Origin of the sequence: uncultured Leifsonia sp. (assembly GCF_945957465.1) — a bacterium.
GTDB lineage: Bacteria > Actinomycetota > Actinomycetes > Actinomycetales > Microbacteriaceae > Leifsonia.
Genome location: NZ_CAMFLC010000020.1, coordinates 1 through 57,475 on the forward strand (window position 1 = coordinate 1; position 57,475 = coordinate 57,475).

Annotated in this window: 51 protein-coding genes (1 of these 51 cut by a window edge); 20 read left to right on the forward strand and 31 right to left on the reverse strand. The window is 69.6% G+C overall.

Going from position 1 to position 57,475, the window contains the following annotated elements:
• From Q0Q23_RS10530 to mtrA, 6 genes are all read right to left on the reverse strand, one after another.
• A partial coding sequence (locus tag Q0Q23_RS10530; protein ID WP_363316251.1) for a DEAD/DEAH box helicase occupies positions 1-982 on the reverse strand: 982 nt, incomplete at its 3' end.
• Positions 983-1,189: 207 nt separating this feature from the next.
• The gene (gene raiA / locus Q0Q23_RS10535; protein ID WP_295122950.1) at positions 1,190-1,888 is read right to left on the reverse strand and encodes a ribosome hibernation-promoting factor, HPF/YfiA family; all 699 of its coding nucleotides are present in this window, start codon (positions 1,886-1,888) and stop codon (positions 1,190-1,192) included.
• Between the two features lie 150 nt (positions 1,889-2,038).
• Positions 2,039-2,710, reverse strand: a complete 672-nt coding sequence (locus Q0Q23_RS10540; RefSeq protein WP_295122953.1) for a ComF family protein — start codon at positions 2,708-2,710, stop codon at positions 2,039-2,041.
• A 97-nt stretch (positions 2,711-2,807) separates the two neighbouring features.
• Entirely contained in the window at positions 2,808-4,502 is a 1,695-nt protein-coding gene (locus Q0Q23_RS10545; RefSeq protein ID WP_295122956.1) for an LpqB family beta-propeller domain-containing protein, read from the reverse strand.
• Positions 4,499-6,124 (reverse strand): MtrAB system histidine kinase MtrB, encoded by a 1,626-nt coding sequence (gene mtrB, locus Q0Q23_RS10550; protein WP_295122960.1) that lies wholly within the window; start codon positions 6,122-6,124, stop codon positions 4,499-4,501. The genes Q0Q23_RS10545 and mtrB overlap by 4 nt, the downstream gene beginning before the upstream one ends.
• A gap of 16 nt (positions 6,125-6,140) precedes the next feature.
• Positions 6,141-6,824, reverse strand: coding sequence for an MtrAB system response regulator MtrA (mtrA, locus tag Q0Q23_RS10555; protein WP_295122964.1), 684 nt, complete (start codon positions 6,822-6,824; stop codon positions 6,141-6,143).
• Between the two features lie 231 nt (positions 6,825-7,055).
• Here mtrA and Q0Q23_RS10560 point away from each other — a divergent pair, with 231 nt between their 5' ends.
• Genes Q0Q23_RS10560 through Q0Q23_RS10580 form a run of 5 tightly spaced genes read left to right on the forward strand, consistent with a single transcriptional unit; the run spans position 7,056 to position 12,650 of the window.
• Positions 7,056-8,360: a hypothetical protein gene (locus tag Q0Q23_RS10560; RefSeq protein WP_295122967.1), complete on the forward strand. Its 1,305-nt coding sequence runs from the start codon at positions 7,056-7,058 to the stop codon at positions 8,358-8,360.
• Between the two features lie 2 nt (positions 8,361-8,362).
• Positions 8,363-9,019: a DUF4129 domain-containing protein gene (locus Q0Q23_RS10565; protein ID WP_295122970.1), complete on the forward strand. Its 657-nt coding sequence runs from the start codon at positions 8,363-8,365 to the stop codon at positions 9,017-9,019.
• The gene (locus tag Q0Q23_RS10570; protein WP_295122973.1) at positions 9,016-10,296 is read left to right on the forward strand and encodes a DUF4350 domain-containing protein; all 1,281 of its coding nucleotides are present in this window, start codon (positions 9,016-9,018) and stop codon (positions 10,294-10,296) included. Before Q0Q23_RS10565 ends, Q0Q23_RS10570 begins: the two co-directional genes overlap by 4 nt.
• Positions 10,293-11,309, forward strand: coding sequence for a MoxR family ATPase (locus Q0Q23_RS10575; protein WP_295122976.1), 1,017 nt, complete (start codon positions 10,293-10,295; stop codon positions 11,307-11,309). Before Q0Q23_RS10570 ends, Q0Q23_RS10575 begins: the two co-directional genes overlap by 4 nt.
• Positions 11,310-11,318: 9 nt before the next feature.
• Entirely contained in the window at positions 11,319-12,650 is a 1,332-nt protein-coding gene (locus tag Q0Q23_RS10580; protein WP_295122979.1) for a DUF58 domain-containing protein, read from the forward strand.
• A gap of 160 nt (positions 12,651-12,810) precedes the next feature.
• Here Q0Q23_RS10580 and Q0Q23_RS10585 read toward each other — a convergent pair whose 3' ends face one another.
• On the reverse strand, positions 12,811-13,806 hold the full coding sequence (locus Q0Q23_RS10585) for a stage II sporulation protein M (protein WP_295122982.1): 996 nt from the start codon (positions 13,804-13,806) through the stop codon (positions 12,811-12,813).
• A gap of 17 nt (positions 13,807-13,823) precedes the next feature.
• Between Q0Q23_RS10585 and Q0Q23_RS10590 the strand changes: the two genes are divergently transcribed.
• Together Q0Q23_RS10590 and Q0Q23_RS10595 are read left to right on the forward strand one after the other, a co-directional pair.
• Complete coding sequence (locus tag Q0Q23_RS10590; protein WP_295122985.1) at positions 13,824-14,681, forward strand: RDD family protein; 858 nt, start codon at positions 13,824-13,826, stop codon at positions 14,679-14,681.
• Between the two features lie 43 nt (positions 14,682-14,724).
• Complete coding sequence (locus Q0Q23_RS10595) at positions 14,725-15,630, forward strand: cyclase family protein (RefSeq protein ID WP_295122988.1); 906 nt, start codon at positions 14,725-14,727, stop codon at positions 15,628-15,630.
• Between the two features lie 25 nt (positions 15,631-15,655).
• Here Q0Q23_RS10595 and Q0Q23_RS10600 read toward each other — a convergent pair whose 3' ends face one another.
• The 4 genes from Q0Q23_RS10600 to Q0Q23_RS10615 form a co-directional block, all read right to left on the reverse strand.
• Complete coding sequence (locus Q0Q23_RS10600) at positions 15,656-16,207, reverse strand: GNAT family N-acetyltransferase (RefSeq protein ID WP_295122991.1); 552 nt, start codon at positions 16,205-16,207, stop codon at positions 15,656-15,658.
• Complete coding sequence (ahcY, locus tag Q0Q23_RS10605) at positions 16,207-17,688, reverse strand: adenosylhomocysteinase (protein ID WP_295122994.1); 1,482 nt, start codon at positions 17,686-17,688, stop codon at positions 16,207-16,209. The genes Q0Q23_RS10600 and ahcY overlap by 1 nt, the downstream gene beginning before the upstream one ends.
• Positions 17,689-17,770: 82 nt before the next feature.
• Positions 17,771-19,210, reverse strand: a complete 1,440-nt coding sequence (locus Q0Q23_RS10610) for a phosphomannomutase/phosphoglucomutase (protein WP_295122997.1) — start codon at positions 19,208-19,210, stop codon at positions 17,771-17,773.
• 9 nt (positions 19,211-19,219) lie between these two features.
• A complete protein-coding gene (locus Q0Q23_RS10615) occupies positions 19,220-19,432 on the reverse strand; it encodes a DUF3499 family protein (protein WP_055918289.1) in 213 nt (70 codons plus the stop codon).
• Between the two features lie 42 nt (positions 19,433-19,474).
• On the opposite strand from Q0Q23_RS10615, the gene Q0Q23_RS10620 reads away from it, so the two are divergent.
• Entirely contained in the window at positions 19,475-19,918 is a 444-nt protein-coding gene (locus Q0Q23_RS10620; RefSeq protein WP_295123003.1) for a metallopeptidase family protein, read from the forward strand.
• 106 nt (positions 19,919-20,024) lie between these two features.
• On the opposite strand, the gene Q0Q23_RS10625 is transcribed toward Q0Q23_RS10620, so the two are convergent.
• The 5 genes from Q0Q23_RS10625 to Q0Q23_RS10645 form a co-directional block, all read right to left on the reverse strand.
• Positions 20,025-21,455 (reverse strand): DUF5719 family protein, encoded by a 1,431-nt coding sequence (locus tag Q0Q23_RS10625; RefSeq protein ID WP_295123007.1) that lies wholly within the window; start codon positions 21,453-21,455, stop codon positions 20,025-20,027.
• Positions 21,448-24,723 (reverse strand): glycosyltransferase family 2 protein, encoded by a 3,276-nt coding sequence (locus tag Q0Q23_RS10630; RefSeq protein ID WP_295123010.1) that lies wholly within the window; start codon positions 24,721-24,723, stop codon positions 21,448-21,450. Before Q0Q23_RS10630 ends, Q0Q23_RS10625 begins: the two co-directional genes overlap by 8 nt.
• A gap of 71 nt (positions 24,724-24,794) precedes the next feature.
• Positions 24,795-25,115, reverse strand: coding sequence for a WhiB family transcriptional regulator (locus tag Q0Q23_RS10635; protein WP_295123013.1), 321 nt, complete (start codon positions 25,113-25,115; stop codon positions 24,795-24,797).
• 185 nt (positions 25,116-25,300) lie between these two features.
• Complete coding sequence (gene galE, locus Q0Q23_RS10640) at positions 25,301-26,263, reverse strand: UDP-glucose 4-epimerase GalE (protein WP_295123016.1); 963 nt, start codon at positions 26,261-26,263, stop codon at positions 25,301-25,303.
• A gap of 76 nt (positions 26,264-26,339) precedes the next feature.
• On the reverse strand, positions 26,340-27,518 hold the full coding sequence (locus Q0Q23_RS10645) for an acyl-CoA dehydrogenase family protein (protein ID WP_295123021.1): 1,179 nt from the start codon (positions 27,516-27,518) through the stop codon (positions 26,340-26,342).
• Positions 27,519-27,630: 112 nt separating this feature from the next.
• Between Q0Q23_RS10645 and manA the strand changes: the two genes are divergently transcribed.
• From manA to Q0Q23_RS10660, 3 genes are read left to right on the forward strand one after another with little or no spacing between them, the layout of a single operon-like run.
• On the forward strand, positions 27,631-28,788 hold the full coding sequence (gene manA / locus Q0Q23_RS10650) for a mannose-6-phosphate isomerase, class I (RefSeq protein WP_295123024.1): 1,158 nt from the start codon (positions 27,631-27,633) through the stop codon (positions 28,786-28,788).
• Positions 28,789-28,802: 14 nt separating this feature from the next.
• Complete coding sequence (locus tag Q0Q23_RS10655; RefSeq protein WP_295123027.1) at positions 28,803-30,152, forward strand: O-antigen ligase; 1,350 nt, start codon at positions 28,803-28,805, stop codon at positions 30,150-30,152.
• 10 nt (positions 30,153-30,162) lie between these two features.
• Positions 30,163-31,458 carry an O-antigen ligase gene (locus Q0Q23_RS10660; protein ID WP_295123030.1) on the forward strand — a complete coding sequence of 432 codons (1,296 nt, stop codon included), beginning with the start codon at positions 30,163-30,165 and terminating at the stop codon, positions 31,456-31,458.
• Between the two features lie 36 nt (positions 31,459-31,494).
• On the opposite strand, the gene Q0Q23_RS10665 is transcribed toward Q0Q23_RS10660, so the two are convergent.
• From Q0Q23_RS10665 to gmd, 4 genes are read right to left on the reverse strand one after another with little or no spacing between them, the layout of a single operon-like run.
• Positions 31,495-32,457, reverse strand: a complete 963-nt coding sequence (locus Q0Q23_RS10665) for a glycosyltransferase family 2 protein (RefSeq protein ID WP_295123033.1) — start codon at positions 32,455-32,457, stop codon at positions 31,495-31,497.
• Between the two features lie 23 nt (positions 32,458-32,480).
• Complete coding sequence (locus Q0Q23_RS10670; RefSeq protein WP_295123036.1) at positions 32,481-33,446, reverse strand: GDP-mannose 4,6-dehydratase; 966 nt, start codon at positions 33,444-33,446, stop codon at positions 32,481-32,483.
• Positions 33,443-34,552, reverse strand: coding sequence for a glycosyltransferase family 1 protein (locus tag Q0Q23_RS10675; RefSeq protein WP_295123039.1), 1,110 nt, complete (start codon positions 34,550-34,552; stop codon positions 33,443-33,445). The genes Q0Q23_RS10670 and Q0Q23_RS10675 overlap by 4 nt, the downstream gene beginning before the upstream one ends.
• A complete protein-coding gene (gene gmd / locus Q0Q23_RS10680; protein WP_295123042.1) occupies positions 34,549-35,577 on the reverse strand; it encodes a GDP-mannose 4,6-dehydratase in 1,029 nt (342 codons plus the stop codon). The genes Q0Q23_RS10675 and gmd overlap by 4 nt, the downstream gene beginning before the upstream one ends.
• Before the next feature lie 140 nt (positions 35,578-35,717).
• On the opposite strand from gmd, the gene Q0Q23_RS10685 reads away from it, so the two are divergent.
• The 4 genes from Q0Q23_RS10685 to Q0Q23_RS10700 all read left to right on the forward strand — a co-directional run bounded on the left by Q0Q23_RS10685 (position 35,718) and on the right by Q0Q23_RS10700 (position 39,439).
• On the forward strand, positions 35,718-36,602 hold the full coding sequence (locus Q0Q23_RS10685; RefSeq protein WP_295123045.1) for a glycosyltransferase family 2 protein: 885 nt from the start codon (positions 35,718-35,720) through the stop codon (positions 36,600-36,602).
• A gap of 11 nt (positions 36,603-36,613) precedes the next feature.
• Complete coding sequence (locus Q0Q23_RS10690) at positions 36,614-37,351, forward strand: glycosyltransferase family 2 protein (RefSeq protein WP_295123047.1); 738 nt, start codon at positions 36,614-36,616, stop codon at positions 37,349-37,351.
• Entirely contained in the window at positions 37,348-37,755 is a 408-nt protein-coding gene (locus tag Q0Q23_RS10695; protein WP_295123050.1) for a DUF2304 domain-containing protein, read from the forward strand. Before Q0Q23_RS10690 ends, Q0Q23_RS10695 begins: the two co-directional genes overlap by 4 nt.
• 67 nt (positions 37,756-37,822) lie before the next feature.
• Positions 37,823-39,439 (forward strand): DUF2142 domain-containing protein, encoded by a 1,617-nt coding sequence (locus Q0Q23_RS10700; protein WP_295123053.1) that lies wholly within the window; start codon positions 37,823-37,825, stop codon positions 39,437-39,439.
• Here Q0Q23_RS10700 and Q0Q23_RS10705 read toward each other — a convergent pair.
• The 6 genes from Q0Q23_RS10705 to Q0Q23_RS10730 all read right to left on the reverse strand — a co-directional run bounded on the left by Q0Q23_RS10705 (position 39,388) and on the right by Q0Q23_RS10730 (position 46,145).
• Positions 39,388-39,651 carry a hypothetical protein gene (locus tag Q0Q23_RS10705; RefSeq protein ID WP_295123056.1) on the reverse strand — a complete coding sequence of 88 codons (264 nt, stop codon included), beginning with the start codon at positions 39,649-39,651 and terminating at the stop codon, positions 39,388-39,390. The genes Q0Q23_RS10700 and Q0Q23_RS10705 overlap by 52 nt on opposite strands.
• Before the next feature lie 91 nt (positions 39,652-39,742).
• Positions 39,743-40,027 (reverse strand): hypothetical protein, encoded by a 285-nt coding sequence (locus tag Q0Q23_RS10710; protein WP_295123059.1) that lies wholly within the window; start codon positions 40,025-40,027, stop codon positions 39,743-39,745.
• A complete protein-coding gene (locus tag Q0Q23_RS10715) occupies positions 40,024-41,298 on the reverse strand; it encodes a hypothetical protein (protein ID WP_295123061.1) in 1,275 nt (424 codons plus the stop codon). Before Q0Q23_RS10715 ends, Q0Q23_RS10710 begins: the two co-directional genes overlap by 4 nt.
• Positions 41,282-42,367 carry an NAD(P)-dependent oxidoreductase gene (locus Q0Q23_RS10720; protein WP_295123065.1) on the reverse strand — a complete coding sequence of 362 codons (1,086 nt, stop codon included), beginning with the start codon at positions 42,365-42,367 and terminating at the stop codon, positions 41,282-41,284. Before Q0Q23_RS10720 ends, Q0Q23_RS10715 begins: the two co-directional genes overlap by 17 nt.
• A complete protein-coding gene (locus Q0Q23_RS10725; protein ID WP_295123067.1) occupies positions 42,364-43,650 on the reverse strand; it encodes an acyltransferase in 1,287 nt (428 codons plus the stop codon). The genes Q0Q23_RS10720 and Q0Q23_RS10725 overlap by 4 nt, the downstream gene beginning before the upstream one ends.
• 8 nt (positions 43,651-43,658) lie before the next feature.
• Positions 43,659-46,145, reverse strand: a complete 2,487-nt coding sequence (locus Q0Q23_RS10730) for a glycosyltransferase (RefSeq protein WP_295123071.1) — start codon at positions 46,143-46,145, stop codon at positions 43,659-43,661.
• Positions 46,146-46,332: 187 nt separating this feature from the next.
• Here Q0Q23_RS10730 and Q0Q23_RS10735 point away from each other — a divergent pair, with 187 nt between their 5' ends.
• Positions 46,333-47,631, forward strand: coding sequence for a glycosyltransferase (locus tag Q0Q23_RS10735; protein ID WP_295123075.1), 1,299 nt, complete (start codon positions 46,333-46,335; stop codon positions 47,629-47,631).
• Between the two features lie 15 nt (positions 47,632-47,646).
• Here the strand turns inward: Q0Q23_RS10735 and Q0Q23_RS10740 are convergent, their stop codons facing one another.
• Both Q0Q23_RS10740 and Q0Q23_RS10745 read right to left on the reverse strand, forming a co-directional pair.
• Positions 47,647-48,915 carry a hypothetical protein gene (locus tag Q0Q23_RS10740; RefSeq protein ID WP_295123078.1) on the reverse strand — a complete coding sequence of 423 codons (1,269 nt, stop codon included), beginning with the start codon at positions 48,913-48,915 and terminating at the stop codon, positions 47,647-47,649.
• A 40-nt stretch (positions 48,916-48,955) separates the two neighbouring features.
• Entirely contained in the window at positions 48,956-49,831 is an 876-nt protein-coding gene (locus tag Q0Q23_RS10745) for a glycosyltransferase family 2 protein (protein WP_295123081.1), read from the reverse strand.
• 70 nt (positions 49,832-49,901) lie between these two features.
• On the opposite strand from Q0Q23_RS10745, the gene Q0Q23_RS10750 reads away from it, so the two are divergent.
• The 4 genes from Q0Q23_RS10750 to Q0Q23_RS10765 all read left to right on the forward strand — a co-directional run bounded on the left by Q0Q23_RS10750 (position 49,902) and on the right by Q0Q23_RS10765 (position 54,838).
• Positions 49,902-50,738: an ABC transporter permease gene (locus tag Q0Q23_RS10750; RefSeq protein WP_295123084.1), complete on the forward strand. Its 837-nt coding sequence runs from the start codon at positions 49,902-49,904 to the stop codon at positions 50,736-50,738.
• On the forward strand, positions 50,735-51,463 hold the full coding sequence (locus Q0Q23_RS10755) for an ABC transporter ATP-binding protein (RefSeq protein ID WP_295123087.1): 729 nt from the start codon (positions 50,735-50,737) through the stop codon (positions 51,461-51,463). The genes Q0Q23_RS10750 and Q0Q23_RS10755 overlap by 4 nt, the downstream gene beginning before the upstream one ends.
• Positions 51,464-51,602: 139 nt before the next feature.
• A complete protein-coding gene (locus tag Q0Q23_RS10760; protein ID WP_295123090.1) occupies positions 51,603-54,011 on the forward strand; it encodes a hypothetical protein in 2,409 nt (802 codons plus the stop codon).
• Positions 54,008-54,838, forward strand: coding sequence for a glycosyltransferase family 2 protein (locus Q0Q23_RS10765; RefSeq protein WP_295123093.1), 831 nt, complete (start codon positions 54,008-54,010; stop codon positions 54,836-54,838). The genes Q0Q23_RS10760 and Q0Q23_RS10765 overlap by 4 nt, the downstream gene beginning before the upstream one ends.
• Here Q0Q23_RS10765 and Q0Q23_RS10770 read toward each other — a convergent pair.
• The 3 genes in view from Q0Q23_RS10770 to rfbC are tightly spaced (at most 17 nt apart) and all read right to left on the reverse strand, a layout consistent with a single transcriptional unit that may run on beyond the window.
• Positions 54,835-56,211, reverse strand: a complete 1,377-nt coding sequence (locus Q0Q23_RS10770) for a hypothetical protein (RefSeq protein ID WP_295123096.1) — start codon at positions 56,209-56,211, stop codon at positions 54,835-54,837. The two genes, Q0Q23_RS10765 and Q0Q23_RS10770, sit on opposite strands and share 4 nt — an antisense overlap.
• Positions 56,208-57,071, reverse strand: a complete 864-nt coding sequence (gene rfbA / locus Q0Q23_RS10775) for a glucose-1-phosphate thymidylyltransferase RfbA (protein WP_295123099.1) — start codon at positions 57,069-57,071, stop codon at positions 56,208-56,210. Before rfbA ends, Q0Q23_RS10770 begins: the two co-directional genes overlap by 4 nt.
• 17 nt (positions 57,072-57,088) lie before the next feature.
• Positions 57,089-57,475 carry the 3' portion of a dTDP-4-dehydrorhamnose 3,5-epimerase family protein gene (rfbC, locus tag Q0Q23_RS10780; protein ID WP_295123102.1) on the reverse strand. Its footprint extends 219 nt past the window's final position, so 387 of the gene's 606 nt are visible here — the last part of the coding sequence; its start codon lies beyond the right edge, outside the window; it ends in the stop codon at positions 57,089-57,091.

A 57,475-nucleotide genomic window follows, 5' to 3' on the forward strand; every position in this document is an offset into this window, starting at 1 on the left:
CGACCAGGATGCGGCCGGTGTGCTCGTCGACGATGAGCACCTCGCCGTTCATGACGACGTAGTCCTTGTCGCGCTTGAAGAGGGCGTTGGCCTTGATGGCGTTGTTGAGGAACGAGATGAGCGGAGTGTTCGCCGACTCGTACAGGTTGTCGATGCCGAGGTAGTCCTCGACCTTCTCGATGCCGGGCTCGAGCACGCCGACGGTGCGCTTCTTCTCGTCGACCTCGTAGTCGACGTCCGGTGTGAGCCGCTTGGCCAGGCTGGCGAACTCGTTGAACCAGCGGTTCGCCTCGCCCGAGGATGGACCGGAGATGATGAGCGGAGTGCGCGCCTCGTCGATGAGGATCGAGTCGACCTCGTCGACGATCGCGAAGTAGTGGCCGCGCTGCACCATGTCGCTGGCCTGCCAGGCCATGTTGTCGCGCAGGTAGTCGAAGCCGAACTCGTTGTTGGTGCCGTAGGTGATGTCGGCGGCGTACTGCTCGCGACGCTCCTCCGGCGTCTGCCCCGAGAGGATCACCCCCGTGGTCATGCCCAGCGCGCGGAACACCCGGCCCATCAGCTCCGACTGGTAGCTCGCCAGATAGTCGTTGACGGTGATGACGTGCACACCGCGGCTGGCGATCGCGTTGAGGTAGGCGGCCGTGGTCGCGACCAGGGTCTTGCCCTCACCGGTCTTCATCTCGGCGATGTTGCCCAGGTGGAGGGCGGCGCCGCCCATGATCTGCACGTCGAAATGCCGCATGCCGAGCGTCCGCTTGGACGCCTCGCGCACCGCGGCGAAGGCCTCCGGCAGCAGGTCGTCGAGCGACTCGCCGTTGCTGTAGCGCTCGCGCAACTCGACGGTCTCGTGCATGAGTTCGTCGTCGGTCAGCTCGCTGAAGTCGTCCTCGAGAGCATTGACCGCCTTCGCGTACGCCTCGAGGCGACGGAGGGTGCGTCCCTCGCCGACGCGGAGAACCTTTTCAAGAACTGAGGCCACTGATGCACTCCATTTTGTTCGGTCGGGCCGATGATGCCCGCGCCCGGTGGACGCACGCCGCACGGCAGAGTCCGCCGACGATAGAGAACATCGTACTTGGTTCCCCTCCGCGCACGTCCCGCACCTGCTGGGAGGGGGCTGACAGACGGGTGGACACAGGGACGCCGATGGCGCGCGCCGCCCGGGCGCACGCCATCGGCGCGTCGATCAGCCGAGTTTGCGGCTCGCGGTCGCGACCTCCTGCAGCTCCTCGGCTTCGTCATCGAGGGCGATCACGCCGTAGTCCCAGCCCTTGCGACGGTAGACGACGCTCGGCCGCTTGGTCTCCTGGTCCACGAACAGGTAGAAGTCGTGGCCGACCAGTTCCATGTAATAGAGGGCGTCGTCGACGGTCATCGGGACGCTCGCGAAGACCTTCTGACGGATCACGACGGGGCTGTACTCCTCGTCGGCCTCACTCTGCTCCGCCTCATCGGTGACGGCGGGCACGCTGCCCGTGCGCACCTGGTCGAGCACCGACACCGGCGCGGCGGCGAGCCCCACGGCGCTGAAGCCGTCGGTGCTGGCCTCGCGCAACGAGGTGGGGCGGTGCTGGCCGCGATGCACCTTGCGCCGGTCCTTGGCCCTCCTGACGCGTTCGAGGAGTTTCCCGAGCGCGATGTCGAACGCTGCGTACTTGTCGGTTCCGGTCGCCTCCGACCGCACCACGGCTCGAGGCCCGACCAGCGTCAGTTCGACCCGGTCGTCCCCGTTCTGGGATCCCAGCTTCTCGTTGTGCCTGCTGACCTTGATCTCCAACGAGATGGCCCGCTCGGCGAGATGCGCGACTTTGTCGGCCTTCTCCGTCGCATATTCGCGGAACCGATCAGTGATACCCAGGTTGCGTCCGACGATGTTGATGTCCATGGAGACCTCCCTGATCCGGCGTGACGTCCGCCCGGATCACGAAGGGCGGATCACTCGCGCCTTTTCGACTACCGTAGTGCTCCCCCGCACGTAACGGAACCGTGGTCGGCAGGTGAATTCTGCGGTATCACCTCAGTGTTTCCTGAATACTCACCGACGCCGCGGGGTCTGCGCGATGGTGGCCGCCCCCGCCACCTCGCCGCCCGCCGACGCGATCGCCCTCGCAGCCTCCGCGAGCGTGGCACCCGTCGTCACGATGTCGTCGACGAGCAGGCAGCGCCTCCCCGCGACCCGGCTCGACGCGACCAGGCTGCCCTCGCGGTTGCGCTCGCGTTCGCTCGAGGACAGCACCGCCTGGTCGGCGGTCTGGCGAGCGAGTCGCAAGGCGCGCCAGAGCGGCGGGAGCAGGAGGCGCGACCGGGCGAGCACCATGCCCGTCGGGTGGTAGCCCCTGCGCCGCCACGCCGCTCGCGTCGACGGGATGAGCACCGGGACGACGGGTCGCCCGGCGCTCGCGGCGATGACCGCGCGGCGCAGGGCACCCGCCAGCGCCGGTGCGACATCCACCCGGCCGGCGTCCTTGTAGGCGAGGAGGACCGCCCGTGGCACGTCGACGTAGTCGAGGGACGAGAAGACCGTGAAGCCGGCGACCGTCCGGTTGCGGTCCTGGGGCGTCAGCGAGCGCGCGCACGCCGGACAGACCGACCGGTCAGGAGCCGAGCAGCCTGCGCACCGGACGGGCAGCAGCACGGCCGCCGCGTCGAGCAGGGCGCTTCGCACGAGGGATCCCGCTGCGCCGGGACGTGAGGTGGATGCGTTCATCCCCTCAGCATCGAGTGCCCGGACCGGCCGCGGAGCTTCCTCGCACGAATCCGTGGAGAACCCACCACCGCGCCGTCGTGTGGAGGACGACCGCGGATCAGGGCTGGCCGAGCTGTACGGCGACAGTGCCCACCTTGTCGGCCTGCGTCTGCCATCCGCTCCCGGTCGGCGCCTGCAGCGTGCCGTCGCCCGCGAGCACCAGGTATCGCGAGAGACCGCCCGCGCCCACGATGGTGCGGCCTGCGGTGGGACCGGCCGTCGCGCTCGAGGTGCCGCCGATGGTCTGCTCGGTGATCGACGTGGCGTCGCCGTTCGTGGTCGCCAGCACCGCGACGGTCAGCTCTCCCGTCCACGCGATCGAGGTCGGCGAGCCGTCGCCCACCGCCAGTTCGACGGGCTGCGTGAGGGAGGTCGGCAGCCCATCCGCACCGCGGACCACCCCTGCCGCGGCCACGGAGTAGCCGAGGGCGGTGCGGAGCACCGCGACGACGCGGGTGCCGTCGCGCGAGACGGCGAGCGAGACGATCCCGATCGCACCGGGCCAGTCGACCTTGACGGCGTGCGGCTGCCCGTTCGAGCCGGCGACCTGCAGGGCGTTCGGCGACGAGCCGGGAACGCTCCAGAGCCAGCCGTCGTTGTCGAGAGCGGGCGGGATGAGTCCGGGCCGGGTGTCGACGTGGACCGGATCCCCCGTCTTGCGGACCAGCACGGCCGCCCCGTGCGAGAGCACCGCGACCTGATCGCGGCTGGCGTCGATCGTCGCAGCGCTGGGCTGGAGCGTCACCACCTTGTCGCTCACGCCGCTCAGGTCGGTGATCGTCGACCCGTTGAGCAGACCGAAGCTGTCTCCGCGGTAGACGATCGCGTGCGAGTCGACGGGCGGGTCCTGCAGCGGCGACGACGCATCGGACAGCGGCGGTATCTGCTGCGCGTTGCCTTCGATCGACAGCTGGACGGAGGACGCCAGGGCGCCGAGGCTCTGCTCCAGCTGGAGCTGCATGCGCTGGAGCTGCAGTTGGTCCGCCTGACCGGCCTCCGAGCTGAGATCGACGCGCGCGACGCCGCCGACGGTCGTGACCGACGGCACGGCGAGCTGGGTCCCCTGCGGGAAGGCGCTCGTCACTGCCCCGTTGAGCCATTTGGCGGGACCGGCGAGCACCGCTCCGGCCACGCGGGTCGCCGCCGAGGCGACGCGCGCGGGGAACCAGCGCGCATCCGGCACCAGATAGGAGTATCCGGTGTTGTAGAAGTACAGGGTCTGCTGACTGTAGACGGCGCGGAACGTCGGGTCGTCGATGACGACGCCGTCGGGCGCCACCGCGATGCGCCACTGCCCGTTCTCGCGGGCGACCTCGTAGGACAGACCGATCGGCGCCTTGCTCGCGACCGGGCGGTAGGAACCGACGCTGTCGACGTTGGCGACCGGGATGACGTCGACCGACCACTGGTTGCCATCGTGGTCGAACGTGCGGTTGCGGCCGTCGTCGACCGTGACCGACTCATCGGGATTCCACGATGCCGCCATCGACTTGGTCAGGTACTTGCGGGCGATACCGAAGTTGTTCTTCGGGCTGGATGCGGCGTCGATGAAACCTTGCACGATCCGCTGCGGCGACGCCCCGTTCTCGGGAGGCGACGGGTTGAAGTCGAGGTCGAGCTGGTCGTTGACCTGCGCGACGGGGCCGCCCTGGCGCACGGGTCCCGAATCGGGGATGCTCGCGCACGCCGCCAGCACCAGCGCCAGGGCGACGGCCACGGCTGCACCCAGCCCGCGTGCGGTCCTCCGGATCATGCGCGAGCCTCACTCTCGGGCCGCCGCACCGGCTTGGCGCCCGCGTCGGCAGGCGGCAGCGGCAGCGGCGACGAGGTGATCCCCTTGCCGGTGACGCGCGGCAGCGTGAGCCGGAAGCACGCGCCCTCGCCCGGCATCGACCACACCTGCAGCCAGCCGGAGTGCAGCGTGACATCCTCGAGCGAGATCGCGAGGCCGAGCCCGGTTCCGCCGAGCGTGCGCTTGCGCGACGGGTCGGCCCGCCAGAACCGGTCGAACACGTGATTGACGTCGTTCTGATTCATACCGACCCCGTAGTCGCGTACCGAGAGCGCCACAGCGGTCTCGTTGCTGTCGACGGTCACCACCACCGGGGCTCCTTCGCCGTGCTCGATCGCGTTGCCGAGGAGGTTTCGGACGACACGCCGGATGCGCCGCGGGTCCATCCCGACGTCGAAGTAGCCGCCGGGCGCCTCCAGGCGCAGTTCCGAACCGTTCTGCTCGGCCACGGCGCGAAGCTCGTCGACCACCTCTTCGGCGAGGCGCACCAGGTTCGTGGGCTCCGGCTCGAGCGCCACGGATCCCGCGTCGTACCGGCTGATCTCCAGCAGGTCGGAGAGGAGCCGGTCGAAGCGCTCGATCTGCGTGTGCAGCAGCTCGGCGGTGCGGGTGGTCGCCGGCGGGAACGTTCCGCGCTGGTCGTAGATGACGTCGCCGGCGAGCCGGATCGTGGTCAGCGGCGTGCGGAGCTCGTGCGAGACGTCCGAGACGAAGCGCTGCTGGAGCTGCGACAGGGTCGCCAGCTGATTGATCTGGCTCTGGAGACTGTCCGCCATTCCGTTGAACGACCGCGCCAGCGACGCGAAGACGTCCTCCCCCTTCTCGGGGATGCGCACCGCCAGGTCGCCGGCGGCGAGCCTTTCGCTCGTGCGCGCCGCGACCCGGATCGGCTCGACGACGAACCGCACGATGAGCCAGGTGATCGCGCCGATCAGCACGATCAGCGCGAGCCCCGCCAGCAGCAGCGTGTTCTGCACGAACAACAGGGTGTTCTCGGAGTCGCGCAGGTTGTAGCCGATGTACAGCTCGTAGCGGCCGTACGAGGGCAGGGTGAGCTGGCTTCCGACGACGATGCCGGGGTCGGTCGAGTCGGTGCCGGACGGCAATGCGACCGACTGATAGAACTGCTTCGTCCCGCCCTTCTGCACGGCGGTGCGCAGTTCGGGCGAGATCACCGGGTTGAGCGCCGGGCTCCCCCGGTCGGGCGGCGCGAGCACGCTGGTGTCTTGTCCGGGCACGCGGTACGCCGCGATCAACCGGCTCGAGGTCGACGCCTGGACCGACTGGAGCGTGGAGTTGAGCAGGTTCTTGCCGCTGTCCGCCGACCCGATGTCGGACGCGTTGAGCGTCGACTGCGCGGCGGTCGTCGCCCGGCTGGAGTCGCGAAGGGCCTGGTCGAGTCGCGACTGGTACAGGTCGTTGCTGATGCTGAGCGCCATGTAGACGCCGGTCACGAGGATCGCGACGCCGGTCAGCAGGACCGTGATCGCCACGGTGCGCAGCTGAAGGGACCGGCGCCACAGGCGCGCGACCTCGGACGGCACCTGCCGCCACCACTCCCTGTCGGGCCACCGCAAGCGCATCGCGGTCGTCTCGCCGTCAGGTCGCCGCACCGGCGCGGTAGCCGACCCCGCGCACGGTCATCACGATCTTCGGGTTGTCCGGGTCCTGCTCCACCTTGGCGCGCAGACGCTGGACGTGGACGTTCACGAGCCGGGTGTCCGCCTTGTAGTGGTAGCCCCACACCTGCTCGAGCAGCATCTCGCGCGTGAAGACCTGCTGCGGCTTGGACGCGAGCGCCAGCAGGAGATCGAACTCGAGCGGCGTGAGTGCGATTCGTTCGTCGCCGCGGCGCACCTCGTGGCCGGCGACGTCGACGAGCAGGTCTCCGACCCGGAGCTGCTCCGCGGGCGGCACGGTCGGCGCTGGACGCAGGCGCGTGCGGATGCGCGCGACGAGCTCCTTGGGGTTGAACGGCTTGACCATGTAGTCGTCGGCGCCCGACTCGAGGCCCTTGACGACATCGGCGGTGTCGGACTTGGCCGTGAGCATGATGACCGGAGTGCCGGACTCCGCGCGGATGCGGCTGCACACCTCGATGCCGTCGAGGCCGGGGAGCATGAGGTCGAGGAGGACGAGGTCGGGCTTGCTGGCGCGGAAGATCTCGATCGCCTGGGCTCCGTCTTCGCAGAACACCGGGTCGAATCCCTCGGTGCGGAGCACGATGCCGATCATCTCGGCGAGCGCGGTGTCGTCGTCGACCACCAGGATGCGACTAGTCATGTCCGAAGATTCCCCTGAACCCCTCTCGGGCGGCGCAAGCCGCAGGTGTAACGGGACCAGCGTAGTCGAGGAGGCTGCGCGAGCCTTGTATGCCGGCCCGGTGCCCGCTGTGCGCCGGACCGGCATCCGCGCCTGCTGCGCCCGCCGACGTGCCCCGTGGGCGGGGCATCGCAGCGGCGACGGATGTGCCAGCATGGGAGCACGCATCAGACGGGGGATGAGAGGCACGGCGTGAGCGACGACCAGACCTGGCGGGCACCCGGCTCGTCCGAGGACACGGCACGGGCCGACGCGGCAGGGGCCGACGCTGCAGGGACCGGCACTCCGACCCCGCCGCCTGCTCCCCCCGCCGCTCCGCCGCAGTACGGCGAGTACGCTCCCGGCGGCTATCCGCAGCAGCCCGGCTGGCAGCAGCAGCCCGGCTGGCAGCAGCAGCCCGTCTGGCAGCAGTACGGCGCGCCGGGAGCCCAGCCCGGCTGGGCGCCCCCGCCGAAGCCCGGCCTCATCCCGCTGCGACCCTTGGGGTTCGGCACGCTCATCGGCGCGCCCTTCCAGGCGCTGCGCCGCAACCCCAAGATCACGGTCGGCGCCGCCCTGCTGTTGCAGGGCATCCCGACGATCATCGTGTCGGTGCTCATCGCCGGCGGCGTGTTCGTGCTGGTCGACCGCATCGCCAACGCCGATGCGGCGGATCGCGACACCATCGCCGCCGGCGCCATCGGCGGCACGATCGTGCTGGGCGTGCTCGCCGTCGTCATCTCGACCGTCTTCAGCGCCCTCCTGCAGGGCATCGTCGTCAGCGAAGTATCGCGCGAAAGCCTCGGCGAGAAGCTCACCTTCCGCACGCTCTGGCAGCTCATCCGGGGCCGGATCGGCGGCCTGATCGGCTGGACCTTCCTGGTCTTCCTCGCGTGGTTCCTGGGCATCGCGCTCGTGGTGTCGGTGATCGTCGCACTCGCCATGCTCGGCGGCGTCGCCGGCATCGTCGGGGCGGTGCTGGTGGGCGTCGGCGGCTCGATCGGCCTCATCGTGATCGGGGTCTGGCTCTACACCAAGCTGTCGGTCGTGCCGAGCGCCCTTGTGATCGAACGGCTCCCGCTGCGGGCGGCGGTCGCGCGCTCCTGGCGGCTGACGACCGGCTACTTCTGGCGCACCTTCGGCGTCCTCATCCTGCTCTGGCTCATCATCTACGCGGTGACGCAGGTGATCTCGATCCCGTTCGCGCTCATCGGCGCGATGGTCGGCGGCGTGTTCGCCCCCACCTCGCTGAGCACGCCCGACTCCGGCGACTTCGCCACCGTGATCGCCAGCCAGCTCGGCGTGAACGTGCTCTCGGCCGTCGTGGGCGCGATCGTCGGCGCGATCGGCAGCGTCGTGCAGTCGGCCGCGATCGGCCTCATCTACATCGACCTCCGGATGCGGAAAGAGGGCCTCGACCTCGAGTTGGTGCGGTTCGTGGAGGCACGGCAGACCGGTCACGACCTGCCCGACCCGTATACGCAGCCCGCACCCACCGCCGCCTGGCCGGGCGCCTGAGCGTGCTCCTGCTCGGCCCGCCCCGGCTCGATGTGCCCGTCGATCCCTCGTCGCCGCAGGCGCAGGACTGGCTGCGCAACGAGCTCGCGAAGCCCGAATACCAGGCGGCGAAGCCCACGTGGTTCGACGTGGCGTCCAAAGCGGTGCAGGACTGGCTGGCCTCGCTGCTCAACGGGCCGACCGGCGACGCCGGGCCCGTGCTGCTGCTGGTGGTCGTCCTGATCATCGCCGCGCTCATCGTCGCCGCATTCCTGATCTTCGGCCGCCCGCGGGTCAACCGCAGGAGCACTTCCGATCGGCGCGCCCTGTTCGGCGCCGATGACGCCCGCTCCGCCGACGAGCTGCGCCGGTCGGCCGCGGACGCCGCCCTGCTCGCGGACTGGCCGCTCGCGATCGAGGAGCAGTTCCGGGCGATCGCCGCCGCCCTCCACGAACGCACCCTGGTGGAGGTGCGACCGGGGACGACCGCGACCGAGTTCGCCGCGCAGGCGGCGCGACCGGCTCCCGCGCTCGCCGACGAGTTGCGCCAGGCCGCGCGCACCTTCGACGAGGTGCGCTACCTCGATCGCCCGGGCACCCAGGCCGGGTATCAGCAGCTGGTCGCGCTCGACGCGCAGCTGCAGCGCGTCCGCCCGGCGCAGGAGGCGGTGGTCGCGTGACGAGAACGCTCCCGTCGGGTGCTCCGCTCACCGAGCCGGCTCCGCCCTCCGGAGACGACGTCGCCGCCGCCGTCTCCCCCACCGTCCGCCGGACGGCGCGCCGAGCCGTGCCCTGGGTCGTCCTGGGGATCATCGCGCTCCTCGTCGCCCTCGCCGGCCTCGCGGTGGGAGGAGTCCGCGGTGTCGCCGGCGACCCGCTGAGCGCCACGAATCCGGGGCCGGCCGGCGGCAAGGCCCTGGCTCAGGTGCTCGGCCGGCAGGGGGTCACGGTGAAGACCGCCGGGTCGCTCGGCGACGTCAGGGACAGCGCCGACGACGACACGACGGTGCTCGTGTTCGATCCCCAGGGCAACCTGAACCGCGACGGATACGAGCAGTTGACTTCGCTGGCCGGCACCATCGTGGTCGTCGAGCCGGATTTCGCCGCTCTGCGCGCACTCGCCCCCACCGTCAACGCGGCGGGCGCACCCCACGGCGTCGCTTCGGCCGGCTGCGACCTCCCCGCCGCCCAGCGCGCCGGGCGCATCGATCCGCGCCCGACGGCGAACACCGAGGGCGCGGCGTCGCCCGGCAGCTTCCGCGCGACCGGCGACGCCACGGCCTGCTTCGAGGGATCGGGCGGTCGCTCCTCGCTGGTCCGCACCGTCTACGAGGGTCGCACCGTCTACCTGCTGGGCTCGGCCGCGACCCTCATGAACGACGGGATCGACCGCCTCGGCAACGCAGCTCTGGGCCTCAATCTGCTCGGCGCACATCGGACGCTGGTCTGGTATCTCCCCGGGCTGCTCGACCGTCCCGTCACCGGGCCGGCCGACCTGGCCTCGCTCACACCCGGCTGGGTCACGCCCGTGGTGATCCTGCTCACCCTGGTGTTCGTGGCGGCGGCGGTCTGGCGCGGGCGCCGCTTCGGCCCGCTGGTGGTCGAGCACCTGCCGGTCGTCGTCCGTGCGGGCGAGACGCGCGAGGGACGCGCCCGCCTGTATCAGCGCTCGTCGGCCCGGCTCCGCGCCGCCGACGCCCTGCGGATCGGCACGATCGGCCGACTCGCCGTCACCGTGGGACTGCCCCGGGCGGCCACGACCGATGAGGTCGCCGAGGCCGTCGCCGCGCTCGTCGGCCGCGACCGAGCTACCGTGGTCCGCCTGCTGGTGGACGAGCGCCCCGGGTCGGACCGCGAACTCATCGACCTCTCCGACCGGCTCGGCGAGCTCGAGCGCGCCACGTCGGCCGCCGCCTCCCCCGACAGTCCTCGAACGACCGGAAGAATGGAACAATGACCGACCTCACGACCGGATCCCACCTCGCCGGCGCAGAACCAGCCGGCGCCTCCGCCCCTGGCGCCGCCGATCTGCGCCACGCGCTCGCCCGGGTGCGCTCGGAGGTCGGCAAGGCCGTGGTCGGCCAGGACGGCGCCGTGACCGGCCTGATGATCGCCCTGCTGGCCCGCGGGCACGTCCTGCTGGAGGGCGTGCCGGGGGTCGCCAAGACCCTGCTGGTGCGCTCCCTCAGCGAGGCGTTGAGACTGTCGACCACGCGCATCCAGTTCACGCCCGATCTCATGCCGGGCGATGTCACCGGCTCGCTGGTCTACGACGCGCAGACGGGAGGGTTCGTCTTCCGCGAAGGGCCGGTGTTCACCAACATCCTGCTCGCCGACGAGATCAACCGCACGCCTCCCAAGACCCAGTCCGCGCTCCTGGAGGCGATGGAGGAGCGCCAGGTCAGCGTCGACGGGGTGAGCCGCCGCCTCCCCGACCCGTTCATCGTGGCAGCGACCCAGAACCCGATCGAGTACGAGGGCACCTACACGCTTCCCGAAGCCCAGCTCGACCGCTTCCTCCTCAAGCTCACACTCGACGTACCGGAGCGCGAGGCCGAGGTGGAGGTGCTGCGCAGGCACGCCGCCGGCTTCAACCCCCGCGACCTGGCCGGGGCCGGGGTGACGCCCGTGCTCGACGCCGGCCAGCTGAACGACGCCCGCGCCGCCGCGGCCGCGGTCGGGGCGAACGCCGACGTGCTCGCGTACATCGTCGACCTCGCCAGAGCCACGCGCCGCAGCCCGTCGGTGCGGCTCGGCGTGAGCCCGCGCGGCACGACGGCTCTGCTCGCTGCGGCGAAGGCGTGGGCGTGGCTCTCGGGCTACGACTCGATCACGCCCGACCACGTGCAGGCCATGCTCGTGCCGGTGTGGCGGCACCGCATCCAACTGCGCCCGGAGGCCGAGCTCGAGGGCGTGGGCGCAGACGCGATCCTGCGCTCGATCGTGCAGCAGGTCCAGGTTCCGATCTAGGGCGAGCCGATGACCGTGTCCGGACGTTTCGTCGCCCTGCTGGCGCTGGGCGTCGTCCCCGTCGTGCTCCTCGGCGGGGAGGCGGCGCTCGCGTACGCCGCGCTGGGCGGCTGGGTCGCGCTGTGCGTGGTGCTCGGGGCGATCGACCTGGCCCTGGCGGCGTCGCCGCGGCGTGTGCGGCTGAGCCGCGACCTGCCCGCCCGCGTGCGGCTGGGGGCCGACGCGACCGCGGAGCTGTTCGTGACCAATGCCGGAGCCCGCGTGCTGCGCGGTGTCCTGCGCGATGCGTGGGAGCCGTCGGCCGGCGCGGTACCGACGCGCACCGCGATCAGCATCCCGCCCGGCGAGCGTCGGCGCGTCACGGTCTCGCTGCGGCCGTGGCGGCGCGGCGAGCGCCGTGTCGAGCAGGTCACGGTGCGGTCCGCCGGGCCCCTGGGGCTGTGGGCGCGACAGGCGACGCTCGCCGCGCCCGGCCGCATCCGGGTGCTGCCGCCGTTCACATCGCGCAAGCACCTCCCGTCGCGGCTGGCGCGGCTGCGCGAGCTCGATGGGACCACGAGTGTGATGCTGCGCGGCCAGGGCACCGAGTTCGACTCGTTGCGCGAGTACGTGCGCGGCGACGACGTGCGCTCGATCGACTGGCGCGCGACCGCCCGGCGGCACGACCCGACCGGGGGCCGGGGTGCGCGCGTGATGGTGCGCACCTGGCGGCCCGAGCGCGACAGGCGCGTGGTGGTCGTGATCGACACGGCGCGCACCTCCGCCGCCCGCATCGGCGACGAACCCCGGATCGACACCGCGTTCGAGGCGTCGCTGTTGCTGGCCGCCCTCGCGACGCGGGCCGGCGACCGCGTCGATCTGCTCGCTTACGACCGGATCGTGCGCGGACGGGTGCAGGGCGCAGTGGGCGCCGAGCTGCTCTCCCGGATGGTCGACGCGATGGCCGGCATCGAGCCCGCGCTCATCGAGATGGACTGGGCTGCCGTTCCCGCCCAGGTCGGCGCCATGACCAGTCAGCGCTCGCTCGTCGTGCTCCTGACCTCCCTCGATGCACCCGGCGGCTCCCGCGGCCTGCTCTCGGTGCTGCCCCAGCTGACGCGCAAGCACCTCGTCGTGGTCGCGAGCGTGACCGATCCGGAGGCCGAGGCCGCCGCCCTGCAGCGCGGGCGCAGGGACGACGTCTACCGCGCGGCGTCCGCCGAGCGCGCACTGCTCGATGTCGCGCGCGTGTCGGCGGCCGTCCGGCGCCTCGGCGGCGAGGTCGTGACCGGGTCGCCGTCCGACCTGCCTCCCGCACTGGCCGACCGCTACCTCGCGCTCAAGGCCGCTGGACGCCTCTGACGCGCCGCGCCCGGTCCCGGCCCCGCTCGCTCGGGGATTCGTGACGAATGCGTCGATTCGTGCCACGAATCACGGCATTCGTCACGAAGGTCGCCGACGCACGGGAGCCGACGCACGGCAGACGACGCAGGGCAGAGGGAGTCGGCGGTGGGAGGGCGCGTCAGCCGGCGACGACGCGGCGGTCGCCCGCCTCGAACTCGGTGAGGTCGCCGGTCTCGCCGGCGCGCACCGCGCGGCGGCCGACGAACAGCATGTAGAAGAGGAACGCGGCGAGCGCCAGGGCGCCGATGGCGATCTTGGCCCACACGGGCAGCGGCGACGGCGTCACGAAGCCTTCGATCAGCCCCGACACGAACAGGGAGATGGCACAGCCGACGGCCACGGTGAAGAGCGCCCTGCCGTCTTCGGCGAGCGCCTGCCCCCTGGTGCGCGCTCCCGGCGCGATCCAGGCCCAGAAGATCCGCAGGCCCGCTGCCGCCGCGACGAAGACGCTGGTGAGCTCCAGGAGGCCGTGGGGCAGGATGTACGAGAACATCACGTCGCCGCGGCCGTAGGCGAACATCACCCCGGCGGCGGTACCGACACCCACGGCGTTCTGCACGAGCACGTACGGAACCCACAGCCCGGTGATCCCGAACGCGATGCACTGCGCCGCGATCCAGGCGTTGTTCGTCCAGACCTGACCGGCGAACGACGCCGCCGGGTTGTTCGAGTAGTAGTCGACGAACTCGTGGTTCACGTACTGCTTGAGAGCGGCGTCGTCGCCGAGGTTGCGCAGGACCTCCGGGTTCCCCGTGATCCACAGCGCGTAGAGCGTCGCGACGACGACGGTGAAGACGGCCACCGCCAGCACAATCCAGCGGATGCGGTAGAGCGCTGCGGGGAGCTGGAGGACGAAGAAGCGCGGAAGCTGCGAGAACAGGTTGCTCCCCGCCCCCGTGAAGCGCAGTCGCGCGCCGGCCAGGATGACCGACAGCCGGTCGCCGACGGCCGTGGAGCCCGCGCTGGTCTGGATCGCCGACAGATCGGCGGCGGCCGACTGATACAGGTCGATCAGCTCGTCGGCGTCGCGCCCGTCCAGGCGGCGGCGCGCGGCCAGCCGGGAGAGCCTGTCCCAGTCGGCGCTGCGCGCTGCCGTGTATGCGTCGAGATCCATCTGCTTGAATGATAGCCATGACGGCATCCGCGCCCATGCTCCCGAGCGGGGGTCAGGCTCCGGCGCGCGGCGAGCGCGAGCTCGTGACCGGCGAGGCCGTCGCGCTCGACGTCCGGCCGACCAGCTACATCCTCCGCGCGGCCGGCACCATGATCGACTGGCTGTTCTCGATGCTCGTCATGCTCGGGTGCATCCTGCTGCTCGTGGCGACGGGCGGAGGTCTCGACCAGGCCCTGCTGCGGGCGCTCGTCGTCCTCATCCTGGTGTTCGGGATGGTCGTCCTGCCGACGGCGATGGAGCTGCTGACCCGTGGACGTTCACTCGGCCGTCTCGCGGTCGGAGCCCGCATCGTGCGCGACGACGGCGGTGCGACCGGGTTCCGCCACGCGTTCATCCGCTCACTGGTCGGGGTGCTCGAGATCTACATGACCTTCGGCGGAATCGCGGCGCTCACCGGACTGCTGAACCCCCGCTCCAAGCGCCTGGGCGATCTGCTCGCCGGCACGTACAGCCAGCACGAGCGGGTGCCCCGCCCGCAGCCCCTCGCGCTCCACCTGCCTCCGCAGCTCGCCGGGTGGGCGCAGACCGCGGATGTCGGCCGGCTCCCCGATCGGCTCTCGCGTCGGATCGCCCAGTTCGTGCGGCAGGCCCCGCAGCTGACCGTGCCGGCACGCATCGGCCTGAGCACCGAGCTGGCGCGGGAGGCCGCACCGTACGTCTCACCGCTGCCGCCGGTCGACGCCGAGTCGTTCCTGGTCGCCGTCGCCGTCCTCCGCCGCCGCCGCGACGCCGCGGGGCTCGCGCTGGAGGCGGAGCGGCTCCAGCGCCTCGAGCCGGTGCTCGGTGCGCTCCCCCACGGCTTCCCCGACCGCTGATCCGCACCGCCGGGCGACGACCGGCCACACCTTTGGAGCGTCGATGACCGACTACCGTGCCCATTTCGACGCCGTCGTGTCTTTCGTCAACGGCGGAGGGCTGACCGCCGAAGGGTTCCGGCTGGACGTCCCGTCGGACACCCTCGGCGAGGACGAGCTCGCGGAACTGTTCGTGCGGCACCTGGGCCTCGCCCTCGTCGGCAGGGTCGAACTCCGCGACATCCGCATCGTCGAGGAGCCGCACCGCGGGAGCCGGGGAGTGCAGGCGCCGGCGACCGACGACCGGAGCCCCGGGCGCATCGTGGATCTCAGCCATCCGATCCGGGCAGGTCTCGTCACCTACCCCGGCCTCCCGGCGCCGGTCATCACCCCGCACCTCACGCGCGAGGGCTCGCGCGAGCGCTACGCTCCGGGCACCGAGTTCGCGATGGACATCATCACGATGATCGGCAACACCGGCACGTATCTGGACAGCCCGTTCCACCGCTACGCCGACGGCGGCGATCTCGCATCACTCGACCTGGCCACGCTCGTGGGGCTGCGCGCGGAGGTCTTCCACCTCACCGACGCCGTCGAGCGCGGCATCCCGACGTCGGTGTTCCACGACAGGGAGCTCGCGGGAGCGGCCGTGCTGCTGCACACGGGCTGGGACACGCGATTCGGCACCCCGGCGTACGCGAGCGGCGCGCCGTACCTGACCGAGGAGGGAGCGCAGCAGCTGGCCCGCGCCGGCGTCGCTTTGGTGGGCATCGACTCGCTCAACATCGACGACACCGAGAACGACGGATCGCGCCCGGCGCACAGCATCCTGCTGGCTCACGGCATCCACGTGGTCGAGCACCTGACCCGGCTCGGCGATGTGCCCGCGCGGGGCGCCCGCTTCACGGCGGCGCCGCCCGCGATCGAAGGCTTCGGCACATTCCCGGTGCGGGCGTTCGCGGAGGTGTGACCGCTGCTTCGTCCGGCTGGGATCCTCAGTCGTGCAGGATGCGCTGGAAGAGCACGTGGTCTTGCCAGCGCCCTGCGATCTTGAGGTAGTTCGGGGCCACGCCGATCCTCTCGAAGCCGGCGCGGGTGAGCACCGACTGGGAGGCGTGGTTCGCCAGCAGCGTCGCCGCCTGCACGCGGTGCAGCGCGTAATCGTCCCGCGCGGCCTCCAGCACCGCCGTCAGCGCGACCGACGCCAGCCCACGGCCGGTGTGGCCGCGGTCGAGCCAATAGCCGACCATCGCGCTCTGGAAGGCGCCGCGGACGATGTTGCTGAGGTCCATGCCGCCTGCGATGTCGTCGCCGTCGACGATCACCAGCGGCACCGCCGTCTCGAGCGAGCGCAGCGCGAGGAGCTCGCGCGTGCGCGCCAGCTGGCCCGCCTCGGTGAAGAACTCCTCCGACCTCGTCGGATCCCACGGCGCGAGGTGGCCGCGGTTGCGGGAGTACGCCGCGGCCAGCGCGGCGGCGTCCTCCTCGCGGCGTACGCGGAGGACGAGTCCGCCGGGCAGCTCCCGGTCGGCGAATTCGAGTGCCATCAGTAGCGGTAGTGGTCGACCTTGTAGGGGCCGTCCACCGGCACGCCGATGTAGGCGGCCTGCTCGTCGGTCAGGGTCGTCAGCTTCACTCCGAGGGCGCCCAGGTGGAGGCGCGCCACCTTCTCGTCGAGGTGCTTCGGGAGCACGTACACGCCGATCGGGTAGCTCTCCGTCGAGACGTAGAGCTCGAGCTGGGCGAGCACCTGATTGGCGAACGAGTTGCTCATCACGAAGCTCGGGTGGCCGGTGGCGTTGCCGAGGTTCATCAGGCGGCCCTCGGACAGCACCAGGATGCTCCGTCCGTTCGGGAGCCGCCACTCGTGCACCTGCGGCTTGATCTCGACCTTCTCGGCGCCGGGGAGGGCCTCCAGCGACGCCATGTCGATCTCGTTGTCAAAGTGGCCGACGTTGGCGACGATGGCGAGGTGCTTCATGGCGAGCAGGTGGTCGAGGGTGACGACGTTGAGGTTGCCCGTGCCGGTGACGACGATGTCGACCTGGTCGACGACCGACTCGAGCGTCGTGACCTGGAAGCCGTCCATCGCGGCCTGGAGGGCGTTGATCGGGTCGACCTCGCTGACGATCACGCGGGCGCCCTGGCCGCGCAGGGCCTCGGCCGCACCCTTGCCGACATCGCCGTAGCCGCAGACGAAGACGACCTTTCCGCCGATGAGCACGTCGGTCGCCCGGTTGAGGCCGTCGGGCAGGGAGTGCCGAATGCCGTACTTGTTGTCGAACTTGCTCTTGGTGACCGAGTCGTTGACGTTGATCGCCGGGAACAGCAACCGACCGGCCTTGGCGAGCTCGTAGAGCCGGTGGACGCCGGTGGTCGTCTCCTCGGTGACGCCGAGGATGCCCTCGGCGATGCGCGTCCACCGATCGGGCGAGGTGGCGAGCGAGGCGCGCAGCGCGGCCAGGATGACGCGGTACTCGTGGCTGTCGCCCGGGGCGTCGGCCGGGACGGCGCCTGCGAGCTCGAACTCGCGGCCCTTGTGCACCAGCAGCGTCGCGTCGCCGCCGTCGTCGAGGATGAGGTTCGGGCCGATCCAATCGGCGCCGGCCTCCTGTGCCTCGGCGGTCCAGTCGAAGATCTGCTGCGTGCACCACCAGTACTCGTCGAGCGTCTCGCCCTTCCAGGCGAACACCGGAACGCCGGCGGGTGCCTCGGGGGTGCCGTGCGGGCCGACGGCGATCGCGGCGGCGGCTTCGTCCTGGGTGGAGAAGATGTTGCAGCTCGCCCAGCGCACCTGCGCGCCGAGCGCGACGAGGGTCTCGATGAGGACGGCGGTCTGAACGGTCATGTGCAGCGACCCGGCGATGCGCGCGCCACGCAGCGGCTGCGTCGGACCGAACTCCTCGCGGAGAGCCATCAGGCCGGGCATCTCGTTCTCGGCGAGCCGGATCTGGTGGCGTCCGGCCGCGGCCAGGGATAGGTCTGCGACCCGGAACGGCAGGGAGGTGTCAGTGGCAGGAGAAGGCATGCGATCATTCTCGCACGGGCGCGCGGCGGAGCCAGGGGCAGCAGGCACGCGATCGGCCGACGCGACCAGCGCTCCCGAGCCGTCACGCCCTGATGAGCGCCAGCACCTCGTCCCGGACCCGCGACATCGTGGCGGTGTCCGCGGCCTCCACGTTCAGCCGCAGCAGCGGCTCCGTGTTCGACGGGCGCACCGAGAACCACCAGAACGGCTCGCTCTCGTCGGTCAGCCCGGTGACGGTGAGGCCGTCGAGCTCGTCGAACTCCGCGCGACCCGTGAACGCCTCGACGATGCGAGCGTAGGCGGCCGGCACGTCCTCCACCGACGAGTTGATCTCGCCGGACTGCACGTACGGGCTGTACTCCGCCGCCAGCGCGGAGAGCGGCCGGTCTTGCGAGCCGAACTCGGCGAGGAGATGCATCGCGGCCAGCATGCCGTTGTCGGCGCTCCAGAAGTCGCGGAAGTAGTAGTGGGCGGAGTGCTCGCCGCCGAAGACGGCGCCGGTCGCGCGCATCGCGTCTTTGATGAGGGAGTGGCCGACGCGCGTGCGATACGGCGTCGCGCCGGCGGCCTCGATGGCCTCCGGGACGATGTTGGAGGTGATCAGGTTGTGGATGACGGTGATGTCGGCGTCGGGGTCGGCGGCCCGCACGCGCGCGATCTCGCGGACGGCGACGATCGCGGCGACGGCCGACGGCGAGACGGCCGCCCCGGTCTCGTCCACGACGAAACAGCGGTCGGCATCGCCGTCGAAGGCCAGCCCGAGGTCGGCGCCGTGCTCGACGACGGCGGCCTGCAGGTCGACGAGGTTCGCGGGCTCGAGCGGGTTCGCCTCGTGGTTCGGAAAGCTCCCGTCGAGCTCGAAGTACATCGGCATGATCTCGATGGGCAGCGCGGGTAGGCCGGCAGCCTCGCCCAGGACGGCCGGGACGGTGAGCCCGCCCATGCCGTTGCCCGCGTCGACGACGACCCGGATCGGCCGGATGGCGCTCAGATCGACGAGGCCGCGCAGGTAGGCCGCATAGTCGGCGAGGACGTCCAGCTCGCGGTGGCCGCCCGGTCGATCCACCTCGACGAGACCGTCGGCGAGGTAGACGGCGGCGCGGTCGCGGATGGCGGCGAGTCCCGTGTCGAGGCTGATGCCCTGCGCCCCGGCGCGCGACAGCTTGATGCCGTTGTACGTCGCGGGATTGTGGCTGGCGGTGAACATCGCCGCGGCAGCGTTCAAGGCGCCGGACGCGTAGTACGACTCGTCGGTCGAGCACAGGCCGATGGAAACGACGTCGGCGCCGCGGGCCTGCGCACCGCGGGCGAACGCCGCGGCGAACTCCGGCGACGAGTCGCGCATGTCGTGCCCGACGACGACCTCCGATCCGGCGGCGCCGATCTCGTCGACGAAGCCGGCGGCGACGGCGGTGACGATCTCCGCTGTCAGCGCGCTGCCGACCAGGCCGCGGATGTCGTAGGTCTTGACCACCGCGGAGAGGGCGGCACGGAAGTCGTCGATCGAGTCGGAGGTATGCACCGGGTCACCTTACTTGATCTCGCCGAAGACCTCGTGACGCACGATCTGCCAGCCCTGCGGTGCCGACAGGCGCTCGGCGTGGATGGCGCAGAGGTCGTAGGAGTGCGGCTCGTGCGAGAGGCTGAGCGGGCCGAGGACCGCCATCGAGTCCGCGTACACGTAGGTCAGCGTCGACACGGCGTCGCGCGGGCAGGCGACACGGGAACACGGGCGGCTCAACATCGCGCTCAGACTACCGGAGCACCACCGACGTAGGATGGCGACATGCCCCGCAACCGCCGCACCAGCAGCAACCCTCCGGCGACCAGCCGGTGGCGCAGCCGTCACGGCAGAGGCGCGCGCGGCCCGGTCACCGGCCCGCATCTGCCCATGCTGCAGAACCGCATCGACTTCTTCGACATGACCGTCGCCTCCACCGCGGACTACCTCAAGGGGGTCTGGCCGGACGAGCTGGCGAACGTGCACTTCGAGGTCGCGGCCACGCCGACCGGCAACACCGGCACCGACGGCGTCGACCGCTGGTTGGTCGACCACGCCCGGCGACGCATCGTGCTCTACCGGGTGCCCATCCAGCGGCTGACCAAGCTGCACCGCGACGACGACCTCCACCGCCGCATGTACATCGAGGGGTGCGTGTTCCGCGCCGTGGCCGAGCTGCTCGGCAAAGACCCGTGGGATCTCGCGCCGGACCGGTTCCGGCACTTCTGATCGCGCTGTGCTGTTTGGCGGGCCGCCCGCGCCGTGAGGCTGGACCTCGTCAGTGCGGATGGACCTCGTCAGTGCGGGTAGACGTCGTCAGTGCGGGTAGACGTCGTCAGTGCGGGTAGACGTCGATCGGAGCAGCGAGCGGGCCCGCCGGCGCGACGGCGAAACTGCTGGCCTGCCCGTCGCCGCTCACGCTCACGCTGACCTCCAAGCCGTCCGCGCCCTTCACCGTGTACCGACCGCTGGGCAGGGCCACGTTCGCGCCGCCCTCGGCGGGGACCGTGACGGAGATGGGCGCACCGGCTGCCGGCTCGACCTTCACCTTCGCGTCGGCCTCGCCCGCGTTGGCGAAGTGCAGGAGCGGCTTGGGCCCGGGCGGGATGGCGACGAGCTGCGAGTCGCCGATCGCGGGTGCGGAGACGAACCAGGAGAAGTCCCGTGTCTTCGCTCCGATGACGGACGTGCGCACGGCCGCGACGACCGGGACGTCCGAGCGGATCGTCACGGTGAAGTTGCCGTCTTTGAGGTTGTCGAGCGGGATCTCCGCGACGTTGCCCGCCTTCACCGTCTGCGCGTAGGAGTTGCCGGCGTTCGTGCCGGCCTCCCCCACCGCGCCGATCGTGATCTTGGCGTCGCGGTCGCCGGGAACGAGCACGCGCACCGCAGGGAAGTCCACGCCGACACTCTCGGCCGACTGCGCAGCGGTGATCGCTGCGAGGGAGGCGACGGTCACACCGGGGATCGTCTGCACCCGGTCGGGCGAGCCCGTCGCGCCGACGAGTTCGACGCCGCGCGGCTGGATGCCCTGCTCGAAGCTCTGCTGCAGGCTGGCGACCACCTGCCCGCCCGTCGTGCTGACGTGCACCACCGGGGCGGTCGCCGACGGGGCGAGGCCGGCCAGCGGCACGACTTTCTGGGCGCCGGCCGGCACGACGATGCCGGTGGCGCCCGGAGCGCTGACTCTGCCCGTCTCGGTGTAGATGTCGAGGTTGACCGTCGCGTCGACCGACGTCGGATTCGACAGCAGCACCAGGCTGGTCTGGCCGAGGGTGGTGGACCCGGCGACCAGCCAGCTGTCGGCTGACGCCTCGGCGCAGGAGGCCGCTGCGAGTCCCGCCAGGTCGTCGGTCTGGGCGTTCTGCACCTGCGCTCCGGCGAACAGCGGCGGCCGGGTCGCGCCCTTCGGCGTCGTCGCCGTCAGGGCGAGCGGCGCCTGGTCCGCGGAGGTGGTGTCGGCGTCGGGCCGGAGCGTGCGGTTCTGCGTGTCGGCTCCGGACGCCCCGTACACCGAGGAGAACGATCCGATCGCGCTCGGCCGCGTGGCCTGTCCGGAGTCGGCGGCAAGCGCGAGCAGCGGGCCGGGACACACGCGCTGCTGATCGGCCGGCACCGGACGCACGGTCTGGGAGGGCGCGTCGATGGCGAAGCCGGGGAGCGGGAGCAGGGTCGCTCCGGCGATGACGACGGCGGCGATCCCGATGCCGACGACTCCGCCGATCGCGCGGACGCCGCTCTGTGCCAGGGTGCGACGATCAGCCACGGGCGTTCCCCTCTGTGGACGGGCGCGGTCGGATGATGGTCTCGTCGAGGCCGTCCTCCAGGGTCGTCGGCGCCCCGACGGACACGGGTGCGGAGCCGAGGTCGCGATCGGGGCCGGGCTCCGGATCCGGGTGCGGCTCAACGACCGGATCCGGCTCCGGTTCCGGCTCAACGACCGGCTCCGGCTCCACGACCGGCTCCGGCTCCACGACCGGCTCCGGCTCCACGACCGGCTCCGGCTCCACGACGGGCTCCGGCGATTCGGCGTCTCCGCCGCCGTACGACTCGACGGCCGCCTCCTCCTCGGGCTCGGCTTCCCAGTCGTCGAGGCTCTCCTCCGCGATCGACACATCGCCGTCGGACGGCGGGTCGGGCTCGTCGTCCGGCTCGACCGCGGGAGGCTCGCCTCCGTGCCGGCGCTCCGGCCGTCGCGCGTTCAACTCCGAGACGCGGTCGGCTGAACGGGTCGTCGGGATGGCCAGCAGCAGCGTGAAGCCCACGATCACGCCCTGCACGAGGAGCACGATCAGTCTCCAGAATCCGCCGGCGTCCGGCGGTATCTGCGCTGCCGGAGGAACGACCGCCGTGCCGCGATCGAACGCCCAGAGCGAGCCGGTGGTCGTCTGGCCGACCGAGACCAGCAGCGGGTCGGCGTCCATCGCGACGCCGGCACGGGTCCTGGTCGCCTCGGCGGCCGTGGTGTCCGGCTCGGCGCCCAGCTGCTTCTCGTTGAGCGTCGTCGCCGGCGGTGCGAGCAGCACGAAGTCGATCCCGAGTCGTTTGAGCTCACCCGATGCGTCGTACCCGCTGCGCGACGACAGGTTGCCGGCGAGGGTGGCCAGCTCGCGCTGGCCCGGGGTCAGGGAGCGCGCCGTCGAGCTCAACGTCGTCTGGGCGTCGAGCGTCTGCCCCGAACCCCGGATGACCTCCGCCTGGATCCCGCCGTCGGGCTGCGGGGTGATGCGCAGCGTCCCCGCGCGCGGCTGCGTCGCCGCCTTCGCCGTGACGACCGCGGGCATGGTGCGCCCGTCGGTGGCGGTGATCGCCGCCTGGCCGTCGTGCGTCGCGATCGCGGAGGGGACAGCGGCGATCGCCAGCGTCATCATCGCGACCCACGCCGGAGCGAGCGAGCCTCGGCGCAGCGCGGACAGTGCGAGCACGGCCGCCCCGATCAGACCGCACCAGTACAGGCTGAGTGCGCTCCCCGGCCAGATCGGTGCGACCGTCGAGCCGTTCACGGCGACCTGGATGTGCAGCGCTGTGACGGCGGTCAGGAAGCCGGCGAGAGCGACGAGCAGCGCGACGACGGCACGCACCGTGCCGCGCAGGAACAGCGCCAGGATCGCGAGGATGCCCAGTGGTGCGAGCAGCACGGGCACCAGGATGTTGCCGGCCCCGGTGCCGAAGGGCAGCGCGGCCGCGATGGCGTGCCACCCGCCGAGCGTGCCGTCGGGGAACCCGAGCGCGAGCTGCCAGGCGGGCGTCTGCCGCGCGTCGAGCACCACTCCGGGGTCGGCGAAGACCGACAGCCAGGCACCACGGGCCGCCTGCTGCCAGGCGAGCGGGGCGAACAGCACGACGGCGGGCAGCGGGATGAAGACGATGCGGGCCGCACGACGGCCGGCGAACACGATGGCGGCGACCCACGCGACCGCGAGCGCCGGGATGAGCACGGGCGCGCAGGCGACGGTCGCGGCGGCCAGCAGTGCGGTCGTGGCGCTGGCGGTCCACGATCGGCGGGCGGCGAGGCCCGCAAAGAACAGCCACGGAAGCAGGAGGTGAGCGAGCACCGCACCGGGCCTGCCTCCCTGCAGCGCGATGAAGAGGGTCGGAGCGAGTGCATAGGCGATGCCGGCGAACGCCCGCAGTGTCGGCCGTACGGTGAGGCGCGCGGCCGCCAGCCACGCGCCGAGTGCCGACAGCGGCAGCGCGAACAGCCACACCGCCACGAGGGCGGCGCTGGGCTGCCAGAAAGCGAGCGTGCCCAGCACGGCGAGAACGCCCGAGAACGGGTCGGCCGCTCCGACGAAGCCGAGGTTGACGTCGCGCCAGCCGTAGCCGAGGTTCGCCCAGAGCTGGCCGACCGATGCGTTGAGGGGAAGCATCCCGCCGCCCGTGATGGCGCTCGAGGAGGCGATCGGATAGAAGAGCGCGACGCCGATGACCAGCGCCGCCAGGACGGTCCACCCGCCTCCCGTCCCCCAGAAGTCGAGGTCTTGACGCTCGCCCTGCTGGCGGACCAGCGCGGCTTCCCGTTTGAGCGCCCTGCTGCGCCGCACGTCGGCGAACGGGATCCGCAGCGGTGCGATCGCCGCCCAGCTCACGGTCCTCGCCTTCGCGAGCCTCCGGCGGGCGTTGCTCACCGCCAGCCCGGAGAACGCCACCCGGAACGCCGCGCCCAGTTCTCCGCCGACCGAGCCCGGCTCCTTGCGCAGCAGGCGGAGGATCGAACGCAGGATCGCGAGCGGCACGAGCGTCAGCCAGTGCGGCACGACCGCCCAGCCCGGTGCGTAGGCCATGCGGCGGTGCAGCTGCGCACGCCGCCGCTCGCCCGCGAGTTTGCGGCGGACCGACCACTTGCGGGACAGGTTCGGGCCGGCGAGTCCGTCGCCGCCGACCGCGACGCGCGCGGCGGCGACCAGCGTGACCCGGTAGCCGGCGAGGCGCGCCCTGGTGCAGAAGTCGAGTCCGTCGTCGACGGTCGGGAGGGCGGGGTCGAAGCCGTCCAGGGCCTCCCAGACCGGCTGGCGAACGAGCATTCCGGCCGAGGAGACGGCGAGGACGTCGCTCAGGCCGTCGTGCTGCGCCTGGTCGAGCTCGTTCTCCACCAACGGCAGCGAGGCGCCGAACGGGGTCATCGTCTCGCCGAACTCGCGGATGAATGCGGCATCGTCCGCGTCGACCAGCTTCGGCCCGACGACCGCGACGGAGGGCGACACCTCCAGGGCGCCGAGCAGAGCCCGAAGCGCCTCCGGCTCAGGAGCAGTGTCGTGCGCGAGCAGCCAGATCAGCTCATCGGGCGACGACGTGGGCGGCAGGACCCGGATCGCGGTCGAGACGGCCGAGCCGAACGGCAGCTTCTCTCCGCTGCGGAGCAGGTGCGTGGGCTTCGAGTCGGCCAACAGGCGCGCGGCGTCGTCCGTGCTCGCGCAGTCGACGGCGATCACGGCGTCCGGTTGGCGGGTCTGCGCCGCGATGGCGTCGAGAGTGCGCTGCAGGCGGGGGCCGCCGCTGTGGGCGACGACGATGGCGGTGACTCTCGGATACATCGGGAGTCAGCTTAAGTTGGGGCTGCGCCGATCCCGGTAGTGCGTCGGGCGCGGCGCGTATTCGACCCGGCTCAGCCGGCGCGCTTGCGGAGCTTGCGGCGCTCGCGCTCCGAGAGTCCACCCCAGATGCCGAAGCGCTCGTCGTTCGAGAGCGCGTATTCGAGGCACTGGGAGCGGACCTCGCACGAGGTGCAGATCCGTTTGGCGTCGCGCGTCGAGCCGCCCTTCTCGGGGAAGAACGCCTCGGGATCCGTCTGTGCGCACAGCGCGTCCGACTGCCAGGCGAGAGGGTTGTCGTCGTCGACACCCACCCGGACCCCCGGAACTCCGAGTCGCACCGGATCGATGAACCAGTCGTCGGGTACCCCAGAACGATATTCAGGAATCGCCATATCGGTCTCCCCACCCTTGAACTGCCTGCGACACGTTTGTCGTGTCGCAATAATTACACCGTTGTCATTCGCCTACGTCAAGTCGCGAATCGTAAAGCCTTAACGCCTGGTCGAGACTTCACGACGCGCCGACGAACGACAACGATCGCGACACGCCCGACCTGTCTACCCCCATCGACCGGGATTCAGGACGCCGCCTGGCGTGCTTCCCAGGCGCTGCCTACCATCTCGTCGAGAGTGTGGCGCATCTTCCAGTCGAGATCGCGGGCTGCGAGCTCTCCTGAGGCAACGATCCTCGCCGGGTCGCCCGGCCGTCGAGGCCCCACTTCTGGGGTGAAGGCGATTCCGGTGACGGAGGCCACCGTCGACATGATCTCGCCGACGCTGACGCCGTCGCCGCTGCCGAGGTTGTACACGGCCTCCACCGGCTCGCCGGCGTCGAGGCGCTTGGCCGCGGCCACGTGCGAGACCGCCAGATCGGCGACATGGATGTAGTCGCGCACGCAGGTGCCGTCGGGTGTCGGGTAGTCGTCGCCGTTGATCCGGGGGGTGCGGCCGGCCACGAGCGCATCGAAGACGAGTGGGAAGAGGTTGTGCGGGCTGGTGTCGCGCAACGCCGGGTCGCCGGAGCCCACCACGTTGAAGTAGCGCAGAGAGGTGTGCCGGAGCCCGGCGGCGATCTCCTGGTCGCGCAGCAGCCATTCGCCGATCAGCTTCGACTCGCCGTAGGGCGACTCGGGGTTCTTCGGCGTGGCCTCGGTGACCGTCTCGACGTCGGGGGTGCCGTAGACCGCGGCGGAGGACGAGAAGACGATCGCGTCCACCCCCGCCTCCTGCATCGCGGCCAGCAGCACGGCGGTGGCCGTCACGTTCTGCTCGTAGGTGTGCAGCGGGCGCTGGACGGAGACGCCGGCGTACTTGAAGCCGGCCACGTGCACGACGCCGCTGATCGTGTTCTCGCGGAAGATCCGCTCCAGCAGCGCCCCGTCGAGGATGGTGCCGCGGTAGAACGGCACATCGGAGGGCACGAACTCCTCGTGGCCGCTCGACAGATCGTCCACGACGACCACCTCGTTGCCCTCGGCACGGAACGCCCGCACCACGTGGGAGCCGATGTATCCGGCACCTCCGGTCACCAACCACGCCACGGCGTCCTCCAGCCTCGAGACGAAAAGGGATTCAGAACGAAACCCTACCGTCGGCGGCGAGGGGGCTTCGACGGTGTCAGACGAACGCGGCCTCGCCGGTGATCGCCCGCCCGACGATGAGCGTGTTCATCTCGCGCGTCCCCTCGTAGGAGTAGAGCGCCTCCGCATCGGCGAAGAAGCGGGCGACGTCGTAGTCGATCACGATCCCGTTCCCGCCCATGAGCTCGCGGCAGCGGGCGACCGTCTCACGCATCCTGGCGGTCGCGAACGCCTTGGCGAGGGCGGAGTGCTCGTCGCGCTGCTCGTCGTCGTCGAGCATCTGCGAGACGCGCGTGCACAGCGCGATCGAAGCCGTGATGTCACCGACGGACTTCACCAGCAGGTCCTGGATGAGCTGGTGCTTGGCGATCGGCTTGCCGAACTGCACGCGCTCCTTCGCGTAGCGCAGCGCCGCCTCGTACGCGCCGACCGCGACACCGACGGCCGCCCACGCCACCTCGGCCCGCGTCAACCGCAGGACGGCGGCGGTGTCGCGGAAGCTGTCGGCGTTCTGCAGGCGCAGCGACTCGGGCACCCGCACGTTCTCCAGTGTGATGTCGGCGTTCTGGACGATGCGCAGCGACTGCTTGCCCTCGATCTTCGTGGCGGTGTAGCCGGGCGTGCTGGTCGGCACGATGAACCCCTTCACCTGCCCGTCCTCGGCGCTCTTGGCCCAGATGATGGTGATGTCACTGAAGGTGGCGTTGCCGATCCAGCGCTTGGAGCCGTTCAGGATCCAGTCGTCCCCGTCGCGCGTCGCGACGGTGCGCAGGCCCTGCGCGGAGTCCGAGCCCGAGTCCGGCTCGGTGAGGCCGAAAGCGCCGAGCACTTCGCCGCTGGCCAGCTTGGGCAGCCACTCCGCCCGCTGCTCGGCCGAGCCGCAGACGCCGACGGCGCCGAGCGCCAGACCGTTCTGCACACCGACGTACGTGCTGACGGAGGCGTCGACGCGGGCGAGCTCGAGGGCGACCCAGCCGCGGAAGACGGCCGAATTCTCGAACGGCGCCGTCTCCGCGAAGCCGAGCCCGATCGTTCCCGCCCCGTGCAGCACGTCGATGATCTGGTGCGGGAACTCGGCCCGCTCCCAGTACTCGTTCACGATCGGCTTGATCTCGCCTTCGAGGCGCGAGCGCAGGTTCGCGAGGAAATCCTTCTCGCGCTCGGTGAGGAGGTTCTCGAAGCCGTAGAAGTCGCTGGCGAGGGTCTCGAAGGCCATGTGTGCTCCATTGCGTCCGGTCGGGCAGAGGCGTCGTCAGCCTAGGCAACGGCCGGGAGCGCGGCAAAGCGATTGGTACTTTGGTCTAACCGGACCGAAGGGAACACGACGGATGTTTGTGCGCATCGGCAACACTCCGCGCGATTACGCGTGGGGATCCACCACGGCGATCGCCGGGCTCCTCGGCACAACGCCCAGCGGGGCGCCGGAGGCGGAGCTGTGGCTCGGTGCGCACCCCGGCTCCCCCGCCCGGATCCTCGACTCCACCCAGACCGACGGCGCCGGCGACCTGGCGCACTGGACCGAGACCGCCGGAAAGCTTCCCTACCTCCTCAAGGTGCTCGCCGCGGCGAGCCCGCTCTCGCTGCAGGCCCACCCGTCGTCGCAGCAGGCGCGCGCCGGGTTCGACCGGGAGAACGCGGAAGGCCTCGCGCCCGACTCTCCCGAACGCAACTACAAAGACCCGTTCCACAAGCCGGAGATGATCTTCGCCCTCTCCGATCCGTTCGACGCGCTGTGCGGGTTCCGCGAGCCCGCGGACAGCCGCGCCGCTCTGGAGCGGCTCGCCGGAGACGACCCGGCGGTCGCTGCGTTCGCCGCGACCCTCCAGGGCGAGCCGGCCGGCGCGCTGCGGCGGGCCACGGAGTGGCTGCTGGGAGGCGCCGCCGAGGTCGCCGACGTGGTCGACGCGATCGTCGCCGCCGCGCGGGACGCCGACGGCGTCGACGCCGAGGCCGTCCGGATGCTGGCGGACGCCTTCCCCGGCGACCCCGGCATCGTCCTCGCCCTCCTCCTCAACCGGGTCGCGCTGCGCCCGGGCGAGGCGCTCTACCTACCGGCGGGCAACATCCACGCCTATCTGCGCGGAGTCGGCATCGAGCTGATGGCGGCCTCCGACAACGTGCTCCGGGGCGGCCTCACGCCCAAGCGCATCGACGTACCGGAGCTGGTGCGGATCCTCGACTTCGCCCCGTTCGCCGTCACGCCGATGGTGCGCGAGCGCCCTGCACCCGGCGTGGAGGAGTTCGTCCCCGACGTGCCCGACTTCCGGCTGATCCGCGTCGAGGTCGGCGGGGACGTCCCCTCCGCCTCCGTCGACCTCCCCGGTACCGCGATCGTGCTCTGCACCGCCGGCGACCTGGAGCTCGAGGGAGCGACGGAGGCGCTGCGGCTCGAGCGTGGCGAGGCCGCCGTGGTGACGGCGGACGAGCGCAGGCTGTCCGTCGTCGGCGGGGCGGGGACGCTCTTCATCGCGACGCCGAACCGGTGAGCTATTCTTCGGGGGTGAGCAGCCCGACGCCCGTGCCGTCCAGCGGGTCGTCGCTGAGCGATCGTGTGCGCACCGCGCGCGCGGCCTCGGGCACCGGCGCCTCGGTTTTCGCCGTCCTGCTGCTCTTCACGCTCTTCGCCGGGGACTTCTGGCGCAACCTGATCAGCTGGCCCGGATACTTCGTGCTCGCCGCGCTGCTGGCGATCGGCAGCATCGTCTTCCTCGTTCGGACGCGCCCGCCGTTCCGCTGGCGCAAGACGCCGAAGACGCTGGTGCTCTTCCTGGCGCTGGCGATCCTCTCCGTGTCCTGGTCCGCCTACCCCGGCGCCACGGCCCTCGGACTGCTGGCGCAGCTGGCGACGACCGCCGCGGCTGTGTTCCTCGCCCTGTGCCTGAGCTGGCGCGCCATCATGACCGCGCTGGCCAACGCGTTCCGTTGGATCCTCGGGCTGTCGCTGCTGTTCGAGCTGATCGTCGCCGTGTTCGTGCGGCACCCCATCCTCCCCCTGACGCCGGCGCAGCCCGTCCCGTCCGGCCACATCCCGGCTGCGTTCTACTGGAGCAGGGACCTGCTGTTCCACGGCGGTCAGATCCAGGGCATCGTGGGCAACAGCAACCTGCTCGCGATGGTGGCCCTGCTCGCCTTCGTCGTGTTCGGTGTCCAACTCGCCGATCGCACCATCCGGCGCGGCACGGCGATCACCTGGCTGGTCGTCGCTGTGGTGACCTTCGCCCTCACGCGCTCGTCGACCGTGTTCGTGGCGACGGTGTTCACCGCGGCGGTGCTCGGCTTCGCACTGTGGACCCGCCGGGCCGGCCCCGATCGCCGGAGGCCCGTCTACCTGACCGCTGCAGCGCTGCTGGTCGTCGTGGTCGTCGCCGTGGTGCTGTTCGCCTCGAAGATCCCCGTGCTGCTCGGCAAGAGCGAGGACCTCACCGGCCGGCTCACCATCTGGAACTCGGTGATCCACCTGGCGCAGGAGCGGCCGGCGTTCGGCTGGGGCTGGGTGAGCTACTGGGCGCCCTGGGTGGAACCCTTCAAGAACCTGGCCGAACGCGGCGGCGTCGTCTACCTGCAGGCGCACAACGCGTGGCTGGACGTCTGGCTCCAGCTCGGGATCGTCGGCCTGGTGATCTTCGCCCTGCTCATCGTGAGCACGCTGTGGAGGTCGTGGTTCCAGGCCGTCGACCGGCCGCGGTTCGCCGTCGCCGACCACCTGCCCTACACCGCGTTGACGCTGCTGCCCCTGCTCCTCCTCGCCGCGCTGCTCGCGCAGAGCCTCGCCGAGAGCCGCATCCTGATCGAGGCGGGCTGGACGCTGCTTGTGCTCATCTCCGTGAAGACCAAGCAGTCCGCCCCGTAGGATTCTCTTCATGGCCGAACCGCGTCGAACTCTGGTGCCGCCCGCGGTGACCGAGTTCCTCGGATCGGCCCGGTTCACCTCCACGCTCGCACTGGTGGCCGTCGTGACCGGATTCTCGACGCACGCCATCCGCGCGGTGATCGGCTGGCCCGGTCTCATCGGAGTGCTCGGCACCGTCGCCGTCCTGGCAGCGCTGTCGTTCATCGCCCAGCGCAAGCTGATCGAGTGGCACGGCCTGCTGCCCATCTCGGCGCTCCTCTTCGTCGGCTGGTGCGCGCTGTCCGTGATCTGGAGCGACTACCAGTGGGCGACCGTGGCCGGAGTGGTCTACCAGCTCCTGTTCGCGTTCCTCGCCGTCTACATCGCGCTGGTGCGCGACGCCATCCAGATCGTCCGCGTCGTCGGCGACGCCCTCCGGGCGCTGCTGACGGTGTCGCTCGCGCTCGAGATCCTCAGCGGCCTCCTGCTGGACGTGCCGATCCGGTTCCTGGGCATCGCCGGCAACATCGCCGCCGGCGGCCCGATCCAGGGCCTGTTCGGCTCCCGCAACGCGCTCAGCATCGTCGCCCTCATCGCGTTCGTCACGTTCCTGGTCGAGCTGCGGACACGCTCGGTGCGCCCGCAGCTGGCGGCATACTCGATCACGCTCGCGGTGCTCTGCATCCTGCTCGCGCACTCCCCCGTGATCGCGGCGGTGTCCGTGGTCGTCGGGTTCGCCACCGTCGCCCTGTACTTCCTGCGCAAGGTTCCGGCGCACCGGCGCACGCTGGTCCAGTGGGCGCTGGCGGTCGTGACGGTCGCGGTCCTGGTGACCGCCTACATCTACCGCACGCGCGTGATCGACCTGCTGAACGCCCGGGCGGACTTCCAGGTGCGCTACAAGCTGTGGATCCAGATCTGGGAGCTCATCCCGATCAACCAGTTCGCCGGCTGGGGATGGGTCGGTGCGTGGCCGACCGACCTCTACCCGTTCGACGCCATCCAGGACGCGACCGGCGTCTACCACGCCGACGGCCTGAACGCCTACCTGGACGTGTACCTCCAGGTCGGGATCGTCGGCGTCCTGCTCTTCGTCGCGCTGATCGCTCTCGCGTTCAGCCGCTCCTGGCTGCTCGCCTCGAACCGCCGCAGCGTGGTCTACGCCTGGGCACCGCTCGTGCTGGTGTCACTCCTGGTCACCAGCGTCTTCGAAAGCTCGATCCTGATCGAGTCCGGGTGGATGCTGCTCCTGATCTGCACGGTCAAGGCGTCGCAGGGGATGAGCTGGCGGCTGCGGCTGCCGCATCGGGAGCAAAACCCCGGCTGATGGAGCGCGCCCCACGGCTTCGTGGCCCTGCCGTGATCAGGGACGCCGGAGGAGATCGCGCACGATATCCATGCGGCCCTGGCTCGCGAACTTCGAGTAGGAACCGGCCCGGGCCGCGCGGAAGACCGTGGGGATCCGCCGGATCCGCGCGGCCGGGAGGGTGGCCCGGATGCCCTCGAAGGCCGCCTTCCGTTCCGCCAGCCTGACCGTCGATTCCGGCACATCGAGGCGCCGCAGGCGTTCGGCGAGCACGGCGAACTTGGCGGCGAGCACACGATTGCGCTCACCGTCCGCGGTCAGGACCTGCTCGATCTTGCGCCGCAGCGTCGGTGCGCGCACGCCGATCTCGTTCGAGCCGTGCAATCGATAGTCGACCGTCGGAGTCGCGAGCGCCCCCACGCGCCCCGTCGCCGCAGCGATGACGGCGAGCCACTCGTCATGCACCCACTCCGACGGAAAGGGCAGCGCGGCGTCCAGGAGCCGGCGCCGGAACACCACGGTTGCGCCGGTGGCCAGATTGCGCCGGAGAAGCACGCCGAACCCCTGATCCGACTGCTCGGCCGCCAGATCGGCAGCAGACACCTCGAGGTAGTCGAACAGGGTCGCACCCAATGGTCGGCCCTCGCCGTCCACGAGGCGTGCATCGCTGTGCACCAGGTCGACATCGGGTCGCTGTGCGAGCAGGTCGAGCACCGTCGACAGCTTGTCGGCATGCCACACGTCGTCCTGATCGGACAGCGCGATCAACTCGCCTGTGGTGGCGGTCACCGCGCGCTCGAAATTGCGGACGACGCCGAGCGCAGGGGTGTTCTGGAGCACGGCGACACTCAGGGCAGGGGGCGCACTCGACACGATCCGCTCGACCTCGCGGACGGTACCATCGACGGAATCGTCGTCGGACACGACGATCTCGGCCGGCAGGCTGGTCTGACCGAGGATGCTGTTCAGCTGCTCCACGACGTAACGGGCGCCGTTGTAGGTGCACAGCGCAACCGACACGTAAGGCCGAGACCCCGCCGACGTCATCGCGAGAGCTCCCGCAAGTCGGCGTCCACCATGAGCGCGACCAGCTCGTCGAACGAGACCGACGGCCGCCAGCCGAGCGCTCGAAGACGGGCGGCGTTCCCGATCTGGCGGTTGGGGTCGACCGGGCGCAGGAACTGGGGGTCGACGCCGACGTACGACTCCCACTCGGCGATCCCCACGTGCCGGAACGCCGCGACGACGAAGTCGCGCACCGAGTGCGACTGCCCCGTCGCGACGACGAAGTCGTCCGGTCCGGGCGCCCGGGCGATGCGTAGCAGCGCGTCGACATAGTCGGGCGCGTACCCCCAGTCGCGTTCGGCGTCCAGATTGCCCAGGACCAGACGGTCCGAGAGACCGAGCCGGATCCGAGCGACCTCCCGGCTGATCTTGCGGGAGACGAAGGACTCCGCGCGCTCCGGCGACTCGTGGTTGTAGAGGATCCCGGAGGCCGCGAACAGGCCGCGGTCGCGGAAGATCCGCACCATAGTCTGCGCGAAGGCTTTCGCTGCACCGTACGGCGAGACCGGAGCCAAGGATGTGTCCTCAGTCTGCGGAACTTCGCGCGCATCGCCGAAGATCTCGGCGCTCGACGCTTGGACGAACCGCACCGGGTGTCCGTCGGTCTGGAGCGCCCACGCAGCCTCCATCAGGGTCACCGGTCCGACGCCGAGCACGTCGGCCGTCGCGGCGGGCGCGGCCCACGACCGGGCGACGGAGGTGATGCCCGCGAGGTTGACGATGTGGGTCGGTCGCACCTGCGCCACCAACGCGGCGGTCGCCGTCGCGTCGGTGAGGTCGCCGAGGTGGCGGATCGCCTGCGGTGCGCGCGACGCGAGCAGGTCCGCCGATCCCTGGCCGTGGACCAGGGCGTGGACCTCGGCACCGTCGGCGATCAGACGATCGACGAGGTATCGGCCGTCCTGCCCGGCCGCTCCGGTGACGAGGAAACGCTCGGCGCTCATCGACGATGCTCGTGCGCGAACCGGTAGGCCTCGAGGTGCACGTCGCGGCAGCGCTCCCAGGTGAACGAGCGTGCATGCTCGACGCCAGCGGCGGAGAGCTCGTCAGAGCGGTCCAGTGCGGAGAGTATCCCGGCCGCGATGGCGTCGGGATCCCGCGGGTCGAAGACGACGGCCGCGTCCCCCACCACCTCGGGCAGCGAGCCGGAGTCGGAGGTCGCGACCGGGCACCCGGACGCCATCGCCTCCAACGGCGGCAGGCCGAAACCTTCGTAGAGACTCGGGAAGACCATTGCACCGGCGCGCCCATACAGGTCGCGCAGCTCCTCGTCGGAGACCAGCCCGCGACGGTCGGCGAACTCCGGCACATCGGTGAGGGTGTCCAGCCCACCGCCGGTCAGCACGAGCGTCAACTCCGGATTGGTCCGGCGTGCGATCTTCATGGCTTCGAACAGCCGCGCGTGATTCTTGTGCGGCCAGCCGCGAGCCGGGTAGAGCACGAAGTTCTCGCGCGGGCCGTCGTACGGCACGAAACGGGTCGTGTCGACGCCGAGGTAGGCAACGAAGATCCGCTCGGGGTCCAGGCCCAGCCTCTCGACCATGCCGTCCTTGGCGAACTGGCTGATCGTCACGATCGCGTCGGCACGGCGGGCGAACCCTTCATAGAACGGTTTGCGGTACTGCAGCTCGGCCCGGCTGAACAACTCGGGCAGCTCGAGGTGCTGGATGTCGAGCAGGGACTGGACCGTCGCCTGACGCGGACCGGGCTTGGGCGCCGGGACGGTGAAGGGGTAGTGGACGACGTCGAACGCGTCGAAGCGGCGACGGATGGACCGTGCGTGCAACTGGAGCCCGGCCACGGTGCGCAAACGGTCGACGGTGCTTCCGCCGGCATGCACCCCTGGGACGATCTCCTCGGGGATTCCCCGGCTGAAACCGCGCGATGCCTCCGTGAGGAAGACGGAGGCATCGACGTCGTCACGATCGGCGAGCTGCTCGGTCAGCGCGCGCGCGTAGGTCTCGCTTCCCCCCATGCCGCCGCGGACGAGGGTCAGCATCGAGAGCGCGACGCCCAGCCGGCTCGTGGTCGGCTCCGTCGCTGCGTTCACGAGAACTCGACTTTGTCGATCCAGGGCGCGCCGCCCGCTTCGAGGGCGGCGATGTCGGCGTCGACCATGATCTCGGCCAGGCGGGGGGTGAGCACGTTGGGCGTCCAGCCGAGGATCTGCTGGGCTTTCGCGTAGTCGCCCACCAGCGAGTCGACTTCGGTCGGCCGCAGGTAGCGCTCATCGAACTTCACATACTTCTCCCACTCCAGGCCCGCTCGCTCGAACGAGAACCGGAGGAAGTCCTTGACCGTGTAGGCCGTTCCCGTGGCGACGACGTAGTCGGCGGGCTCGTCGGCCTGGAGCATGCGCCACATCGCGTCGACATAGTCGGGGGCATATCCCCAGTCACGGACGGCGTCGAGGTTGCCCATGTAGAGCTCGCTCTGCTCGCCGGCGGCGATCCGGGCCACCGCCCGCGTGATCTTGCGGGTAACGAAGGTGCCGCCGCGCCGCGGCGACTCGTGGTTGAACAGGATGCCGTTGCACGCGAAGATCCCGTACGCCTCGCGATAGTTGCGGGTGATCCAGTAGGAGTACACCTTGGCGACGCCGTACGGCGAGCGCGGATAGAACGGCGTCTCCTCGTTCTGCGGCGGCGGCGTGGCACCGAACATCTCCGAGCTGCTCGCCTGGTAGAAGCGGGGGTGCACACCGGCAGAACGGATCGCCTCGAGCAGCCGGATCGTACCGAGCCCTGTCGTGTCGCCGGTGTATTCCGGCTCGTCGAAGCTCACGCGCACGTGGCTCTGGGCCGCGAGGTTGTAGACCTCGTCCGGCTGGATCTCGTTCAGCAGTGTGACGAGGCGGGAACCATCGGTGAGATCGCCGAAGTGGAGCTTCAAGCGCTGATTCGTGGAGTGATCGTCCTGGTAGATGTGGTCGATCCGGTTGGTGTTGAAGTTGGAGGCCCGGCGGATGAGACCGTGGACCTCGTAACCCTTCGAGAGTAGAAGTTCGGCGAGGTAGCTGCCGTCCTGGCCCGTGATACCCGTGATGAGGGCCCTCTTCGGCGTGCTTTCCGTCATGTCCAACCTTTTCCGAGTTCCTGATGAGCGCTCCCGCGGCGCGCCAAAACACCAGCCAGCATAGTCGACGCGGTCTCGAGCGGTCATACGGCACCTGCCGCGGATTCGTGCCGGCAACCCGGCCTTGCTACCGTACCTGGGTGACCCTGGACATCATGATGCCGTTCTACGGCCGCTTCGACCACTTCAAGGCAGCGGTCGAGAGCGTGCTCGCCCAGGACGACGACGACTGGCGCCTGGTCATCGTCGACGACGTGTATCCCGACACCGCGCCCGGCGAGTGGGCGAAGTCGCTCGGCGACCCGCGCGTGGAGTACATCCGCAACGAGGAGAACCTCCGGCCGAGCCGCAACTATCGCAAATGCGTGTCGCTGACCCGCACAGAGCACGTCGTGATCATGGGCTGCGACGATCTCATGCGTCCGGGTTATGTGCGGCGGGTCAAGGAGATCCTGGCCGAGAACCCCGGAGCGGACATCGTCCAGCCGGGGGTGGAAGTGGTCGACGAGGCCGGGCGCGTCCACCACCCGATCGGCGACCGCGTGAAGTCCTGGCTCCGGCCGTCGGGGAGGGGAGCCCGCGCGTACAGCGGAGAACGGCTGGCGCGCAGCCTGCTCGGCGGCAATTGGACCTATTTCCCGTCGCTGGTCTGGAAGACCGAGGATCTGCGCAAGCACAAGTTCCGACTCGACCTCGACGTCGTGCAGGATCTGGCGATGCTCCTCGACATCACGCTCGACGGCGGCCGGCTCATCGTCGACGACGAGGTCGTGTTCGCCTACCGCCGTCACGCCACGTCCGTCTCCGCTGTCACCGGCCCGGACGGCTCGAAGTTCGCGCAGGAACGCGAACTCTTCATGGAGTTCGAGCGCCGGTGCCGGGCACTCGGCTGGGGTCGTGCGGCAGGCGCGGCGCAGCGGCACTGGTCGTCGCGCCTCAGCGCAGCGACCGAGCTCCCCGCCGCGCTGCGCTCGCGAAATGCCGCCGGACGCCGCTCACTGCTTCGGCACGTCTTCGGTCGATAGGATCGGATCCCATGAGCACCCCCTACGACGACACGCTCATCGTCATGCCCGCGCTCAACGAACATCAGGCGATCACCGCGATCATCCGCGAAGTGCAAGAGAAGCTGCCCGGCATCGCGGTGCTGGTCGTGGACGACGGATCCACCGACTCGACCGCCGAGGTCGCACGCCGCGAGGGTGCCCGCGTGCTGCAACTGCCCTTCAACCTGGGCGTCGGCGGGGCGATGCGTGCGGGGTTCCGCTATGCGATCGCCAACGGGTTCCGAAACGTTGTCCAGGTGGACGCCGACGGTCAGCACGACCCGGCCGACCTCCCGTCGCTTCTCGCCGAACTGCAGAACGCCGACCTCGTCCTCGGCGCGCGCTTCGCCGGCGTCGGCACGTACCGGGTGCGCGGACCCCGCCACTGGGCCATGGTCGTGCTCTCCGGCGTGCTGAGCAGGCTCGCCGGGACGCGACTCACCGACACCACGAGCGGCTTCCGCGCGAGCGGACGTCGGGCCGTGGAGCTGTTCGCACGGCATTATCCCGCTGAGTACCTCGGCGACACGGTCGAGTCGCTCGTCATCGCCGCGCGTGCGGGCTGCGTCATCCGGCAGGTTCCCGTGGCGATGCGGGAGCGCTCCGCCGGCACCCCGTCGCACAACCCGTTCAAGTCGGCGATCTACCTGGGCCGCGCTGCTCTCGCCCTGACGATCTCACTGCTGCGGCCCCGAGTGGTCATGTCCGACGAGGCGGTCCCGGTATGAGCACCGCAAGTTACGTCTTCGGGATCGTCGCGGCCCTCCTCACCCTCTTCACGGTCATCGAGCTCCTGCGGCGCCGGCGACTCCGAGAGCGTCACATCGTCTGGTGGCTGATCTTCGGCGTCCTGGTCCTGATCATCGCCGTCTTCCCCTCGGTCCTCGTCTGGCTCGCCTCCGCGGTCGGGATCGCTATCCCGATCAACTTCGTGTTCTTCGTCAGCATCATCGCGCTGTTCCTGGTGTCGCTGCAGCAGAGCGCTGAAGCCACACGGCTCGAGAACAAAACCCGAGTTCTGGCCGAGGACGTCGCCCTCCTCGAGTTGCGGGTGCGCGATCTGGAGGACAGCGCCGGCGGTCGGGATCGTGGCTCCGAAACACCGGGTGAGGGCAGAAGCGACTCCCTCTGATCGGGGACCGTGCGCGACACGGAGCCTGTGAGTACCGTCCGCACCAGTTGGCCGCTATCCTTGCCCCGTGCCGAGACCCACCACCCGAGGGCCAGGGGCAGCCGATACGAGGGCGCGAAGGCGCGCGCGGAGCCTGCCGACATTTCTCATCGCCTGGGCGATCGCCGCGACGATCGCCGCGCTCTGGGCGATCGCCACCCCGATCGCGGCATCGCCGGACGAGCCCGCCCACGTGGTGCGAGCAGCCTCAGTCGTGCGCGGAGACCTGCTCCCGTCGGGGCGATCGGGCGGTGAGGACCGCGTTCTGGTGCCTGCTGCGGTGGCGGACACCCAGCTCTTGACCTGCACCGCCTTCGCTCCGGACCGACCGGCGTCCTGCCAGTCGGACGTGCGCCGGCATCCGCCGGGCCTCGCCGAAGCGGACACCTCGGCCGGCAGGTATAACCCGCTCTACTACGGGCTCGTCGGGTGGCCCAGCCTCATCCTTGAAGGCGCCGCGTCCCTGTACGCGATGCGGATCGTGAGTGGCATACTCGTCTCCGTCTTCACGGCGCTGACGGCGACCGTGATCGGAGGGTGGCGGCGTCGGCTGCTTCCGACTCTCGGTCTGTTGGTCGCCGTCACCCCCACCTTCATGTTCCTCGGCGGAATGGTGAATCCGAACGCGCTGGAGGCGACTGCTACGATGGCCGCGTTCACCGCGGCCCTGTCGTTGGTTCTGCATCCGGATCCGCGCCGGACCACGCTGCTCGCCGTGGTGCTCGGCGGGGCAGGGGCCGTCGCGGCGAACAGTCGCGGACTCTCCCCGCTCTGGCTGGCGGTCGTCCTGGGCGGTGTGTTCTTCGTCGCCCCGCGTCCCCGTGTATGGCAGGCGCTGCGGCCGGCCTCCGTTCGGATCGCTCTCGGCGTCATCGCTGCGGCCGCCGTCGCCGCCGTCACCTGGACGCTGGTCGCCGGGGCGCTTCCGTCCCCCGCCGGTACCGTGCACTACCCCGGAGTCGGCACAAGCCCGTTCGCCGGCTTCGTGGCCACCGTGAGCAACACCTTCGACTACGGACGAGAGATGATCGGCCTGTTCGGCTGGCTCGACACGCCTGCACCCTTCGTCGTCTTCTTCCTCTGGTCCGCGTTCGTCGGTGTCGGGGCGGCCGCGGCGATCATCCTGCTCCGCCGCCGCCGCCGTCTCATCGCTATCGGCGGTATCGCGACTTTCGTGGCGCTGCCCGCGGTCGTCGCCGGCCTGTACGTGACCACCGGCGGTTACATCTGGCAGGGGCGATACGCCCTCCCCCTGTTCGCCTGCCTCGCGATCCTCGTCGGGTCCCTGCTGCCGCCGCCGCGGCTACGGACACGAACGCTGGTCGCCGTCATGACCGCCGCGTGGGGGTTCGCGCAGGTGGCCTCGTTCGCGACCGCTTTGAAGCGCTACGCGACCGGTTACACATCGAGCTGGGTCGAGTTCGCACGCGAGCCGCTGTGGCAACCGCCGGGTGGGTCGGTCGGCATCATCGCCCTGGCGCTGCTGGTGTTCGCCGCCGCGGCGGTGGCGGCAGGACTGTTCGCGTGTTCTGGGGCCCGCCCTGTGGTGTCCGGCCCGCCGAAGAATCCGTCCGAAAGGACCTCAACCTCCGCTCAGTGGGCGGGCACGGCCTCGACCTCGATGCCCGCGGAGGGGCAGGCCTGACCTACTTCGGTTGCGAGCCGGGCGTCGGCGCTCAGCACCTGGAGGCCCGGGCCGACTACGCCGGCGAGCGTGCAGAGGCTCGCGGCGGCGCCGGCTCCCAGGCCGTATGCGGCCACCCGGATCGGAAACGCCCCCGGGTCGAGACCCGCGTGCAGCTGCAGGAGCCAGAAGTTCATATACTTCTCGCCGGGCAGCCCTGATCGCCAGTACACGACTGCGCGGCCGCTCTGTAGCGCCCGGGCTACGTCCGATAGGCAAGTGTCGTCCACGAACAGCGCGCGATCGACGATGGCGCCTGGTGAATCAGACCGCCGGTCCAATGAGAGCCGCGAACCAGACGACCGGCGGAGGCTCAGGGAGCACCGGCCGCTCGTCGCGGTTCCAGGTCAGGGCGGCGCACACCCCGGTCACCGTCGCGGCGAATGCCAGCGCCCAACCGCTGCGGCGACGGATCGCGAGGAAAACCGGCACCCCGCACAGGATGAAATGGAACCAGATCGGCCAGCCGATCGCTGTCAGCGCCGCCGACGCCACGACCAGCGCGACCAGTACCACGGCGGCGACGACCGCGAGGCGCGGGCGCCTCATGCCGCTGATGGTCGGGTGCTCGGCCGACGCGCGAGGAACCCCAGATGAGTCAGCAGGCCGACCAACGGCCCCACGCAGAGCGCGATCACGCTCTTGGCAGCCGGATCGAGCGGAAGTAGCAACGCGCCGATGACCAGCAGGGCGGCGACGACCCATCCGGTCGTGAAGCCCAGGTGATCGTTTCGCGCCAGGGTGGCCGGTCCCGTCACGCAGAGCGCTGCGGTCGCGCCGGCCGACGCCACGATGAGGGCGATCTCCCAGGAGCTGATCGGGAAGTCCTTGCCGAACCAGTGCAAGACCTCGGGACCGATCCACCAGGCGAGCAGGCTCGCGACGGCCGTGACGACGGCGACGCCGCAGAGGATGACGAGCAGGGATCGCCCGAGCCGGCCGGCGTGGTCGCGGAAGTAGACCACGAGGAAGCTCTGCATCGCGAGCACGGGGATGACCAGCGGCGCCCTGGTCAGGGTGACGACTGCGATGACGGCAGCCGCCGCCACCGGCTGGTCCGGCGAGGTGACTCCGAGGATGAAGGGGAAACCGCTCACCATGATGGCCGTCGCCGCCGACCCGATGACCGTCCGGGACGCGTTCCAGGCGAGACCGCGGAAGCCGACGTCGAGCCGAGTTCGCCCACGCACGCTCGAACGCACGATCAGCCAGGTGGCAGCGATCGAGAGCGGGAACGGCAGGACCATCGCGACGACCAGGACGAGCAGGGGCGCCCCGCTCCAGGCGGCGGCCGCAATGAAGACGGCTCGAAGTCCGGCGTCGATCGTGATCATCCAGGCCAGCACGATCCAGCGGTGCAACCCGTAGAGCGTGCCGCTCAGCGCGGCGACGAAGACATAGGATGCCGCGCCGGCTCCGACGAGCACGACGATCGAGATCGGATCGGTCTCGATCGTCTGCGGCGCCCAGAACACCCCGGCGACGACGAAGACGATGAACGCGACCCCCGCCGCCACCAACGCGAAACGTGCGGTGACCGATCCGCCGGCACGGGGAGCTCCCGGCTCGACGACCACCGTCGCGCGCGAGACCTCCTGCTGAATGCCCGCGAGCGCTCCGACCACGAGGTAGAGGACCGACCACACGATGCTGTACTGGAGGTACGCCACGTCGCTCAGGGCCGCGAGAACGATCGCCTGAAGCAGGTAGGTCAGGCCGCCCGCGACGATGGTGGCGACCAGGATCGCGGACGCTCCGCCGAAGCGGGCGTTCACACGAGGTGCGTCGGCTTCCACGGGATGGTCAGCGGATGCGGTCACTCTGACCCGCCATCCATTCCTGGAGCATCGCGATACCCGACACCAGCGTGTGCTGCGGCCGCCATCCCAAGCGAACAACGGTCGCCGAGATGTCGCACGACGCGCTGCGCACATCGCCGTCACGGAACTGCCCGGTGATGTGCGGACCCGGAGCGCCGTGATAGGCAGCGATGGCCGAGGCGAGCTCGAGCACCGTCGTGGGCGTGCCGGAGCCGATGTCGAATGTCGCGCCGTCGACGACCGCGGAGGGCGCAAAGACCGCTGCTTCGAAGGCCGAGACCACATCGTCGATGAGGACGAAGTCGCGCGTGATCGCGCCGTCCTCGTAGACCGGGATGCTCCTGCCAGCCTCGGCGAGCTGGGAGAACAGCGAGACGATCCCGGTGTAGGAGTTGATGAGCGACTGTCCGGGACCGTACACGTTCTGCAATCGCAGCACGACAGGTTCGGCGCCCTTCGCGCGCGCCCACGCCGTCAGGATGTTCTCCTGTGCGAGCTTCGTCGCGCCGTAGACGCTGGTGGGCGCCGGCGGGGTGGCGTCAGCAGCGGACGCGAGTGGGCGCGCGCCGTCGAAGTCCCAGTCGCCCGCCTCGAGCTGGGCGTGTGAGCGCTGGCCGGGCGAGAAGACCGCACCGTCCGCGCGCTGCCAGCGCCCTTCGCCGTAGACGGCACGGCTGCTGCTGAGCAGGATGCGCGCCGGCACAAAGCCGGCACGGCTGAAGGCGTCGAGCATGCGCGTGGTCCCGGTCACGTTCACCTCGGCGTGGCGGCTCGCCTCGTCGAGCGACTGTGCGGTGCCGGTCTCGGCGGCGAGGTGGATGACGATGTCCGGTCGCACCTCGTCGAGCACCGACTCCCAGGTGGAGCGCTGCGTCACATCGCCGACAACCAGTTCGACGCCGGGATGCAGAGCGAGGGGACGTTCCCCGCCGGGGTGGACCTGCGGATGGAGGTTGTCGAGCGCGATCCAGCGCCCGGCACGGTCGGCCAGCCGCCGCGACAGGGCGGCACCGATGAATCCCGCGCCGCCGGTGACGAGCACCGTGGGCAGGGCCGTTCGAGCCGTCATGCCGCCGGCGCCGTGCGACGCACCCGCGACCACCAGTAGCGCAGGCCGCGGCCCGGTCCCCACCCCTTGATGGCGAGCGCGTGCTTCTCGACGCCGTGCCAACTGGCCCAGGCGAATGCCGTGGCGATGATCAGGCAGATGACGGTGTACGGGATGTAGCCGAGCTTGTACCAGCCCAGCTGTGCCACCATCTGCTGGACCAGGAAGCCCCACACGTACAGCCCGTACGAATAGTCGTTCTTCGCGCCGATGCGCTTGAGAGCGTCGGGAAGCTTCGCGGCGAGCCAGAACATGACGTACGCGAACGCCGGGAACCCGACGACCTGGAATCCGCCCTTGAACGCGGTGAATACGCTGATCGCACTCGAGAACAGGAAGAGCCGCCAGTCGAGCACGATCTTGTCGGCATAGAGCGCGAACGTGCCGCCGATCATGAAGATGAGTCCCAGGTTGACCAGGAACTGGTCGCCGAGGTACGGGACGATGCTGTTGAAGCCGGCGCCGCTGAAGCGCGCCATCTGCATCCCGAGCAGGACGAGCGTGAGCAGCGGCAGCAGGATGCGGAACCGCTTCAGGACGCCGAAGAGCACGAACGCTCCGATGATCAAGTAGCAGGTCCACTCGTAGGTCAGCGTCCAGAGCGACCCGTTGAAGACGCTTCCGCCCCCGACGGCATGCCCGTACGGTGTCTGGGAGAAGATGTCGTTGATCCCCCACTGGTGGATGGTGAGCTTCCAGTTCACCGCGATGTACTGCAGGGGGCCGGTCGGGTAGGCGGTGAAGTACTGCTGCATCGTGTGACCTTCGGCCAGCCAGAACGCCGGCCCGATCACGAACGCGGACAGCACCAGGACGGCGAGGAAGGCGGGGAAGATCCGCAGGACCCGGGCCCACATGTACTGGAGGATGTCGTTCCTCGTGCCCGACTTCGTGATCAGGTATCCGCTGATCGCGAAGAAGCCGATGACGGCGAACCCACCGAGGTTCTGCTGATTCTCGCTCCAGCGCTGCACCGGGTCCTCCCCTCGACCGCTCAGCGGGAAGCCGTGCGAGACGATCACCGCGGCGGCGAGGATGAGCCGGATGAGGCCGAGGGCGTTGTGCCGTCCGCTCAGGCCCTCGCTGAGAGGGACCGGGACGGCGGCGGTGCGCAGCCAGTCGCGTGTCGAGCCCAGTGCTCGCGCTGCGCGACCCTGCTTCGCGGGCTCCTGTCCGCCGGACGCCGGCGCGGGCGGGGATACTGAGGCTCCGCCGTCCTCGCGTTCGGGAGTGCTGATTGCCATTAGAAGCCTTATCTCTTCCGGCGGAGCCGGTTCTGGACCTTGCGGGCGACGACCTGCGGACCGCCGTTGCGGAGGTAGTGGACCACGAGCTCGGCATCGTGCCGCAGCCCGTGCTTCTTGCGCCGGGCCGGGCGCGACGACGGCACGAACCCTGGCGCGAAGGTGCCGTCGGCGACGAGGTCGGCGGCGTGATGAGGCGAGTCGACGAACTCGACCAGCGGAGCGAGCACCGCCTCCCACGTGTACGACTGGCGCACGCGCTCGACGTTGTCGATCGAGCGGCGTCGGAAGTCCGCGTCGAAGAGGACCTTCTCGAGCGCTTCGGCAAGCGCGTCGACGTCCCCGGCCGGCACGGCGACGCCCAGGGACTCGGAGCGCACCAGATCCGCGAAGTGGTCGCCCTCGGTGACAACCATCGGCAAACCCGCCCAGAGATAGTCGAGAATGCGCGTGCGGAACGAGAACGTGGTCTCGATATGGGCGTGGTGCGTGCTCACGCCCGCGTCCGCCTCGAGCAGGTAGTTTTGACGGTCGGCGAACTCGACCCAGGTGTCGTTGAACACCACGACGCTGTCCAGGACGCCGAGTTCGGCGGCGAGACGCCGGGACTCCGCGACGATCTCCATCTCCGGCACGCCCGGGTGCGGGTGCTTCACCCCCTGGAAGAACAGGCGGGTCTCCGGGTGCGACTCGGCGACCTCAGCGACGGCGCGGATCAGGGTCTGCGGGTCGAACCAGTTGTAGAGGCCGCCGCTCCAGATCAGGATCTTCTCGTCATCGCCGAACCCCTCGCGGACGCCGCGGAGCACGGGCTTGACGTGCACAGGCGGCTCGCTCGAGAGACCGAACGGGACGACGGCGATCAGTCCGTCGAGATCCGGGTCGCCTTCGTAGGTCGCGGGGTTGACGCGCCCGAGGCCCGCGAGCTGCCCGAGGTAGAAGTGCTTCTGCCGCTCGGAGGCGCACAGGAAGAAATCGGCGCGCGCGAGCTGCTCGTTGAGCACCTCCGTCGCGTCCGACACCTGACGCTTCCACTGGGCTTCCGGCAACTGCCGCGCCTGCTCCAACTGCTCGAGGTGCATCGGGTCGTAGATGTCGGCCACGATGATCTTGGCCGAGGTTCGGATGGACTCGAACAGTGCCATCGCGAGCCCCTGGAAGACGATGACATCGGCCCACTGCTCGAGCGCCTTCATGGCGCGGTCGTCTCCGGGACGGACCGTGACGAGATCGAACGGCGCGGTGATGTCGCCGACCCCCTCGAGCGAGGCCAGCGTCACGGAGTGGCGGGCGGAGAGCGCCTCGGCGATGTTCCACGCTCGGATCGCCGGACCAGCCATCCGCGGACCGAGCGGGTCTCCGGTGATGACGAGCACCTTGATGCCGGCCGGGCCGCCGAGCACGTCGAACGACTCGACAAGGGATTCGTAGCCCTCGAGGTAGCGGTCCGTGGTGAAAGAGGGGGCGTCGTTCTGGCCGAAGAGTCGCCAGAGCTGCGCGTCGGAGACCACGCGAGTCGCCTGGATCTCCTCGCGCTTGGCCCTGAGCTCGGGCAGGTGCTCGACGAACTGGTCGATCGCATAGAGGCTCGACAGAACGACCTTGGGTACGTCGGTCGTCGCCGCCGAGTCGTCATCGCCGGACCGCAGATCGAAAGCGGTGGAGTCGACGCCGCCCTTCTCGGTCCCGCGCCGGACCGACAGCGCCATCGTCGCCTGGAGGGTCGTGCCGAGGGCTTCCTCGCCCAGGTTCTTGTATTGCGTGTAGAGGGCGTTGCGCTCGAGGAGGTAGTCCTCTTTGTACGCTCCGAACCCGCCCATCGATGCGTGGTGCTTGTGGAACGCGACGGATGCCGGCTCATAGACGTAGCGCCAGCCGGCGAGATTGAGCCGCCAGCCGAGGTCGACGTCCTCGAAGAACATGAAGTAGGACTCGTCGAAGCCGCCGAGGGCGTCGAAGACGTCGCGGCGCACGAACATCGCAGAGCCCGTTCCGAAGAGCACGTCGTGGGCGCGGCCGTCATCGGTGGGGGCGGGCTCCGCCGTCAGCGGCTTGTAGCCCATGCCGAACCAGGTCAGGGCGGCGTCGATGTAGTCGACTTTCTCGCCCTCCCAGTCGAGCACCCTGCTCGCGATGGCGCCGATGCGCGCGTTCTCGCCGAACCGTGCCAGGGCGGCGCGGATCCAGGCGTCGTCCGGCCGCGCGTCGTTGTTGAGGAACGCCACGAACTCGCCGGAGCTCTTCGCGACACCGAGGTTGCACCCGCCCGCGAACCCGAGGTTCTCCTGCGAATCGACGATGACCACAGACGGGTCGGCCTCCGCCCGCAGCCTCTCCAGGCTGTCGTCGCCCGAGCCGTTCTCCACCACGACGATCTCGAGGCGCTCGGCGGGCCAGTCGATCTCGCGCAGATAGCGGAGCGCCTGGAGCGTGTCGTCCGTCCCACGGAAGTTGACCAAGACGACCGAGACGACGCCGGGATTCCTCGCTGTCATTGCATCCTTTTCATCGCGGGCAATGGCGTCGATTCTAGCAAAGGCCGCGCAGCCCCGGCCGGGACGCGCATGGTACTGTCCCAAACGGACTTCTTCGAAAGAGAATACGGAACTCACAGTGTCAGATTCGGTTGCGCCCGCGCGCACAAAGGTCTTGGTCGTCACCCCCGATTCGCTCGGAAAGCGGATGGCGGGCCCCGCCATCCGGGCCTGGGAGATGGCGAAGGCCATCCACACCGTCGCAGAGGTCCGGCTGGTCTCCACCGTCGCTGCCGACCTGACCTCGGAGCTGTTCCCGGTCTCGCACGCCGACGAGTCGGAGCTGCGTTCGCTCGTCGCATGGTGCGATGTCCTCGTCTTCCAGGGGCACACGCTCGCCAGCTACCCGTGGATCAAGCGCGCCGCGAAGATCATCGTGGCCGACATCTACGACCCCATGCACCTCGAGCAGCTCGAACAGACCGTCGGCATGCCGGAAGAGCGCCGGCTCAAGGCCATCCTGGAGACGGCGGAGGTGCTTAACGACCAGATCGAGCGCGCCGACTTCATGATGTGCGCCTCGGACAAGCAACGCGACTTCTGGCTCGGACAGCTGGCCGCGGTCTTCCGCATCAATCCGCTCACCTACGGGGTAGACGCCAGCCTTCGCTCACTGCTCTCGGTCGTGCCGTTCGGAATCCAGGACGAGGCGCCCGTGCAGCGTGCGCATGGGATCAAAGGCGTCGTTCCGGGCATCTCCGAGTCCGACAAGGTCATCCTGTGGGGTGGCGGGATCTACAACTGGTTCGATCCGATCACGCTGATCGAGGCCGTCGAGAAGCTGAGCGCCACGCGCGACGATGTCCGCCTCTTCTTCCTCGGCGCCGGACATCCGAACCGTCACGTACCCGCGATGGAGATGGTCACCCGGGCGCGCGACCTGGCCCGGCAGCGCGGTCTCGACGACCGCGTCGTGTTCTTCCACGACGATTGGGTCCCGTACGAGGAGCGCGCCGACTTCCTGCTGGATGCCGACCTGGGTGCGAGCACGCACTTCGATCACCTCGAGACGGCGTTCAGCTTCCGGACCCGGATCCTCGACTACCTCTGGGCTTCTCTGCCCATCGTCACGACCGCGGGCGACACCTTCGCCGGCCTGGTGCAGGAACACGGCCTCGGGCGCGTGGTCCCCCCGACCGATGCGGACACGCTGGCGGGGGCTCTCGAGTCGCTACTGTACGACGATGAGGCCCACGCCGCAGCACGCACGAACATCGTGGAGTTCGCCGAGACCATGCGCTGGAGGAAGGTGCTTCGACCGCTCCTCGAATTCGTGGTCGACCCGCGTCCGGCGCCCGACTCCCCGTTGACGCTGGAGACACCCCGCAATCGGATCGTCAACGACCTCCGCGTGCGGATCGCCGGGATGGAGTCGAGCACGTCCTGGCGGATGACCGCCCCCGTGCGCGCGGCGAAGGATCTTCTGCGCCGCCCGCGCGGGCGTTGAGCAGCCGACCACCCGTCAGCGGGTGATCCGACGCTTGGCCCTCGAGGCCGTATCGACGAGCTTGCGGGCTGCGGCGAAGCCCGGTGTGCTCCGGATGTGCTCGATCTCCGCATCGCGTGCCTCGATGACCTTGCGGAGCTCCGTCAGCTCGGCCTGAGCCAGCGACAGCCGCGTCGTGAGGTCCTTGACCGTGAGGGTGCGGGCCTCCACGGCGTTGACCAGGCCGTTCATCACCTCCGAGCGCAGGAGCGCTGCACGAAGTTCGACCTCGCCGATCTCGCGGTGCCGCAGTTCGCCCATGCCGTCCAGGACGCGGGCGACCGCGCTGCCGAGCAGGAACTCCTCGGCGTAGGCGCTCCTCAGCCGCTCCGCCCCGGCGACGGCGTCCGCGAATCCGCCCTGGAGCTCGGCGACGAGCTCGACCGCGGAGCGCTGCGTGAAGCCGCGTCCCGAGAAGTTCGTCTGCCGTGCGGCGTCGAAGTCGGGATCGCGCAGCCAGCCCGGTCCGCCGAAGTGGTCGTAGACGAACACCGGGACACCTGCGACGAGGGAATACTGCACCGTCTTGCCGATCGAGACCACGGCGTCGACACCGTGGATGTCGGCCGGGGTGACAAGGCGCTTCGGCCGGGGGTCCGTGGGCGAGCCGCCGAACCGGACCACCTCCACGCCGCGCTGCTCCAAGACCTCCATGGCGTCCTCGATCTCCTGGGGAGGATGGTTCGAGACCACCAGGATGCGTCGCAGTTCAGCCGCGGCGGCGCCGGCGGGGGCATCGCGCGCGAACGCATCGGGCGCGGGGTTGCCGAAGACGGTCAGCATCGATTCGTCCACATCGGCGAAGAGGCCGCTCGCGAGCTGGGCCTCGCGGCTCTCGGGCGCGGGGAACACGATGGCCGAAGCCAGGGCCGCTTCCACGGCCGGGGAAAGCGGGAATTCCTGGAACTGGTATCCCGACATGTGGTGGAAGACGAATCGTGTCGAGCCGGGATCTCGGAGCAGCGGCTCGGGGATCAGCCCGTGGTGGATCCAGGCGATGTCGGGCCGTGCCGCCGCGATCCTGGCGCCGAGCTCCGGATCGTCGAAGCGGAGCACGTCCGTGCGCGGCAGGGCGCGGAAGCGTTCGACCCAGGACTCCGACGCGCCGAACGTCGCGATGAGGACATCGGCGCCGTTGACAGCGAAGTGTTCCGCGAGTTCGTAGGTGACGACCTCCGAACCGGCGATGTCGAACAGTGATCCCTGTCCGATGAGCACGCGGGTGCGGTCGAATCGAAGCGTCATCGCTCATCTCCTCGTTCGTCTGGTGGGAACGCGGAGAGGATCAGGTGTCCGCTCGGCGCTCGGCGAGCCATGATCGGGCGGCGAGGCCCACCCCCAGGACCCAGCGGACCGGGGCCAGCCGCCACCCACTGTACTTCTTGTCGAGGAACCTGCGCGCGCTGTCGTGATGGGCGGCCACCATGGCTGCCTGGTTGGACCGGGTCGAATGCGCCCCCGTGTGCGTGACGACCGCGGCAGGTTGATAGAGGTTGCGATAGCCGGCCTTACCGAGCCGGTAGCCGAGATCGACGTCCTCGAAGTACATGAAGTAGCCGGTATCGAACCCGCCGATCTTCTCGAATGCGACGCGTCGCACCAGGACGCAGGACCCCGAGAGCCAGCCCGCGTCGCGGCTCCCGCCGACCTCGGCCGAGCGCTGGTATCGACTCGTCCACGGGTTGTCCGGCCAGAGGTTGGCGAACAATGCGTGTCCGACACCGACTCGGATCGACGGGACATCCCGAGCCGACGGGTAGACCTCGCCTTCCGCCGTCAGGACGGCGGGGCCGACGCTCCCGATCGAGTCGTCCGCCGAGCCCGCCGCGACCAGTTCATCGATCGCGTGGGGTTCGAGCACGACGTCCGGGTTGCTGACGAGTATCCATTCGATCGAGACCGGGAGCGTGGCGGCGACTCTGTTGATCGCGCCGCCGTAGCCGTAGTTCGCATCGAGCGGGGCGTACCGGGCGCCGGCCGCGGTCGCGATCCGTTCGACCGCCGACTCCGGCACTGCGGCGTTGTCGGCGACCACGATCGTCGCCCCAGCGGCCTGCGCGTCCGTCAGCCCGGCGAGGAAGGCGGGGAGCACGTGCTCGGAGCCATAGCTTACGGTCACGACAGCGACGTGGCTCAGGGCGCCCGGCACGGTCTTGGTCATAATCTGTCTAATCCTAGTTGTAAGCTGGAGTGTCATTCGGCCGACTCGGCCAGCATCAGAACGAGGGTGGATGAGCTACATCAGAGAAGCCCTCGGCGCGCGAGAACTCCTATCGAACCTCGTGCTCCGAGAGGTCAGAGGCCAGTACAAGCGTACGATCTTCGGCCGGTTGTGGTCCCTCATCAGCCCGCTCGCCTCGATGCTCGTGTACACCTTCGTGTTCTCGTTCGTCTTCAAGGTGCAGCCGGCCAAGGGCAACCCTAGCGGGCTCGACTTCTACGCGGTCTGGCTACTGTGCGGCCTCCTCCCCTGGACATTCTTCGCGAACGCGGTGAACGCCGGGATGTCCTCCCTCGTCGTCAACGCCGGCCTCATCACGAAGGTCTATTTCCCGAGACTGGTGCTCCCGGTCTCCGCGGTGTTCTCCGTGGCGTACAACTGGGGCTTCGAGATGATCGTCCTGGTCGTGGCGATCGTCGTCGTGGGTGGCTTCGTTTGGCCATGGCTGCCGTTCGTGCTGCTCATGATGCTGGTCCTCGCGGTCTTCGCCACGGGAGCCGGCCTCCTGCTGTCGATCGCCAACGTGTACTTCCGCGACATGCAGTACCTGCTCGGCATCATCCTCCAGATCTGGATGTACCTGACGCCGATCGTGTATCCGGTCAGCCTCGTCGCGGCGCAGTCCGACCGCATCGGCGGGATCGCCGGCACCCCGATCACCATCCTCGACATCTATGAGCTGAACCCGATGCTGCACTTCGTCGCGGTGTTCCGAACCCTGCTCTACGACAACACCTGGCCGATGCTGCCCGATGTCATCGCCTGCATCGTCTGGGCGTTGCTGGCGATCGTCGCCGGCACCTGGGTCTTTTCGCGCAAGGAGAAGAGATTGGCTGAGCTTCTGTGACCGACATCGCCGTGGACGTGTCCAACGTCAGCAAGAAGTTCCGCCTGTACCACGAGCGCAACCAGAGCCTGAAGTCGGCGGTGATGCGCCGGCGCGTGTCCGTGCACGAAGACTTCTGGGCGCTTGAGGATGTCTCCTTCGAGGTCCCTACCGGTTCCACCTTCGGCCTGATCGGCAGCAACGGCTCTGGCAAGTCGACGCTGCTCAAGTGCATCGCCAAGATCCTGTACCCCGAGAAGGGCAGTATCAGGGCGTACGGAAAGCTCGCCGCCATGCTGGAGGTCGGTTCGGGCTTCCACCCCGAACTGTCCGGACGCGAGAACGTCTACCTCAACGGGTCGATCCTCGGCATGGGCCGTAAGGAGATCGACCGCAAGTTCGACGAGATCGTGGCGTTCTCCGGCGTCGAACACTTCATCGACCAGCCCGTCAAGAACTATTCGTCGGGCATGTACGTCCGGCTCGGATTCTCCGTCGCGATCAGCGTCGAGCCCGAGATCCTGATCGTGGACGAGGTGCTCGCCGTCGGCGACGCCGACTTCCAGCGCAAGTGCCAGCAGAAGTTCGAAGACTTTCGCGAGGATGGCAAGACGGTCATCCTGGTCAGTCATTCCCTCGATACCGTCGAGCGCATGTGCGACCACGCGGCGTGGCTGCAGAACGGATCGCTCCGCGCCGTCGGCGACGCGGACTCGACTGTGGCCGCGTACAAAGCGTTCCTCTGAACCCACCGGATTCGGGCGTGTCGTCCCTGCGGGCAAATGCTGAGGAATGCACGTATTTGACGCATCCGGCGGTGCGCCCTCCCGAAGTCGTCGCGTTCGGCTTAGCATGACCTGGAATTCACACGTCTAAGGGGTTCTATTGCGCAGCCTGATCCGAACACTGGGCCTCGTCCTCGCTCTGGCTGTCGGCATACTCCCCTTCGTCGCCGTCAGCCCGGCGCGAGCGGCCAACGCCTACGACTTCAATCCGAGCAGCATCATCTCGGACGATGTGTTCTACAACCCGAACACCATGAACGAGGCCAGCGTCCAGGCCTTCCTGAACGCGATGGTCCCGAGCTGCTCCGCAGGCTACACGTGTCTCAAGAACTTCAGCCAGACCACGACGTCCCGCGCCGCCGACGCGATGTGCGGTCCCTATGCCGGCGCGCCGAACGAGCCCGCCGCGCGGATCATCGTCAAGGTCGCCCAGGCGTGCGGGATCAATCCGCAGGTCATCCTCGTGACGCTCCAGAAGGAGCAGGGCCTCGTGACCTCCACCGCCCCGTCGTCGTGGGCCTGGAAGGCGTCCATGGGCTACGCGTGCCCTGACACGGCCGCCTGCGACACCCAGTACTATGGCTTCTACAACCAGGTCTACTCGGGCACCTGGCAGTTCAAGCGTTACGGAAACCCGCCGGGGACATCCAACTTCTTCACCTGGTACCCGGTCGGCGGCTACGCCAACGTCCTGTACAACCCCAGCACATCGTGCGGCTCGAGTCGGGTCTACATCTCGAACAAGGCCACTGCGGCCCTGTACTATTACACGCCGTACCAGCCCAACGCGAACGCACTCGCGGCCGGATACGGAACCTCGCCCGACCCGTGCGCCAGCTACGGCAACCGCAACTTCTTCATGTACTTCACCGACTGGTTCGGTTCGACGGGGAACGTCGGACCATCGTTCATCGACGCTCTCTACAACTCGACGGGCGGCGCGTCCGGGCCACTCGGCGCATCGACGACCGGGTACATCACGTTGACCGACAACGGCGGCGGCGTCGTCCGCGGCTACTCCGGCGGCGCCATCGCGTGGACCAAGGCCTACGGGGCGTTCGTGATCAGCAACCCGATCCGGGACTACTTCAACGCCCACGGCGGCATCGGCGGCAGCCTCGGCTGGCCCACGAGCGGCGCGAACACCGCAGGTCCCGGTATCGTGCAGGGCTTCCAGGGCGGCGCGATCACCTATACGTCGGCGACCGGCCCGCGCATCCTCAGCGGCGCACTGCGCACGGCGTACAACGCCGCCGGCGGACTTTCGGGCCCACTGGGGTGGCCGAACGGGGATGCCTCGTGCAGCGGCTCCACGTGCACGCAGACGTTCGAGCAGGCCACGCTGTCTACGACGGGGGGCAATTACTCGATCGCCAGCGACAAGATCGCAGCCGCCTACACGGCCGCGGGCGGCTCCTCGGGCTCGCTCGGCGCAGCAGTCGGCGGGACTTTGGCGAACCTCGCGGCGGGAACGGGCCTGATCCAGGCGTACGCGAACGGTGTGATCACGTCGACCGCTCCGGGCGGAGCCCACGTGCTGAGCGGTTCGGTCCGCTCGATGTTCAACGCGCTCGGCGGCCTGAGCGGCTACCTGGGATGGCCGACCGGCGACCTGACGTGCGACGCGTCGAAGGCCTGCTCCCAGGCCTTCCAGGGCGGGACGGTCTTCGCCGACAAGGACGGCAACGTGAGCGCAACCCCGGCAAGCATCCTCTCCCTCTACGACTCGATGGGCGGACCGGCCGGTTCGCTCGGCGACCGCATCGGAACGACGATCGCCTTCCCGGGCGGCCTCGTCCAGGGCTTCGCCAACGGTGCCATCGCCTGGACGCCCGGAGCCGGCGCGTACGCTCTCACCGGAGACATCCGGGCGACCTACAACGGCCTCGGGGGAGTGACAGGGGCGTTCGGCTGGCCCGCGACCGCCGCCAACAGCTTCCCTCAGAACGGCGGCGGACTCGTCCAGGGCTTCCAGAACGGAGTCATCCTGGCCACGACCAGCGCAGGGGCGTTCCCGCTCTCCGGAGCCATACGGACCGCTTACAACGCGGCCGGCGGTGTCCCAGGACCGGTCGGGTGGCCGACCACCGCGCCGATCAGCACCAACGGAGGACTGGTCCAGGCCTTCCAGAACGCAGCGATCACCTCGACACCGACGGCGGGCGCACATGTCTTGAGCGGAGCCTTCCGAACGGCGTACGCGACCGTCGGCGGCATCGGCGGGTCGATCGGATGGCCCACCTCAGACGTGACAGCGGTCGGCTACGGCGGCGGAGGCTCGGTCCAAGGCTTCGAGAAGGGCGCGGTGACGCAGAAGACCGGGGGCGATGCGATCGTCATCCTCGGGCCGATCAGGGACTACTTCAACGCCCAGGGCGGTCTGGCCGGACCGCTCGGCTGGCCGGCGAAACCGCTCGCGTGCAACACAACCGGCACCGCCTGCCAGCAGACGTTCGACGGAGGCACGGTGAGCTGGACATCGGCCGGCGGTGCGACACTGGTCAAGTGAGAGACCTCGACTACACGATCAACGTCAGCCTCCGGAACCTGCGGCCTTTCTTCCGCGTGATCCGAGGTGCGCGCACCGTTCCCGCCGGCTCGATCGTCGGGATGATCCGCTTGCGCAATGAGCAGGACCTGCTGCAAGATACGCTGGATCACCTCAGCGGCATCGTCGACGGCATCGTGGTCTTCGATGACGCCAGCACCGACCGCAGCCGGGAGATCGCGGTCGGCCACCCGCATGTCATCGAGGTGATCGTCAACCGGCACTGGCGTCGACGGAACCGGATCTGGGAGGAGACCGCGAACAGGCGCATCCTGTACGCGCGCGCGAAGCGCCACTGGCCTGCCTGGGTCTTCTACTCGGACGCGGACGAGCGCTTCGTCGGCGACATCCGCAGCTTCCTCCAGAACGCCGGACCGGAGGTCCACGGGTTGCGTGTCAATCTCTTCGACGCGTACATGACACCGGAGGACCACGCTCCCCACCGTGAGGGACAACCGCTGCTCGATTTCAGGTCGTCGTTCGGTCCGGAGCAACGCCGCATCCTGATGGCGTGGCGCCCCGAGGCGTCGGTCGACTTCACCACTCGCGATGCCCGGGAACCCCAGGGCGTTCCCGGGCCGTTCGTGGACCGCTTCGAGTGCCAGCACTATGGCAAGGCGCTGTCGGAGGCACAGTGGGAGGAGACATGCCGTTACTACGTCGACAACTTCCCGGTCTACCGGGACAAATGGCTGGCGCGCATGGGCAAGGCGCTGCACACCGAGTCAGATTTCGGCACGCCGCTCTACTCGTGGGTCGACGTCACCTCCCACGCCGTCGACATCTAGCGGACAAGGAGGGCGGCGACGACGACCGCCACCACGCACACCGCGCCGTAAACGGCGAGGCCCCACGTCGCGAGCCGGTTGCGCACGATGAGTCCTACGGTGACCATGAATGCCGGAATCAGTGAGATCCCGTAGCGCGGGATCACTGGGAACACCGAACCGAGCACGATGTTCATCGCGAAGAACAGCGCCGGGGCGAATGCGATTGCGGCGATCGCGGTCGCGATTCCGAACGACTTCACCGCCAACGAGCGCGTCGCCATGAACAGCACGCCGATGATGCCGGCCGTCGGCAACCACGACGTCGGAAGCATCAGCAGGTTCGGCAGGCCGTAGCCGGCGTTCCATCCGCCCGACATCAGCGGTCCCGGCGAGATGAAGATCGTGCCCAGATCGAGCAGCGCCCGCCAGGAGAACGGTGCCGCCAGGCCTTGCGACGGGCCGGGCCCGATCGCGATTGCCGCGTGGATGCCGAGCCACACGACTTCGGCCGCCACTGCCGTGACCGCTGTCGCCGTGGCCAGGAGCACGAGACGGCGCCGGTGATCGCGATCGAGTGGGTCGTCCTTTCGCCGCCACAACGCGTAGATCAGCAGAACCAGCACGGCCAGCCCCACGCCGAAGATCGTGGTGACCTTCAACCAGATGCTCACCGCGGCGATGGGCACCAGCCACCACACCCCGCGTCTTCGGTCGATGGCGCGGAACGCAAACAGCAGCGCAGCACCGCCGGCGACGAGCGTGGGCGCATCCGTCGAGATGTAGGTCGACGACCAGAGCGTCGAGGGCGACGCGATGACGACGAGCCCTACGCCGAGTGTCACGAGCTTCGGGATGCCGAACCTGCGCATCAGCATGTAGAGGATGATGACGCCGCCGGAGAGCCAGAAGAATCCGCTCAACCGCGCCGCGGTGAGGAACTTCACGCCGGTCACCAGGTGGATGGCCTCTCCCACCGCCCAGGTGAACCCGAAGTAGAGCGGAGTGTAGATGTCCGCGGTCGTCTTGCCGTCCTGCGGGTACGAGCGGACGTCGGAGTAGCTGCTGCCGCACGGGTCGCCGCGCTGGCCGAAGAAGTCGCCGTAGCACGACATCTGCTCGAGCGCGCCCTTGCCGATGGACTCACCCTGCCGGACGATCCCCTGGCTCGGGATCTTGAGCGTGTAGTCGTAGTAGACCCACTCGTCCAGAGGCGAGAGGGCCTGGGTGTGACGGGCAGTGACGACGCCCGTCACCAGGAGGGAGGCGAAGACCAGGACGATGGGGACCCAGTTGAGGAGCGCCCATCCCCGGAATCCGGTGCGGCGCCGCGCGCTCCCGACATCGGCCGGAGGCGTCTCGACGGTGCCGTGCGAGCCGACCGTCGCGCTCATGCGTCGAGCAACTTGCGGAGGTAAGTGCCGTACCCGCTCTTCACCAGCGGCGACGCGAGCTGCTCGAGCTGCGCGTCTTCGATCCATCCGGCTCGCCACGCGATCTCCTCGATGCAGCCGACCTTGAATCCCTGGCGGTCCTCGATGACGCGCACGTACTCCGACGCCTGCATCATCGACTCGAACGTGCCGGTGTCGAGCCAGGCGGTCCCCCGATCGAGCACCTGCACCTGGAGCTTGCCCGCCTGGAGGTAACGCTCGTTGACCGTGGAGATCTCGAGCTCTCCGCGCGCGCTCGGCTCGATGGTCTTGGCGATCTCGACAACGGAGTTGTCATAGAAGTACAGTCCGGGCACGGCGTACGTGCTCTTCGGCTTGACCGGCTTCTCCTCGATCGAGAGCGCGGTGAAATTGTCATCGAACTCGACGACCCCGTATGCCGTCGGGTCGCTCACCTGGTAGGCGAAGATCAGCGCGCCGTCGATGTCGTTGTGCTGCCGCAGCGCCGACCCGAGTCCGGTGCCGTGGAAGATGTTGTCGCCGAGCACGAGCGCCACCGACTCGTCGCCGATGAACTCCTCGCCGATGATGAACGCCTGGGCGAGGCCGTCCGGTGACGGCTGGACGGCGTACTCGATGCGGATGCCGAGCTGCGATCCGTCGCCGAAGAGTGCGCGGAACTGGTCGTTGTATTCCGGCGTCGTGATGATGAGGATCTCGTTGATCCCGGCCATCATCAGCGTCGACAGCGGGTAGTAGACCATCGGCTTGTCGTAGATGGGCATGAGCTGTTTGGAGATGCCCTTCGTGATGGGCCACAGCCGGGTGCCGGATCCGCCGGCGAGGATGATTCCGCGCATGAGTGTGGTGTCGTCCTTTACTTGTGGTCGAGGGAGGCGTAGAAGGCGCGCGCAGCGTCCCAGGTGGGCAGCAGACCGCTCTCACGGGCGTCCGAGAGGCCAGGAGCGTCGGTGTCCTTGGCCGACAGCAGGAGCTCGTCCGCCGCCAGCGGGAACTCGAGTGCGATCTCCGCGTCGAGCGGGTTGATGCCGTGCTCACGCGTCGGGTTGTAGACGTCTGTGACCAGGTAGCTCACAGTAGCGTCATCGGTCAGCGCGACGAAGCAGTGGCCGAGGCCCTCTGCGACGTAGATCGCCCGGCGGTCGGTGTCGTCGAGAAGCACAGAGTCCCACTGGCCGAACGTCGGCGAACCGACACGGATGTCGATGACGAAGTCGAGCACGGCTCCCCGGGGCGCCATGAC

Coding starts and splice junctions, on each gene's coding strand:
- Q0Q23_RS10615 (WP_055918289.1), bottom strand. CDS start 19,432: ATGTTGAGCCGCCCGTGTTCCCGTGTCGCCTGCCCGCGCGACGCCGTG.
- Q0Q23_RS10710 (WP_295123059.1), bottom strand. CDS start 40,027: ATGAGGCGCCCGCGCCTCGCGGTCGTCGCCGCCGTGGTACTGGTCGCG.
- Q0Q23_RS10690 (WP_295123047.1), top strand. CDS start 36,614: ATGAGCACCCCCTACGACGACACGCTCATCGTCATGCCCGCGCTCAAC.
- Q0Q23_RS10580 (WP_295122979.1), top strand. CDS start 11,319: ATGACCGTGTCCGGACGTTTCGTCGCCCTGCTGGCGCTGGGCGTCGTC.
- Q0Q23_RS10545 (WP_295122956.1), bottom strand. CDS start 4,502: ATGATCCGGAGGACCGCACGCGGGCTGGGTGCAGCCGTGGCCGTCGCC.
- Q0Q23_RS10600 (WP_295122991.1), bottom strand. CDS start 16,207: ATGGCACTCGAATTCGCCGACCGGGAGCTGCCCGGCGGACTCGTCCTC.
- Q0Q23_RS10630 (WP_295123010.1), bottom strand. CDS start 24,723: ATGTATCCGAGAGTCACCGCCATCGTCGTCGCCCACAGCGGCGGCCCC.
- Q0Q23_RS10745 (WP_295123081.1), bottom strand. CDS start 49,831: ATGACCAAGACCGTGCCGGGCGCCCTGAGCCACGTCGCTGTCGTGACC.
- Q0Q23_RS10670 (WP_295123036.1), bottom strand. CDS start 33,446: ATGAGCGCCGAGCGTTTCCTCGTCACCGGAGCGGCCGGGCAGGACGGC.
- Q0Q23_RS10595 (WP_295122988.1), top strand. CDS start 14,725: ATGACCGACTACCGTGCCCATTTCGACGCCGTCGTGTCTTTCGTCAAC.
- ahcY (WP_295122994.1), bottom strand. CDS start 17,688: ATGCCTTCTCCTGCCACTGACACCTCCCTGCCGTTCCGGGTCGCAGAC.
- mtrB (WP_295122960.1), bottom strand. CDS start 6,124: ATGCGCTTGCGGTGGCCCGACAGGGAGTGGTGGCGGCAGGTGCCGTCC.
- Q0Q23_RS10585 (WP_295122982.1), bottom strand. CDS start 13,806: ATGGATCTCGACGCATACACGGCAGCGCGCAGCGCCGACTGGGACAGG.
- gmd (WP_295123042.1), bottom strand. CDS start 35,577: ATGACGGAAAGCACGCCGAAGAGGGCCCTCATCACGGGTATCACGGGC.
- manA (WP_295123024.1), top strand. CDS start 27,631: ATGTTTGTGCGCATCGGCAACACTCCGCGCGATTACGCGTGGGGATCC.
- Q0Q23_RS10730 (WP_295123071.1), bottom strand. CDS start 46,145: ATGACAGCGAGGAATCCCGGCGTCGTCTCGGTCGTCTTGGTCAACTTC.
- Q0Q23_RS10725 (WP_295123067.1), bottom strand. CDS start 43,650: ATGGCAATCAGCACTCCCGAACGCGAGGACGGCGGAGCCTCAGTATCC.
- Q0Q23_RS10660 (WP_295123030.1), top strand. CDS start 30,163: ATGGCCGAACCGCGTCGAACTCTGGTGCCGCCCGCGGTGACCGAGTTC.
- Q0Q23_RS10770 (WP_295123096.1), bottom strand. CDS start 56,211: ATGAGCGCGACGGTCGGCTCGCACGGCACCGTCGAGACGCCTCCGGCC.
- Q0Q23_RS10620 (WP_295123003.1), top strand. CDS start 19,475: ATGCCCCGCAACCGCCGCACCAGCAGCAACCCTCCGGCGACCAGCCGG.
- Q0Q23_RS10645 (WP_295123021.1), bottom strand. CDS start 27,518: ATGGCCTTCGAGACCCTCGCCAGCGACTTCTACGGCTTCGAGAACCTC.
- Q0Q23_RS10540 (WP_295122953.1), bottom strand. CDS start 2,710: ATGAACGCATCCACCTCACGTCCCGGCGCAGCGGGATCCCTCGTGCGA.
- Q0Q23_RS10590 (WP_295122985.1), top strand. CDS start 13,824: ATGACGGCATCCGCGCCCATGCTCCCGAGCGGGGGTCAGGCTCCGGCG.
- raiA (WP_295122950.1), bottom strand. CDS start 1,888: ATGGACATCAACATCGTCGGACGCAACCTGGGTATCACTGATCGGTTC.
- rfbA (WP_295123099.1), bottom strand. CDS start 57,071: ATGCGCGGAATCATCCTCGCCGGCGGATCCGGCACCCGGCTGTGGCCC.
- mtrA (WP_295122964.1), bottom strand. CDS start 6,824: ATGACTAGTCGCATCCTGGTGGTCGACGACGACACCGCGCTCGCCGAG.
- Q0Q23_RS10575 (WP_295122976.1), top strand. CDS start 10,293: ATGACCGACCTCACGACCGGATCCCACCTCGCCGGCGCAGAACCAGCC.
- Q0Q23_RS10735 (WP_295123075.1), top strand. CDS start 46,333: ATGGCGGGCCCCGCCATCCGGGCCTGGGAGATGGCGAAGGCCATCCAC.
- Q0Q23_RS10695 (WP_295123050.1), top strand. CDS start 37,348: ATGAGCACCGCAAGTTACGTCTTCGGGATCGTCGCGGCCCTCCTCACC.
- Q0Q23_RS10740 (WP_295123078.1), bottom strand. CDS start 48,915: ATGACGCTTCGATTCGACCGCACCCGCGTGCTCATCGGACAGGGATCA.
- Q0Q23_RS10635 (WP_295123013.1), bottom strand. CDS start 25,115: ATGGCGATTCCTGAATATCGTTCTGGGGTACCCGACGACTGGTTCATC.
- Q0Q23_RS10720 (WP_295123065.1), bottom strand. CDS start 42,367: ATGACGGCTCGAACGGCCCTGCCCACGGTGCTCGTCACCGGCGGCGCG.
- Q0Q23_RS10750 (WP_295123084.1), top strand. CDS start 49,902: ATGAGCTACATCAGAGAAGCCCTCGGCGCGCGAGAACTCCTATCGAAC.